A 57671-nucleotide genomic window follows, 5' to 3' on the forward strand; every position below is an offset into this window, starting at 1 on the left:
TCTAATACTGGGGGCAGGTCACTTAGTTGGCTCGATGCTGGTACCTTGCTTGCTGAGTCGATAAGCCTCACTGGATGCATCTTCTGCAACGACAATCATGCTGCCATGCTCTTGACTTGTTTGGGCCAGCATTAAGTTCCACAAGTGTAAGCCGCATTCTTTCGACGCCAACGGGAATAGTCTGGCATAGCTTGCAAGGAATGCAGCCTTATCGAAGGGTTCCTGTGGAAGTTTGGCCACCGCATAGTGACTGCGAAGAAGCGCTTGACTACCGCAGTATAACTCCCAATGATAATGGTCTATAAAGGCAACGGTGAACGCATCCTGGGCTTTGGAGTCATGCAATTCCTTCAGTCGTCCAAGGCCATAAATGTACTGACTATTTGCTATAATACCGACGCCTGAGGCCGCCATCTGCAAAACTTTCCTAACCCATCGTGGTTCACGAAAAGGAACCGGCTCAGCAAATTTCGCTAGGAACTCCACTGACTCATTGTCTGGATCGACAAGAATGAGTTGGCCAATACCTTTCGCTCCCTCATACATGAGGGACGAAACAAGGTTCAAGGCATTGAAAAGATCGGTATTAATGTATCGCCGTTCGATCGAAAGACCTGGCGTGTGCAGGAAGTTTTTTGCAGCAATCCGTACAATTTCTTCGGCATCTCTCATGCTGTCATGGGTAAATCGCCCTGGGTCTGGGCTATGTAACTCTTCGGTAGCCTCATGAAGAACCGCATATATTGCTGCATGTATAAGGCTACGAAATCCATGCCCTTGTTTACCTTCGTCAGCATGCATGGGTGGTAATGGAGGGAATTGAACGAGAGTGTCGTTTGGAATCTGTATGATCGGAGTTACATAATAATCGCCTATCTGCCTTACTTCTCCACAAAATGAAGTTACATCATATTCAGTATCATAACTTTCAAGTGCCTTACTAACTGATGTTCGCACTGAGTCACGACGCATCCACTCCGGTTTGTCGCGCATGCTCGGTTCATCGCTAAAAAATATGTTTTGTAACCGATGGCTCTGGTAAGTCGAATCAATTGAATCCAGCAATTCGTTAAATAAAGATAGATGCCATTTACCATCTTCAGGCTCTATACATACCGGATTAGCATTTGTGCAGTCAGGACTACAAGCACCAACAAGGAGAACTTCTGCATCAATGGGAGCACCCAATTTTTTTAGTACCTCTCGAGCCAGAATCTGAATGGAAATTCTGTAACTTTCTTGGTATCCCCACATAAAAAGATAAATGCTGCCACCTGCCACCTGCCACCTGCCACCTGCCACCTGCCACCTGCCACCTGCCACCTGCCACCTGCCACCTGCCACCTGCCACCTTAATCCCTCCTACCTACTGTTTTCTGAACTCAAAGACAGATTAAATCGATTTGTCTCACCATTTATTCCACTTATTAATTGCGGCTTCGATAAATTCTACAGCATCAGCTTTCTTCCATGAGGTATGCGTATTCTCCCTGAACAAATAATGCTGTTCATTTGCACATACTAGCTTATCCATATTGGCTTCTTTTTGAATCCAATTAATGATATTGACGAAAGTATCAGCATAACTGATTCCAAGTTTCTCGTTAGGTACATTGTATAGCAATCCTTCAAGGAAATACGAAGGTACTATTCCAACTTGCAAATTTCCATCTTCCACGAGTTTGCTACGTAGATTCTTCATTACACGAACCATCGGCTTTAGCCATTTATTGCTAGTCTGATGTTTAAGGGTTAGGTTTTCCGAATGCTGGCTGGGGTAATTGACAATTTTCTCACCAGCCCCATTAAAAAAACATATACCCGCATTGTATTCTGAGTTATCAACCCCTTTAAATTTACGATAACGACGGTACTGCATTGATGCAATAACATCGGCTTTGCGCCGATTTCCATTTCCCGCTACAGCGATGGCCTTATCTCCAGGATTCACATCGACCCCGAAGTAGTCTGTGAGGGTTTTAAGTACATCTTTCTTATATTGAGCATATGAGTAAGTTGCGGGAATAAATGCGCGGTTGTAGGCCTCTTTGTCTTCTGGCGAAAGCTGAGTGATATCACTGTAATAGACATCATCAAGGCGTATGACCACGTCAACATCACTTTCAGCATAGATATTAGTATCGTTTCCATAGGAACCCTGAAGGAATATTTTAAAATTTTTCCCGTAATACCCAGTACCTGTGCTTTCTAACGCACTCTTTATTGTGTTATAAGTTGAGGCAGACTGCGTGATAGATCCTTGGTGAGACCATGTATCGAGTTGTGATTCAGGTATCCCCATATTATTTCACCTCTCTCATATCAGAAATTCCTTTAATTGCGCTTCGCGAACAGCAAAAGATTCTCTACCACGTTGTCGAAGGATATTCAATTTATCTAAGTTGTACTCCAGCAAATCTGTCGCCATTTCAGGACGCTCGAATGTGTCGCTGATTCGTATCGTCGGAATATCTTTGAACAGAATGTCACGTAGCTGATCCATCGATTGTGTGTTGATCTCAAGGGTCTTCTGAAGTAGCTGAACAGCAAGCCATTTCTTGGCTATTCGCATCAGTAACCTTGGTTTGGGTTCTGGGTAGATGCCAACACCTACATTTACAACCCTAATGTTTTCGTGATCTTTTTTCAATGAAACAGTGGCGTCAGCAATTGCAAACAAAGTAGGGTTATTTGCACAGTAGCCCCCATCGATTAGCTCTACGTTATCGCCTGCCGCAGTAACTATCACTTTTCGTTCAAAGAACGGATACGCGGAACAAGACGCTTGTACTGCATCTGCAATGCTGACCCCAAATCCGGGGCTAAAGGTACCCTTGCGTCCGTGGGCCTGCGCAACACTACCTTTGAAGATCATCGGTCGCTCAGTCATCCAGCGAGTGGCGACGATTCCAATACCCGTCAGTACGTCATCGAAAGTTTTATCTTCAAAGACATCTTTTGCTAAGTCTTGGAGAGCTCTTGTTCTCGCTGCTGCCGACCGGCTGGACATAACTCGCGGAACATGCGCTGTGTATAGTGCGTGTATTTGATCTACTTCGTATCCAAGAGCTATAAGGGCAGCAATAATCGCCCCTGTGCTGGTACCGAATACAAGATCAAACCTCTTATACAACGGGCACCCAAGCATGGCTTCAATCTCTTTAAGAACACCCAAAGTATAGAAGCCCTTAGCCCCACCACCATCAAGTGCAAGAACACGACATAAATTGTCGTTGGCATACTCAGTAATCAGTGATGATGGTGAGGCGGAGTAACTCATTGCTTTTTATTTCCTTGTTCTCGACTTTTGGATTCAATTAATAACAAACCTATCTATCGGCTATAGTCCAATTTAGCAAGGATTTACCTTACAAGGTCTGCAAGATTACGCCACACTTCAACATAGTAACATTACGTGGCATCATTTTGGGTGACCCTGACCCGAAATCCTGCACCATTCAGAATGCCGGCATGATCTACACTCCCTGAACGGAGGTGGCGCCGATGAAAAAATTACGATTTACCGAAGAACTGATTATTTTTGCCCTGAAGCAGGCTGAACTGGGGGCTTCCGTGCCGGACGTCTGTCTCAAACTGGGTGTTTCTGATGCCACGTTCTATCTGTGGCCGACGACGACAGCGCACTGCGATTGCGCATCCGTGAAATCATCGAAACCCGGGTCCACTATGGTTACCGCAGGGTTCACGTCATGCTCAGGCGGGAGGGCTGGCGGGATAATCATAAACGCATTTACCGGCTCTACAGCGAACAGGGCCTGTCCCTGCGTCTCAAACGCCCACGCCGGAATAAATCGGCATAGCGGATACAGCCCCAGCCTCAGGGGCTGTATCCGAATCATGTCTGGGGTATGGACTTTGTCTCTGATGCCTTATTTGACGGGCGTCGGTTGCGCCTGCTCACAGTCATTGACCTCTACACGCGCGAATGTCTGGGAATTTGCGTGGGCCAGAATCTGCGATCAACAGAAGTCGCAAAGATGCTGAACAGCATTGAGCTCAGACGCCCCTTACCACAGTTACTGAAAACCGATAACGGCTCTGAATTTGCAGGGAAAATGCTGGATAAGTGGGTGTATGAACGTGGGATCCGTATAGACTTCTCACAGCCGGGAACCCCAACGGACAATGCCACGGTGGAGTCGTTCAATGGCAGGCTGCGGCAGGAATGTCTGCTTCGGGTTCTAAAGTAGACTCGGAAGGATGCTCGGCGATGAGTTATATCGTCGTGGTCCAGTAGAAGCAATTGATTTTTATTTGAATGCTGTCATCCATGAGTCTAGTTTATCAGCCCAGTCTTGCATCATAACCTTTCGCTCATCAAGATAAGTTGCATGGTTGTATGTGCGACGAACATTGTTGGTATCAGCGTGCGCAAGTTGGGCCTCAATAGCATCAGGTCGATAGCCCAATTCGTTTAAACGCGTACTTCCTGTAGTTCTTGTAGCGTGGGGGCTATAAATGCCACTCCAGCCGAGGCTTTTAAGTAGCTGGCGCAGGGAGTGCGATGTCATTGGACCTTTCGGATTATCCCTGCCCGGAAAAAGGTGCTGTCGATGCCCGGTTAATCCCTGTAGCGTTCTGAGCATGTTGACGGCTTGGGAGGGGAGGGGAATAACATGTTCTCTGCGGGCTTTCATCCGCGCTGCCGGAATGGTCCACAGGGCGTTATCAAGATCGAATTCTGTCCATTCAGCTTCGGTGGCTTCTGCAGGACGCGCTAATGTCCACCACATGAGCCACATGCAATAGTTAACCTGGTATGAGCCACGACTGTTATCAAAACAGCTTAATAGCTTCCCGATTTGCTGTGGGTTTAATGCCTGTTTGTGCTGTGTCTTATTTGCCGGAATCGCCTTACGCACTGGCCAGACAGGATCGCTATCTGCTCTGAGCGTCGCCACCGCCAGTTCAAAAACGGATGAAATGGTGCGGCGGGCTTCAGCGGCAACGGTCGGAGCGCCGCGCTTAGCCGTTTCCTGAAGAATTTTAAGAATGTGGTGCGGGGTGATTTCCCTGATAGGAAGTTTGCCGATGGCGGGGAAAACTACACGCTCAAGCATATCAAGGCGGCGAGTTTTGGTGATTTCGGCCCAGTCTTTCATCTGCAACCACTCTTTGGCGATCAGCTCAAAGGTGTTGGATGCGTCATTGACCTTGCGAATCTTATCTAACTGGCGAGCCTGTGTCGGGCTAACTCCATTCGCGACTTGTTTACGCGCTTGCTCACATTTCTCGCGAGCTTCGGCAAGTTTGACCGTCGGATACTCACCCAACGCGAACATGCTGGATTTGCCGTTGAGTTTAAACCGATAGCGCCATGCCTTTTTGCCGTTGGGTTTCACTTCGAGGTAAAGACCATTGAAGTCATTGAGTCGATAAAGTTTTTCTTTCGGCTTAGCAGTGCGGCATTGCGTATCAGTGAGCATAGCGAGTCCTTGTTTATTTCTTATACCGCTATTGTACTCACTTAAAATGAAGATGGAAGAATGTTGTACTCATCAATGTACTCATTTTTGACAGCGTTTTTACGAGATGAGTTGAGACATTATGAAATGAAAAATCCACGCAATTGCGTGGATTTTATAGAGTTTTACCGTCGTTATGAGATTCAGTGAAACCTCATGAGTCAACAGATTTTATTTAGACGTTGAACAGGAAGTTCATCACGTCGCCGTCTTTTACGATGTAGTCTTTGCCTTCAGCGCGCATTTTGCCGGCTTCTTTCGCGCCTTGCTCACCTTTGTAGGTAATGAAGTCTTCGAAAGCGATAGTCTGTGCGCGGATAAAACCTTTCTCGAAGTCGGTGTGGATTTTACCGGCGGCCTGTGGGGCGGTCGCGCCGACAGGGATGGTCCACGCGCGCACTTCTTTCACGCCTGCGGTGAAGTAGGTTTGCAGATTCAGCAGTTCATAACCGGCGCGGATCACGCGGTTCAGACCCGGCTCTTCCAGACCCATTTCAGCCATGAATTCATCACGGTCGGCGTCGTCCAGCTCGGCGATATCGGACTCAACTGCTGCACATACGGCAACGACAACAGAACCTTCAGCCGCGGCGATTTCGCGCACTTTGTCGAGGTACGGGTTGTTTTCAAAACCGTCTTCGTTGACGTTGGCAATGTACATGGTTGGCTTCAGGGTCAGGAAGCTCAGGTATTTGATCGCGGCTTTGTCTTCGTCAGTCAGGTTTTTCAGCGCGCGCAGCATACCGGCATTTTCCAGCTGCGGCAGGCATTTTTCCAGTGCGGCCTGTTCGGCTTTGGCGTCTTTGTCGCCGCCTTTGGCTTTCTTCTGCACGCGGTGCAGAGCGCGTTCACAGGTATCGAGGTCGGAGAGCGCCAGCTCGGTATTGATAACGTCAATATCGTCTGCCGGGTCGACTTTGTTATTCACGTGGATGATGTTGTCGTTTTCAAAGCAGCGCACCACGTGGCCGATTGCTTCGGTTTCACGGATGTTGGTCAGGAACTGGTTGCCGAGGCCTTCACCTTTGGACGCGCCTTTCACCAGGCCGGCAATGTCGACGAATTCCATGGTGGTCGGCAGGATACGCTGCGGCTTAACGATCTCAGCCAGCGCATCGAGACGCGGATCGGGCATTGGCACGACACCGGTGTTCGGCTCGATGGTACAGAACGGGAAGTTAGCCGCTTCAATACCGGCTTTGGTGAGCGCGTTGAACAGGGTGGATTTGCCGACGTTAGGCAGACCGACGATACCGCATTTAAATCCCATGATGTAAATCACCTTAATCTTTGATAATCAACCTGTTGCGTTGAACAGATTGCAGAAAAGTAAACAACTTTGCCTATTATACACGGCGCGGGGCAAAATTGCCGCTCGTCGGGCGTTATTGTGCTTTAAAAGCGTGTAAGCGGTTGGTCGCTTTAGTCAGGCCGTCTTTCAGCCACACTTCGGTACAACGTACCGCTTCGTCAACCGCTTCGTCTATCAGCTTCTGTTCCGACAGCGGAGGCTTGCCCAGCACGAAGCCGACAACTTTGTTTTTATCGCCCGGATGGCCGATTCCCACGCGTAAGCGGTGAAAATTCGGGTTATTGCCGAGCTTGCTGATGATGTCCTTCAGGCCGTTATGGCCGCCGTGGCCGCCGCCGAGTTTAAACTTCGCGACGCCCGGTGGCAGATCGAGTTCGTCGTGTGCGACCAGAATCTCATCTGGCGCGATACGGAAGAATGTGGCCATGGCTGCCACGGCTTTGCCGCTGAGATTCATAAAAGTCGTCGGTACCAGCAGACGCACATCTTCGCCTGCCACGTTAATGCGTGAGGTATAGCCGAAGAACTTGCTCTCTTCGCGCAGCGGGGCGCGGAAACGATCGGCCAGTAAATCCACATACCAGGCCCCGGCGTTATGACGGGTCGCGGCATATTCCGCCCCCGGATTGGCGAGGCCGACAATCAGTTTAATCGTCACGTTTTTGTCCTGAGTGAGTCGATAGCTGGCGCGTAGTGTACTGTAATCGCGGCGGCAGACAAAATTCTGCAGGCCGAACGGCGCAGAGCGGATAGTCACCACCCTGAACCATTAGAATTGCATAGAGTTCAGCCGTTTATTTGTAAAGTTATGTTGCTTATATGTTCGCAATTGTGATCGCTGACGCACTCAATGGCGGGAGTGTTGTCTATACTTTACACACAAGGACCAGGGGTATTCCCTGTCAACCCAAAGTTCCGGAGGTGACATATGAAACGCAGAAACGCTTCGCGACTCGGTAACGTGCTCATGGGTTTAGGGTTAGTCGTCATGGTCGGGGGAGTCGGTTACTCTATTTTAAACCAGCTTCCACAACTTAACCTGCCGCAGTTTTTCGCGCATGGCGCGGTGCTGAGTATTTTCCTCGGTGCCGTTCTCTGGCTGGCGGGCGCCCGCGTTAGCGGTCATGAGCAGGTAAGCGACAGATACTGGTGGGTGCGCCATTACGACAAGCGCTGTCGTCGCGACAGTCACCGGCATAGCTAAGATTCACAGAACGGCTCCCGTGGGAGCCGTTTTCATTTACTGCCCGGATGAACCCAGGGAAGGGCGTAGATACATACCCACTGCTTTACTGTGATACGTCACGTTGTGCTCAAACCGAAAGCCAAAACGTTCAGCCAGATGAATGGAACGCTGATTTTCCTCATCAATGATACAGCACAGCGGCATGTTCAGATTCCTGTCAGCCCATTGCAGCATCGCGTCCAGCGCTTCGGAGGCATAGCCTTTGCCGTGTACTTCTGGCGTGAGCGCCCAGCCGGCTTCCGGAAACGCCAGGGCAGGCGTCAGATCTCGCTTCGCGTCCTGTAGCCCAAACGAGCCGATGTAACGGTCGGACTGTTTCTCAAACACGGCCCAGTATCCATACCCGAGCGCCTGCCAGTGACCGATATAGCGTAGAAGTCGGTTCCAGCTCGCTTCTGCACTTTGAGGCTCGCCACCGATAAACTTCACCACGCCAGGATCGGCCCAAAAGGCGGCCAGTGGAACAAAATCATCCACGGTAAACTGCCGTAAAACCAGGCGTTCAGTTTCCAGTCGGGGGGCTTGAGTGAGCATATCCATCCTTCGCGATCCTGTTTATTACGGCTGATGATTGCTGATATCGGCAAGCGCCGCATCACGATTCGGGTAAAACGATAAACGTCCTGCAATGGGCTGTACTCCCGCGCGGGCAAGAGTGCGTAGTGGCTGGAATTCAAGGTTCGATACGCGCAGTTCACAGCCATCCGGCAGACGACTGACGAAGCGCTGAAAAGCTTCCAAACCACCTGCATCCAGCACCGGAACCGCATCCCACTTCAGCACCACGATGCGTTTCCCTTCAATGCGCGACTGCAAATCGAGGAACACGCTTTCGGCTGCGGCGAAAAACAGAGGACCGATCACCCGAATCACCAGCACGTCGTCCGGCACCGTCACGTTCACCGGTGCGAGATGGGTCATTCTGGCGATTCGACGCATAAACAGCAGCGACGCCAGCACAATACCGACGCTGATGGCGATGACCATGTCAAACAGCACCGTCAGCGACATGCAGATAAGCATCACCACGATGTCGTCTACTGGCGCACGGCGCAGCAGATTGATGACCTTGTGCGCCTCGCTCATGTTCCACGCTACCATCAGCAGCAGCGCGGCCATTGCTGAAAGCGGCAGCCAGGAGAGCAGTGGCGCCAGCACCAGTAGCGCCATGATCACCAGCACGGCGTGCAGGACGGCTGAGACAGGTGAAGTGGCTCCGGCACGCACGTTGGCGGCTGAACGCGCAATGGCCGCGGTGGCGGTAATACCGCCAAAGAACGGCGCAATCATGTTGCCGAGGCCCTGGCCAATCAGCTCGTTATTGGCTTTATGGCGCGTGCCCGTCATGCCGTCCAGCACCACGGCGCACAGTAAAGACTCAATCGCGCCAAGCATCGCCATGGAAAATGCCGCAGGCAGCAGCGCCTGCAAGGAATCCCAGCTGAGCGTAAAGCCTGAGTCCGGCATGTTCCATGGCAAGACCAACTGAGGCAAAAGTTGCGGAATGCCGTTGCCCTGAGTGCCGTCGCTGAGTACATAGTGGAATTGCGAACCAATAGTGGCAACATCTCCACCGAGCAAATTGACCACGCCCATTACCGCACAGCCTGCCAGCAGGGCAGGCAGGTGACCCGGTAAGCGCAAACCCAGACGGGGCCAGAAAATCAGAATGCCCAGCGTGACGATGCCAATGGCGGCATCGCCAGGATTCAGGCCCGGCAAAGCCATCACCAGCGCGCCGACTTTCTGCCAGAAATGTTCCGGCATATGCGCAATTTGCAGGCCAAAGAAGTCTTTGATCTGCATGGTGGCGATGGTGATGCCGATCCCGGAGGTGAAGCCGAGGGTGACGGAGATCGGGATGTACTCAATCAGGCGACCGAAGCGGGCTAAGCCGAATAACACCAGAAAGACGCCGGACATCAGCGTTGCCACCAACAGACCCGCCAGACCGAACTGCTGAGAAACCGGATAAAGAATGACGACAAAGGCGGCGGTGGGGCCGGACACGCTGTAGCGAGATCCCCCCGCCAGCGCAATCACAATCCCGGCTACGGCAGAGGTATAGAGGCCATATTGCGGTGCCACGCCGCTGCCGATGGCCAGCGCCATCGCCAGCGGAATGGCGATGATCCCGACGGTGATGCCGGCGATCAGGTCGCGGGTAAAGCGGCTGAGGGTGTATTTTTCTTTCCAGCAGGCGTCGATAAGAGCGCGAAACGGCATGATATCTGCGAGTGTTGATCTGTTCACAGTGAGCTTCATCCCTATGCGCATCATTTGTCGAATGGATGGCAAATGAAGGAGGCATTAGTCATACAAAACGGTTAATAACATAAAAAAACCCGCCGCAGCGGGTTTCTTGTACCGGGTTCAATCAGTGTTCGAACATGGCAGAGATGGATTCTTCGTTGCTGATACGACGAATCGCTTCCGCCAGCATGCCTGACAGGGTCAGAGTACGGACGTTTGGCAGCGCTTTGATTTCATCCGACAGCGGGATGGTATCGCAAACGATCACTTCATCAATGACGGAGTTACGCAGGTTGCTTGCCGCGTTGCCGGAGAAGATTGGGTGAGTGGCGTAAGCAAATACGCGTTTTGCACCACGCTCTTTCAGGGCTTCGGCGGCTTTGCACAGAGTGCCGCCGGTGTCGATCATGTCGTCAACCAGCACGCAGTCACGGCCAGCGACGTCACCGATGATATGCATCACCTGAGAGACGTTAGCGCGCGGACGACGTTTGTCGATGATCGCCATGTCGGTATCGTTGAGCAGCTTGGCGATAGCACGGGCACGCACCACGCCGCCGATGTCCGGAGAAACCACGATTGGGTTCTCCAGCTTCAGCTGCAGCATGTCTTCGAGCAGGATTGGGCTGCCGAATACGTTGTCTACCGGTACGTCGAAGAAGCCCTGAATCTGTTCAGCATGCAGGTCTACGGTCAATACGCGGTCAACGCCGACGCTGGACAGGAAGTCCGCGACAACTTTGGCAGTGATTGGCACACGAGCGGAACGTACGCGACGATCCTGACGGGCATAACCAAAGTAAGGGATAACGGCGGTGATACGGCCTGCGGAAGCACGGCGCAGGGCATCGACCATGACAACCAATTCCATCAGATTGTCGTTGGTTGGGGCACAAGTGGACTGGATGATGAAAATATCACCACCGCGTACGTTTTCGTTAATTTGTACGCTGACTTCACCGTCGCTAAAACGACCTACGGCGGCGTCGCCAAGAGAAGTGTACAGGCGGTTGGCAATACGTTGTGCTAGTTCCGGGGTAGCGTTACCAGCAAAAAGCTTCATATCAGGCACGAGAAGAACCTCAGGCATGCGTCCAGTGGTGGATGAATGGGCCAAAAACTGTGCGGGCCAGGCGCATTTCATCCAGGCGGTGTATTAATGAGCACGATGCAACGTCTGGAACGGGGTGACGTTGTCACCGAAACTCAGTCTGCTCCTTCGATGGTGTGCATTAACGGTGAAACGTTCACACCGCGGGCGATAAAGCCCTGCAGCCATTCCGGGGCTTGCTCAAGCACCTGGCGGGCAGCGGATTCGGTGTCAAATTCAGCAAACACACAGGCCCCTGTGCCAGTCAGGCGCGACGGGGCGTATTCTAACAGCCAGGAAAGCGCGGCATCAACCTTACGAAATCGTTTTCTTGCGATAACCTCGCAATCGTTGCTGAATTCACATTTTAGTAACGTTTCAATTGACCTGCGCGGTGAATTTCTGGGCAATTCCGGATCGTTAAAGATAACCGGGGTAGGAATGCTCTCGCCCGGATGCGCCACCAGGTACCATTTTTCCGGCACCGTGACCGGCGTGAGCAGCTCGCCAACGCCTTCAGCAAAGGCGGCATGGCCCCGCACAAACACCGGCACGTCCGCGCCTAGCGTCAGACCAAGCACCGCAAGTTCATCGGCGGAAAGCCCGCAGCGCCATAGATGATTTAATGCAACCAACACCGTTGCGGCATTCGATGAGCCACCGCCCAGCCCGCCGCCCATCGGCAAACGTTTATCGATGCTGATATCTGCGCCCACGCCTTCCGCCAGACGCCCGCTGTCTGCCGCCGCTTTCATCAGCAGGCGCGCGGCCCGCACGATCAGATTTTGTTCGTCAGGTACGCCCTCAACGGGCGTTAGCAGCCGAATATCACCATCGTTGCGCACATCAATGGTTATTGTGTCGCCATAATCCAGAAACTGGAACAGCGTCTGCAACGTGTGATAGCCATCGGCACGCTGGCCGGTGATATAGAGAAAAAGGTTCAGCTTCGCCGGGGAGGGCCAACGGGTGCTCATTTAACGATCCAGCTATCCATTTTGAGTTTGATGCGCTCGCTGCCTTCGGTCAGCTCCATGTTTGACGGCAGGGAGGGTTTGCTGTTGCTGTCGTAGCCGCTGTACACCACCTTCCAGGTTTTACCGTTCTGGGTATAGTTCAGCTCGCTCAGGCGCGCCTGATCGTCAAGCTTATAGTCGGTGGCATCGCCCGGCAGGCCGAGGATCCACTGGCGCAGGCTGTTGAGCGGAATCGGCATCCCGGTGAGTTTGCCAATCATCTCTTCGGCATCGGTTGAGGTGTAGGACTGGCCTTTGTTATCAATCAGCGTCACGCTGCCCGGGCTCGCGGTAAGCGAAAGCTCGGTGCTGCCCAGCGGGTTGGTGAGCAGAAGACGGTAGTTATCTTTGCCGGTTTGCTGCCAAAAGAAGCGGGCATACACTTTCTGCTCATCGTTCAGGAAGGCGAACGCGCCACGGGTCTGATACTGGCTGAGCTGACGCACTTCCTGCTGATGCTGCTGCCACTGTGGGGAGTCCGGGCTTTTACCCGGGCCTTTCGGCGCATTAATGGAGCAGGCGGAAAGAACCAGCGCTGCCAGCGGCATCAGGCGTAAAACAGAGGTCAGCTTCATTGAAAATCCTTGAGTTGCGTTGCAGTTATCACCGTCAATGCTAGCGCCGCTTGCGGGCAGCGTCTACGTTCAAGTTGTCCCAAATCATAATATTACCGATTACTCCGAAAGGGGGCCGTCTCTTTTATTGACCTTGCGCATCCTGTATGATGCGCTCAGACTAACCTTATCAACGCTGGTACTACTCCTGCATTCATGACGCTCCTGGCACTAGGCATTAACCACAAAACCGCACCGGTTGCGCTGCGAGAACGCGTTGCGTTTTCGCCCGATACGCTCGATCTGGCGCTGGAAAGTCTTCTGTCCCAGCCGATGGTGCAGGGCGGTGTGGTGCTGTCGACGTGTAACCGCACGGAGCTTTACCTCAGCGTTGAAGAACAGGAAAACCTGCAGGAATCGCTCATCCGCTGGCTGTGCGATTATCATCAGCTGAATGAAGAGGACCTGCGCCAGAGCCTCTACTGGCACCAGGATAATGACGCGGTCAGCCATCTGATGCGCGTGGCGAGCGGCCTGGATTCCTTGATTCTGGGCGAACCGCAGATCCTCGGACAGGTCAAAAAAGCTTTTGCCGATTCCAGCCGCGGCCATCTTAACGTCAGCGAGCTGGAACGCATGTTCCAGAAATCCTTCTCCGTCGCCAAGCGCGTGCGCACGGAAACCGATATCGGCGCCAGCGCCGTGTCCGTTGCTTTTGCTGCCTGTACTCTGGCGCGTCAAATCTTTGAATCCCTGTCGTCGGTGACCGTATTACTGGTGGGCGCCGGGGAAACTATCGAGCTGGTTGCACGTCATCTGCGTGAACATCGGGTCAAAAAAATGCTGATCGCTAACCGAACCCGCGAACGTGCACAGGTGCTTGCCGACGAAGTGGGCGCGGAGGTTATTGCGCTGAGCGACGTCGATGAGCGCCTGAAAGAGGCCGATATTATCATCAGCTCCACCGCCAGCCCGCTGCCGATTATCGGCAAAGGCATGGTCGAGCGCGCCCTGAAAGCGCGCCGCAATCAGCCGATGCTGCTGGTGGATATCGCCGTGCCGCGCGACGTGGAACCGGAAGTCGGCAAGCTTGCCAACGCCTATCTCTACAGCGTGGACGATCTGCAAAACATCATTCAGCACAACCTGGCGCAGCGCAAAGCCGCCGCTCAGCAGGCTGAAACGATCGTCGAGCAGGAAACCAGTGAGTTTATGGCCTGGCTGCGTGCGCAAAGCGTCAGCGAGACCATTCGTGAATACCGCTCGCAGGCCGATCTGGTGCGTGATGAGCTCACCAGCCGGGCGCTGGCCGCGTTACAGCAGGGCGGAGACGCCGAAGCCATTATGCAGGATCTGGCGCGTAAGCTGACCAACCGCCTGATCCACACGCCAACGAAATCACTTCAGCAGGCTGCCCGTGACGGGGACGATGAACGCCTGAATATTCTGCGCGACAGCCTCGGGCTGGAGTAGCGCTGCTCTCTCAAATTTTTATTACAGGGTGAATTCACGCCTATGAAGCCGTCTATTGTTGCCAAACTGGAAGCGCTGCACGAGCGCCATGAAGAAGTCCAGGCGCTGCTGGGAGATGCCAGCACCATCGCCGACCAGGAGCGTTTTCGTGCCTTATCAAAAGAGTACGCGCAGCTGAGCGACGTGGCGAAATGTTTTACCGACTGGCAACAGGTGCAGGAAGACATTGAAACCGCGCAAATGATGCTGGACGACCCGGAAATGCGCGAAATGGCGCAGGAAGAGTTACAGGAAGCCAAAACCAAAGGCGAACATCTGGAACAGGAGCTTCAGGTCCTGCTGCTGCCAAAAGACCCGGACGACGAACGTAATGCGTTTGTAGAAGTGCGCGCAGGAACAGGCGGAGATGAAGCGGCGCTGTTTGCCGGGGATCTGTTCCGCATGTACACCCGCTATGCAGAATCTCGCCGCTGGCGCGTGGAGATCCTGAGCGCCAACGAAGGCGAACACGGTGGCTTTAAAGAAGTGATCGCCAAAATCAGCGGCGACGGTGTTTACGGTCGCCTGAAGTTTGAGTCCGGCGGTCATCGCGTGCAGCGCGTCCCGGCCACGGAATCGCAGGGTCGTATTCACACTTCTGCCTGTACCGTCGCGGTTATGCCGGAGCTACCTGAAGCGGAGATGCCGGACATCAACCCGGCCGATCTCCGTATTGATACCTTCCGCTCCTCCGGTGCGGGGGGCCAGCACGTAAACACCACCGATTCCGCCATTCGTATTACCCACCTGCCGACCGGCATTGTGGTGGAGTGCCAGGACGAACGTTCGCAGCATAAAAACAAAGCGAAAGCGCTCTCGGTACTGGGTTCACGTATCCGCGCGGCTGAAATCGCCAAGCGCCAGCAGGCGGAAGCCTCTGAGCGCCGCAACCTGCTCGGCAGCGGCGATCGCAGCGATCGTAACCGCACCTACAACTTCCCGCAGGGTCGCGTTACCGACCATCGCATCAACGTCACGCTGTACCGTCTTGATGAAGTGATGGAAGGCAAACTCGACATGCTAATCGAACCGATCGTCCAGGAATACCAGGCCGATCAGCTGGCGGCGCTGTCCGATCAGGAATGATGAATTTTAAGCAGTGGCTGATTCAGGCGATTGAGCGTCTCGCAAAAAGCGAAAGTCCGCGCCGCGATGCGGAGATTTTACTCGGCTTTGTGACGGGCAAAACGCGCACCTTCATTCTGGCGTTCGATGAAACGAACTTAACCGCTGAAGAGAGCGAGCGGCTGGAAGCGTTGCTGGCGCGCCGGGCGAGCGGTGAACCCGTTGCCCATCTGGTCGGCATGCGCGAGTTCTGGTCGCTGCCGCTGGAAGTTTCCGCGGCGACGCTTATCCCGCGTCCGGACACCGAATGTCTGGTGGAGCAGGCGCTGGCGCGTTTGCTTGATGCATCCTGCGAAATCCTGGATTTGGGCACCGGTACCGGCGCGATCGCGCTGGCGCTGGCGAGTGAACGGCCGGATTGCCGGGTAACGGCGGTGGATTTTGTGGCCGAAGCCGTGGCGCTGGCAAAACGCAATGCGTTAAGCCTGAATATCGACAATGTGACGATTACCCAAAGCAACTGGTTCAGCGCGCTCGAAGGGCAGACGTTTGGCATGATTGTCAGCAATCCGCCCTACATCGACGCTGAAGATCCGCATCTTGTCGAAGGCGACGTGCGCTTTGAGCCTCTGAGCGCGCTGGTGGCGCCTGATGAAGGGCTTGCCGATCTTGCGCATATTATCCGTGCAGGAAAGCGCTTTCTGCTGCCCGGCGGCTGGATGCTGCTGGAACATGGCTGGAAGCAGGGCGAGGCGGTTCGCGAGCTTTATCAGCAGGCCGGCTACGACGAGGTGGAAACCTGTCGTGACTACGGCGGAAACGAGCGTTTAACGGTCGGGAGACGGAATGCTGACTGAGAATCCGTTTAGCGTTATTATTAGCATCATTTTGAAGTCATCAGGTTGCCATTCAGCAACACGCAGTTGGGGTAGGTCATGAGGTCATTAGCGGATTTTGAATTTAACAAAGCACCTTTGTGCGACGGCATGATCCTCATCTCTGAACTGATTCGTGACGATTTCCAGGCTCAGTACGTGATTGACGAGCTGGAACAGCTGGTCAGCCTGGCGCAGGAGGAAATCAGCCCTTCCTGGACGGAAACCCGGCAGGTTGAACGTCTGATTGAGCTGTTCTACGGCGAGTGGGGCTTCAGCTCCGCGCACGGTATTTACCGTCTTTCTGACGCACTATGGCTCGATAAAGTGCTGAAAAACCGTGAAGGCAGTGCGGTCTCGCTCGGCGCTATCATGCTGTGGGTGGCCCGTCGTCTTTCAATTCCGATGATGCCGGTGATTTTCCCGACTCAGCTCCTGCTGCGAGCCGATGTTGAAACCGGCGAAATGTGGCTCATTAATCCTTTCACCGGCGATACCCTGGATGAGCACACGCTGGAAGTATGGCTGAAGGGTAATATCAGCCCGGTGGCCGAACTCTTTAACGAAGATCTGGATGAGGCGGATAACTCAGAAGTGATCCGCAAGCTGCTCGACACCCTGAAATCTGCCCTGATGGAAGAGCGGCAGATGGAGCTGGCGCTGCGCGTCAGTGAAGCGCTGCTGCAGTTTAATCCGGAAGACCCTTATGAAATCCGCGATCGCGGCCTGATCTACGCTCAGCTGGAGTGCGAACATGTAGCGCTCAGCGATCTGAGCTATTTCGTGGAGCAGTGCCCTGAAGATCCGATCAGCGAAATCATTCGCGCGCAGATCAACAGCATCGCGAGCAAACACATAACCTTGCATTAACCGGAAAGAATCCGATTAACCCCTGATAAGGCGATCCTATGAAACAAAAAGTGGTTAGCATTGGCGATATCAACGTCGCAAACGACCTGCCGTTTGTCCTGTTTGGCGGCATGAACGTGCTTGAGTCCCGTGACCTCGCGATGCGTATCTGTGAGCACTACGTGACCGTGACCCAGAAGCTGGGCATCCCTTACGTGTTCAAGGCCTCTTTTGATAAAGCCAACCGCTCATCCATCAAATCTTATCGTGGCCCTGGCCTCGAAGAGGGGATGAAGATCTTCCAGGAACTGAAGCAGACCTTCGGCGTGAAAATCATCACTGACGTACATGAAGCGCATCAGGCACAGCCCGTTGCCGACGTAGTGGACGTGATTCAGCTGCCTGCGTTCCTCGCGCGTCAGACTGACCTGGTGGAAGCGATGGCAAAAACCGGTGCCGTTATCAACGTCAAAAAACCGCAGTTCGTCAGCCCAGGCCAGATGGGTAACATCGTCGATAAATTTGCCGAAGGCGGCAACGACAAAGTTATCCTGTGCGACCGTGGCACGCAGTTCGGCTACGACAACCTGATTGTCGATATGCTGGGCTTCAGCGTAATGAAAGCCGTCTCCGGTAACTCTCCGGTGATTTTCGACGTGACTCATGCGCTGCAGTGCCGCGACCCGTTCGGCGCCGCCTCCAGCGGTCGTCGTGCTCAGGTCACCGAGCTGGCGCGCGCGGGCATGGCAACCGGTCTTGCGGGCCTGTTCATTGAAGCCCACCCGGATCCGGAACATGCGAAATGCGACGGCCCGTCCGCGCTGCCGCTGGATAAGCTGGAACCGTTCCTGAAACAGATTAAAGCCATTGACGATCTGGTGAAGAACTTCGAGCCGCTGGATACCAGTAAGTAAGTTGCTCAGAAATGAGAAAACCCGCCGCGGCGGGTTTTTTTATGGCTATCCCTTCTCCCTTGAGGAGCAAGGTGAGGGAAAATGTGTCTGCTGCGGCCTGATGCCCTCACCCCGACCCTCTCCCACGGGGAGAGGGAGCAAACACTAAAGGCCATCTTCTCAGACGGCCTTGCTGTTTACCTAGGCAAATATCGTCATCAGATAAGCCACGAACAGCGCCAGGTGTGCAGCACCGTTCAGCACATTAGTGCGCCCGGTGGAGAACGAGATGTGACACAGCACCAGCGAGGCGACCATCACAATCATCTCCAGTGAACCCAACGCGAAGTGCAGGTCATTGCCTGTCGCCCACGCAATCAGCGTCACCACCGGAACGGTCAGGGAAATGGTGGCCAGCACGGAACCAAAGAACAGGTTCATGGCACGCTGTACCTGATTGTTAAGCACCGCCTTCAATGCGCCAAGGCCTTCCGGCGAGAGGATAAGCAGCGCTACCAGGAAACCGGTAAAGGCGACCGGAGCGTTGAGGCTGGTCAGCAGCGCTTCAAGCGGATTCGCGTTCATTTTGGTGACAGCGATAACCGCAACCAGATGGACAATCAGCCATATTGCGTGCCACAGGTTGCTGTGGGCGGAAGGCTTGCCATGATGCGGATCGTCGTCGTCCGCTTCGTCTTCATGCTCGTACACGAACAGACTCTGGTGCGTTTTGGTCTGAATCAGCAGGAACACGCCATACATTGCCGCAGAAATCAGCGCGACCAGCAGCGCCTGGCCGGTGGAGAAGTTTGCACCCGGCAGCGCCATCGGGAATACCAGTACAATAATCGCCAGCGGGAAGAGGGCAATCATGTACTGTTTAATGCCGAAAAGGTTCATGTACTGGGTAGCGAATTTGCGCCCACCAAGCAGCAGTGAAAAGCCGACAAGGCCACCGGTGACAATCATAATGATTGAATAAAGCGTATCGCGCATGAGCGTCGGCGCGGCATCGCCTGTCGCCATTAAGGCAGAAATAAGGCTAACTTCGAGGATTACCACCGAAAGGCTTAAAATCAAGGAACCATAAGGCTCACCAAGGCGGTGGGCCAGTACGTCTGCGTGACGAACAACGCTGAATGCGCTGCTTAAAATACCAATTAACGCCAGAATATTAATGCCGATAACCACTGGCAGGGACTGGTTGTGACCAAAGAAAACCAGTACGGCCAGTGCTACGATCGGGAAAATAAGCGACGTCTCCTTGTGGCGGGTTTTGACCGCCTCATGTGCATGTGTCATGAACCATCTCCATTTGTGCAAGTTTTATAATTATAGATAACATAGTGCGATAAAATAGCAGATTTGTTCGATTTTCCCGCGAATGTTTACGGAAGTTTACCCCTTTGCCTGTGGACGTGGATAAGTGGGATAAAGATTAAGTTACGTTTAAATTAATTTTAAATAACAGCCTGTTAATTGAAAGGATAATGCAATATTTCCTCTGGCTTGCCGTGTGGTATTTCGTGTACCAGGCTTAACGTTTGTCCCCATGCCGGAGAACACCATGCCTTATAAAACCCGCACTGACTTACCCGACAGCGTCCAGCACGTGCTGCCCGCCCACGCTCAGGATATCTATAAAGAAGCGTTTAACAGCGCCTGGGATGAGTACAAACACAAAGAAGAAAGGCGAGATGACGCTACTCGCGAAGAGACCGCACACCGCGTGGCGTGGGCGGCGGTAAAACATCAGTATGAGAAAGGCGACGATGATAAATGGCATAAAAAGAAATAAATGAGCGCGTTTCGCGAATGCGCTAGCGCTGAAGGAATTATTTGACTCTTATTGACACTTTGTTGCCTTGCTATCGGCCCATTCATTGCATATTGTCTGTGGAAGCTGGATACTATTTCAGCAATATAAAAGGAAATCAGTGGTCGCAGGGAAGTTCGCAGTGGTGGAGGTTAAAAGTGTTAACGCGTGATTTCTTGCTGAAAGCCGATTGCAAAACGGCCTTTGGTGCAATCGAGGAATCGCTACTCTGGTCGCCTGAACAACGTGCAGCCTCGCTTGCCGCAACGTTATCCTGTCGCCCGGATGATGGCCCTGTATGGATTTTTGGTTATGGTTCGCTGATGTGGAACCCGGCGCTGGATTACAGTGAATCCTGCACCGGTACGCTCGTCGGCTGGCACCGTGCCTTCTGCCTGCGCCTGACGGCAGGGCGAGGTAGCGCCTGTCAGCCCGGGCGAATGCTTGCCCTGAAAGAGGGCGGTCGCACCACCGGCGTGGCCTACAGGCTCCGCGACTGTGCGCTTGAAGACGAGTTGTCCCTTCTCTGGAAGCGCGAAATGATCACCGGCTGCTACCTGCCAACCTGGTGCAAGCTGGCGCTGGACGACGGGCGTACGGTAAACGCTCTGGTCTTTATCATGGATCCGCGCCATCCGCTGTATGAATCGGATACCAGCGTACAGGTCATTGCCCCGCTGATCGCAGCGGCCAGTGGCCCGCTCGGTACGAATGCGCAGTACCTTTTCTCGCTCGAACAGGAACTGGTGAAGCTCGGCATGCAGGACGATTGCCTGAATGAGCTGGTAAACCGCGTGCGGCATTTGCTGAACGGTGAAAATCTTCCGCGAACGGCCTGATACGTTCAAGAAAAAGCCCGGCAGCGCCGGGCTTTATGGTTTATGCAGGAACGTAACTGATGGAGTGCTCTAACGACTGGCTGTGGCTGTCGATAAGCACATTCCAGGTACCGCTGTAGGGCACGGTCAGATAAGCGTGCTCCCGATTCTGTACGCTGAGGATATCAGCCTGGTGCTGACTCTCCTGTTTTTTGGCGCTCATCAAATGAATGTGGCAGCGCTCAGAACAGCGCACCACCACCGTATCCCCGCCAAACAGCGTTAAACTTGCTTTTACCATTGCCATTGTCTTTACCCCGTAACCCTAAGCGTTTGCACTCCCTGCCTGCGTGTTCCTGTGCGTGATGTTGTTCACAATTCACACATGGCATCACACCAAAGGGGAAGGGGACGGATGCTGACCTTGATCAAAAAATACCGTAACGATTAAACAATAATGACAAAGTTCCTGAAACCATTCAGCTAGCGCGATATTCAGGGTTCAAACAGGCGCCAGCAGAAGATTAAATGCGGAAATGACCCGCTGTCGTAGCGAGGTCACCCGCCTGCGACTGCAGAGCACCTGCCGCGGCGGCGGATTCCACAACCAGCTCGGCGTTCTGCTGTACCATCCGGTCAAGATGGATGACCGCGTGGTTAATTTCTTTAATGCCCTGCATCTGCTCGCTGCTGGCAATGCTTATTTCACGAATGATCCCCGATACGCTACCGACGCTGGAGACGATCTCCTGCATGCTTTCCCCGGCCAGACGGACGTAGTGCGAGCCGGTCGCCACGCTTTCAGCGGTGGAGTCGATCAGTGTTTTAATCTCTTTCGCCGCCTGCGCACTGCGGCTGGCGAGATTACGAACTTCTCCGGCGACGACGGCAAATCCCCGACCCTGTTCGCCTGCGCGAGCGGCCTCGACAGAAGCATTGAGTGCCAGAATATTAGTCTGGAAAGCGATCCCGTCAATGACGCTGGTGATGTCACCGATTTTTGCCGAGGCGGTTTCAATAGCCTGCATGGTGTCGATGGCGCTGGAGACCACGCTACCGCCTTTCGAGGCGACTTTGGTGGCTTTTTCGGCCTGTGCGCTGGCGGCGGTAGCGGATTCCGTAGACTGCGACACCGACGCCGTAATTTGCTCCACTGCGCTGGCGGTTTCACGCAGGCTTGAGGCCGCCTGTTCTGTCCGTGCCGACAGGTCGCGGTTACCGGCAGCAATTTCCTGTGCGGCAGTCTGAACTGATGAGGTTGCATCGCGAAGCTGGAGCATTACCTGCGCCAGCTTGTTGCTGAACAGGTTGAAGGCATGGGCAATCTGCGCCACTTCATCATTGCCCGTTTCCGGTAAACGCTGGGAGAGATCGTTGGTGCCGTTGCCGATAGCCAGCATTGCATCGCGAATGGTCAGCAGGCGTTTGAGCATCGCTGCGACCAGCAGGTGCACAACGCCGCCGCCAACCAGCACCAGTACGATGAAGGCAACCGCAGAGGCTTTCAGCAGGGCGTTCATGCCGGAGGTGGCATCGCTGCGATCGAGCGCCACCACCAGCAGCCAGTGTGTGCCGCGTACCGGCGTGGCGGAAAAGAATTTCTCGCTCTTACCCAGACTGCCTGAAACCGTTTCTCCGGAAGTCAGCGCTTTTAAGCTCACGCCGGAGATGGCTTCATTCAGCGGTTTCAGGGTCAGTGCCGAATCGCTTGCCGCAATCACGCTGCCGTCGCTGTTCAGCAGCAGCCCGCTGCTGGCGGGCGTCGGATGGATTTCACGGACGTTTGCCACAACGCTATCCATCGTAACGTCCCCGGCGACAACGGCTTTCAGCTCGCCGTTCTCTTTCACGGGAGCAGCGAAGGTCACCACCAGTTTACCTGTTCCTGCATCAACGTAAGGTGCGGTCACGACCGGCGCGTTGTCGTGAAGCACTTGCTGGTACCACGGGCGAACGGTCGGGTCATAATCTGCCGGAACGCCCGTTGGATCGGAGAATTTAGCTGTTTTGCTGGCGTAGCCGACATATACGTTGCTGAAACCGCCCGCGCGGGCCATTTGCAGGAACTGCGGCACCGGGTCGTCGCTCAGCGCAACTTTATCGAGTGAAGCTATCACGGCCATTTTGCTGCTGACCCAGTCGGCTATCGCCATACCGTGGCTGGTACGGGTGCTGATTAACATCTCCTGCTGTGCCTGAAGATTATCGCGGCGGGTGACCTGATAGTTGATAATGGTGTTCAGAAGAAGGGCAACCGCCAGACATCCGGCGGTTGCTGCAATGATGCGCGTGCGAATAGAACGAAACATAATATATTCCTGCTGTGTTGTTTGGCTTGATATCGGCAAGCCGGGCAGGAACTTGATGGTGAAACCGGGTCCATAAGAAAAACATTTAACCGGCGCTTTTTGACTCAAAAAGTTAATACTTTGTCGGCCTCCAGCGTCCACTGTGCGAGCTCCACCAGCGTCCCGATTTCTACGCCATCCGCCAGCACAAGCCCGGTAATGCCCCGGCCATCGGTGCAGGTTTTGCACAGTTTTACTGGCACATTCTGCGCGGTGAGAATTTCCAGCATTTGCTGAATGTTATAGCCTTCCGCCGGTTTTTGGCCGCGTAACCCGGCGGTAACGGCATCCGACATCAGGAAAACTTTCAGTTCGACAGGCTGCTGCTCGCGCAGCGCAATGGCCAGGCGCAGACTATTGAACAGCGATTCGCTGCCGTAGGCCGCCCCGTTGGCGATAATCACAATGCTTTGCATACTCACTCCTTGAAAAATGGTGAGGTTCAATGCTACTGCGAGTCGGGCAGAGAGCCAACCGCTTCCCGGTACGGAGATGATCTGCCGCAGGCTACTGCCCGAAACGGCCAATCAGTCCGGCGGCTGCGAGCTGGTGGCCTTTCAGTTGCTCAAACAGTGCTTCACGCGTTAGCCCCGCAGGCAGCGTGGGCGGTAAAGAGGTGGCAATCAGCGTGAAGGTGTAATGGTGCGCTCCGGAACCCGGTGGCGGACAAGGGCCGTACCAGGCATGAGTACCCGGTGTGTTATTGCCGCCGGTAAAGCCTTTGCCATCCCTTAAGGCGTCCGGCGCAAATCCTGTTGTTGACGCAGGAATGTTATAGGCAACCAGATGGGTCACGCCGAGGCCCTTATTGCCTTCCGGGTCGTGGACGATCAGCGCCAGGCTTTGGGTTTGCGGCGGCACGTTACTCCAGACCAGCGGCGGTGAGCTGTTTTTCCCGGGACAGTTGGCATTTTTTGCATCGTTTCCGGCATAGGTCCGGTTGAGCAGGGCATTATCGGCGAAGGCCGGGGATTGCAGAATAAACAATTCGCTGGCGCTGGGCGCGCCGATGCAGGCGAACAGTGCCGTGAAAGCAATAATGCCGGGAGTACGATTCATAAGCGCATCTCATGCAGGGCGGGTGGTTTAACTGTAGCTGATGCTTAAGGATCTTCCTGAAAATTACCCTGGTGCTGAAAGGCACGGTGAAAACCGTTAAAATTACAGGAGATTGCTGATTTTTAAGGAACCCGGCTGCGTTTTGAAGTCTTTGTTGTCACGTCCTGAACTGCTGTTCTGTTTACTCTTGCCTGTCGCAGGAGGTGCTTCAGGTGCCCGCCAGAACTTTGTCGAACAGGCCAAAAATCCTTTTGACACAACCCCGGAGACGCTGCCGACTCTCGGCATTGTCACGGATAATGACGAGGGTGAAAAGCACCTCGCCGAAATGATGAAAGCCTTTGGCGAAGCCAGCATGCAGGATAACGGGCTGGATGCCAGCGACCAGGCGCGTCTGTTTGCCATCGAAAAACTCAGCCATCAGCTTAATGATGAAGTGAATCAACAGCTCGATGCGTGGCTCTCGCCCTGGGGCAATGCTTCCGCCGATCTGCGGGTAAATGGTGAAGGAAAGTTCACCGGCAGTCACGGCAGCTGGTTTGTTCCGCTTGAGGACAACAGCCGCTACCTGACCTGGAGCCAGGTGGGCGTCACTCAGCAGGATGATGGACTTGTCAGCAGTCTCGGCCTTGGACAACGCTGGATTGCCGGTGACTGGCTGCTGGGCTATAACACCTTTTATGACGTGCAGCCCGGTGACAACCTTCAGCGCGGCGGCCTGGGCGCGGAAGCCTGGGGCCAATACTTGCGCCTGTCTGCGAATTACTATCAGCCGTTCAGCAGCTGGCGGGACGACAGCGACACGATGGAGAGCCGGATGGCGCGCGGCTACGATCTCACCGCCCAGGCGCGCCTGCCGTTTTACCGTTATCTCAACACCAGCGTCAGCTTTGAGCAGTACTACGGCGACAGCGTCGACCTGTTCCACTCAGGCACCGGCTATCACAATCCGCTGGCTGTCTCGCTCGGGCTGGCTTATACCCCGGTGCCGTTGATGACGTTTTCTGCAGAACACAAGCAGGGGGAAAGCGGCGTCAGCCAGAATAACCTCGGTATGAAGCTCAACTATCGTTTTGGCGTACCGCTGAAGAAGCAGCTTGAGGCCAGCGAAGTGGCGGCCTTTACCTCGCTGCGTGGCAGCCGCTACGACAGCCCGGAACGCAGTGATTTACCCGTTGTGGAATACCGTCAACGTAAAACCCTGAGCGTATTTCTTGCTACGCCGCCATGGGATCTTCAGCCCGGAGAAAGCGTGGCGCTGAAGCTGCAGGTGCGGAGTCGATACCGCATTAAGTCGGTGAGCTGGCAGGGTGACAGTCAGAAGCTGAGCCTGACCCGGCCGGAAAACAGCAACAGCACCGACGGCTGGACGGTAATTATGCCTGCCTGGGATTACAGCGATGGCGCGCAGAATCGCTGGCGCTTGTCGGTGGTGGTGGAGGATGAAAAGGGGCAACGCGTGTCGTCGAATACGATTACGTTGGCGCTGACGGAGCCGCTGGTCACGTTCCCTGCGGCGACGTCAGATTCGCTGCTGGTGCCTTAGAAAATGCGTTCCTGATGTACCCACACCGCCGCTTCAACGCGGGATTTAAGCTTCATCTTTTTCAGCATATGCTTCACGTGCACTTTGACCGTACTCTCGGTGATATCAAGGCGACGGGCGATCATTTTGTTCGGCAGACCCTGAGCAATCAGCTTCAGGATGTCGCGCTCGCGTGGCGTCAACTGGTTGATGTCCCTGTCTGACGTTGCACGGTTGGCGCGCAGGCTGGCGGCAAGCACCGGGGTCAGCGCTTCGCTCAGTACCATTTCGCCCGCGGCGGCCTGATGCAGCGCCTTCAGCAAATCTTCCGGTTCCATATCTTTCAACAGGTAGCCATCCGCGCCGCGCTTAAGAGCGGTCACCACATCTTCTTCATGGTTGGAGACGCTGAACACGACCACGCGGCCAGAAAGCGATTTCTCACGCAGTTTGTCGAGGGTTTCAAGACCGTTCATACCGGGCATATTCAGATCGAGCAGCACCAGATCCGGGTCGAGGGACTCTGCAAGCTCGATGCCCTGTTCGCCGTTGCTGGCCTCGCCGACCACCAGAAGATCGGGCGCCATGCTGATCAGCTGCTTGACGCCGGTGCGCAGCATGGGGTGATCGTCAATTAACAGGATGGTGGCGCGTTCCTGATTACTCATGGGTGTCTCCTTGGGGTTGTGGACGCGGCTTTTCAGGAATGAAAGAGACGACAACTTCGGTGCCTCCGGATTCCCGACGTCTGACCTGGCAGTCGCCGTGTAGACTCTGCGCGCGGTCGCGCATGATGATTAAGCCGTAATGATTTTGCCGTTCGGCCTGGTCCGGCACGCCGCGGCCATTATCGGCTACGACCAGGCGCACCTGGTTGTCATGCTGCGCCACCGATACGGTGACGGCGGTGGCTTCGGCGTGCTTGAGCGCATTGCTCAGAGCCTCGCGGGCAATCTGTAGGGCATGAATGGCCTGATGCGAAGGCACAAAGCGGGGCGGTAACTGGTAGTCGAGCTGCACCGGGAAGCCGAAACGGGCGCTGTACTCTTCGCAGCTTGCTTCAAGGGCAGGGCGCAGGCCCGGCTCGGTTAACTGTAGTCGGAACGTAGTCAGCAACTCCCGCAGCTGAGCCCACGATGTGTTCAGCTCATTGCGTATTTGGCTCAGCAGCTGGCGGCTTTCATCCGGCAGCTCATCCCCCTGCATTTGCAGGCAACTGACCTGCATCTTCATGCAGGAGAGCGACTGGGCTATCGAGTCGTGGAGCTCGCGGGCGATAGTGGCACGCTCCTCCATGACGATAAGCTGATGCTGTCGCTCCTGCTGCCTGTCGAGGGCGAGCGTGGCGGTCAGCTGTTCAACCAATGTGTCGACCAATTGCTGCTGATCGTGGCTCAGGTGGCGACCTGCGGGCAGAGTGGCAAGCAGGATACCGTACTGATTATGCGTATCGGTCAGCCGCCATTTCAGCGTCATGCCGCCGCCGGGCAGGGAGGGAAGATTGCGCGGGCAGAGATAGCAGCCTTTGTCATCGCAGTCGATTTCTGAATGACAGCTAAACTCCTGATGGTTTTCTTCATCTTCCATATCGTAGACCCGCACTTCGATATCGCGCAGCAGCGTCAGGCCCTGAAGGCCATTGAGTACCGGGGAGATGCGTTCGCACAGCGGTGCCTGAGAGTGAAGGCGGCGGTTGGCCTGCCAGAGGAAGGCGAGAATTTCGTTTTTATGCTCGAGATTCGCGGTTTTTTCCTGTACCCGCTGCTCCAGCACGGCGTAGCTTTCCGCCAGCTCTTTCGACATGTTATTCAGCGCCATGCCGAGCGTTGCCATTTCGTTACGGCCGCTGATTCTGGCGCGTTGGGTAAAATCACGCTGGCTGACGGCGCGTGCCATGCGCAACAGCTGTTCCCACGGGTGCAGCAGACGTGCGCGCAGCCAGACGATGGTAAAGATTAATAGCAGCGCCATGCACAGCGCCATCATCCGGTGTACCCACACTACGTGCTGAATACGCTTTTCAGTGGTATGGTCAAACGCGGTGACCAGCATGTCGATGCGGTTTACAAAGCTTGCGACTTCACCGGCCACCTGCTGCTGGCTGCTGGCTCGCTTCATGCTCGGGGCCAGCTCGGCCTGCCAGTAGCGCTGCAGGGCCACGAGCTGATGCTGCTGGCCATCGCGGCGGGCGGATTCAATCAGCTCCGGGCTGGTGACCGTCCGGTTCATCTCATCGAACAGCTTCTGGTCGGCGTCATGCAGCGGAATGGCCGCCAGCAGGCGATAGCTCTGCATACGCAGGGAGCCTGCCTTATTGATGGCATGGGCGCTGCCCTGTACGCCATGAACCAGGCGGGCAGAGATCGCCATGCCCGTCACGCCAATCGCGGTGGACAGCAAAACGATAAGCGCCAGTTGATTGACCAGCGTCAGCGGGGTAAAAAGACGTTTGAACATCGGCAGCAGGGCTCCTGACCGGGGATACCATCCGGGCGTGTGGCTTATTCTCGGATATCACCTGGAGTATACCCATACCTATAAAGGATTACCTCTTAATTGCCGGGAGTGGCAGGAACTCAGTGGGAAGGGGTTAGACATGCAAAAGCAGCGTGAAAAACCACAGTTTTTTAATTGATTATACGTACTCATTAAGGATGAGGTCGATTTTTCAGCCCGGAATATGTTCCATTTTCCTTTGATTTATATCAACTTACCCTGGCGCGTAAACCCTAATGTGGCGGCATATCACACCATCATTAGAGGTTTATATGAGTCACACTTCCGCTTCGGAAAAGGATACAGGCGCCGTCATTACTGACTGGCGCCCTGAAGACCCGGCCTTCTGGCAAACTCGCGGTCACCGCGTAGCCAGCCGCAACCTGTGGATTTCAGTTCCCTGTTTGCTTCTCGCGTTCTGCGTCTGGATGTTGTTCAGTGCCGTTGCGGTAAACCTCAATAAAGTTGGTTTCAACTTCTCAACCGATCAGCTGTTTATGCTGACCGCGCTGCCGGGCCTTTCCGGTGCGCTGCTGCGTGTGCCTTACGCGTTTATGGTGCCTATCTTTGGCGGTCGCCGCTGGACGGCATTCAGCACCGGGATCATGATCATACCCTGCGTGTGGCTGGGTTTTGCCGTGCAGGACCCGACCACGCCGTTCAGCGTCTTCATGATCATCTCGCTGCTGTGCGGTTTCGCGGGCGCTAACTTTGCCTCCAGCATGGCAAACATTAGCTTCTTCTTCCCGAAAGAGAAGCAGGGCGGTGCGCTCGGCGTTAACGGTGGCCTCGGTAACATGGGCGTGAGCGTAATGCAGCTCGTAGCGCCGCTGGTCGTCGGCATGTCCATCTTCGCTATTTTTGGTGGTAATGGCGTTGCACAGCCGAACGGCTCAACGCTTTTCCTTGAAAACGCAGCATGGATTTGGGTTCCGTTCCTGATCGTCTTCACCCTCGCGGCCTGGTTCGGTATGAACGACCTGTCTGCGTCTAAAGCGTCCCTCAGCGAGCAGCTGCCGGTGCTTAAGCGCGGCCATCTGTGGATCATGGCGGTGCTTTATCTGGCGACTTTTGGCTCGTTTATTGGTTTCTCTGCCGGGTTTGCGATGCTGTCTAAAACCCAGTTCCCGAATGTGAACATTCTGCACTTTGCCTTCTTCGGACCGTTTGTCGGCGCGCTGGCGCGTTCCCTCGGCGGCGGCATTTCTGACCGCCTGGGCGGAACCCGCGTGACGCTGATTAACTTTATTGCGATGGCCATCTTCACGGCACTCCTGTTCCTGACGCTGCCAACCAACGGCCAGGGTGGTAACTTCGTGGCGTTCTTCACGGTCTTCATGGGCCTGTTCGTGACGGCCGGTCTGGGAAGCGCCTCCACCTTCCAGATGATCTCCGTCATCTTCCGTAAGCTGACCATGGATCGTGTGAAAGCGCAGGGCGGCAGCGAAGAGCATGCGCTGCGTGAAGCAGCAACGGATACCGCAGCGGCACTGGGCTTTATCTCTGCTATTGGCGCCGTCGGCGGCTTCTTTATCCCGAAATCTTTCGGTATCTCGCTGGATATGACTGGCTCTCCGGCTGGCGCAATGAAAATTTTCCTCGTGTTCTATATTGCCTGTGTGGTCATCACCTGGGCGGTATACGGGCGTAAAACAAAAAAATAAGTCTGACTTTTTGATTATCAGGGCGCGAGAGATTGCGCCCTTTTTTTTGCGTTGAGCGCACCGGGCTCCGCTGCTTTTGTTGATTCATGTCAGCCATCCTTCCCGTCGTCTCACTCCCTAATACCACTTAATAACTATCACCCTGCTGAAGCTCAGTGCTTTTGAATGCATATTGATAAAAACCATTTAAAAACAGACAGATAAAAAATAAAATTCACTAATACTTTATGGGTATCTCCTGGCTTTGCGCACTTTTGCATTCCGGCCCGCCTTGATCGCCATCAATTCTCAACCTCTTTCAGAGGGTTACCTTCGCCGCAATTGTTGCAATGTCGATTTATCAGAGAGCCAACAGGCTCCAAACAGGAGAAACCCGATGAGCAAATTTCTGGACCGGTTTCGCTACTTCAAGCAGAAGGGCGAAACTTTTGCCGATGGGCACGGTCAGCTTCTGGAAACTAACCGGGACTGGGAAGATGGATACCGCCAGCGCTGGCAGCATGACAAGGTGGTACGCTCCACCCACGGTGTAAACTGCACCGGGTCATGCAGCTGGAAAATCTACGTCAAAAACGGCCTGGTAACCTGGGAAACCCAGCAGACCGACTATCCGCGCACTCGCCCAGACCTGCCAAATCACGAGCCTCGCGGCTGTCCGCGTGGAGCGAGCTACTCCTGGTATCTCTACAGCGCCAACCGTCTGAAATATCCGCTGATGCGCAAACGCCTGATGAAAATGTGGCGTGAGGCAAAAGTACAACACCCGGATCCAGTTAACGCCTGGGCATCCATCATTGAAGATGCCGATAAAGCGAAAAGCTTCAAACAGGCGCGCGGCCGCGGCGGATTCGTTCGCTCCTCCTGGCAGGAAGTGAACGAGCTGATTGCCGCGTCTAACGTCTATACCGTCAAAACCTACGGTCCTGACCGCGTCGCGGGCTTCTCGCCAATTCCGGCGATGTCGATGGTGTCTTACGCCGCAGGCGCGCGTTACCTTTCCCTGCTTGGTGGCACCTGCCTGAGCTTCTACGACTGGTACTGTGACCTGCCGCCTGCTTCTCCGCAGACGTGGGGCGAGCAGACCGACGTGCCGGAATCTGCTGACTGGTACAACTCCTCGTACATCATTGCCTGGGGCTCGAACGTCCCGCAGACCCGTACGCCGGATGCCCACTTCTTCACTGAAGTTCGCTACAAAGGTACTAAAACCGTTGCGGTGACGCCGGACTATGCCGAAATCGCCAAGCTGTGCGATCTGTGGCTGGCGCCGAAGCAGGGTACCGATGCCGCGATGGCGCTGGCGATGGGCCACGTCATGCTGCGTGAATTCCACCTCGATAAACCAAGCCAGTACTTCACCGACTACGTGCGTCGCTACACTGATATGCCGATGCTGGTGGCGCTGGAAGAGCGTGAGGGTTTCTACGCCGCAGGCCGTATGCTCCGAGCCTCTGACCTCGTTGACGGTCTGGGCCAGGAACAGAATCCTGAATGGAAAACCGTTGCCTTTAATGACAACGGCGAAATGACCGTACCAAACGGCTCCATCGGCTTCCGCTGGGGCGACAAAGGCAAATGGAACCTCGAGCAGCGTGATGGCAAAAGCGGCGAAGAAGTTCAGCTGCGTCTCTCCATGCTTGGCAGCCACGACGAGATTGCCGAAGTGGGCTTCCCGTACTTCGGCGGCGATGGCACCGAGCACTTTGCCAGCGTCGAGCTGGAAAACATCCTGCTGCATAAGCTGCCGGTAAAACGTATTCAGATGGCTGATGGCACCACTCAGCTGGTGACCACCGTTTACGATCTGACTATGGCGAACTACGGTCTGGATCGCGGCCTCGGTGATGATAACTGCGCCACCAGCTACGACGATGTGAAAGCTTACACGCCAGCCTGGGCAGAAAAAATCACCGGTGTATCCCGTGCGCAGATCATTCGTACCGCGCGCGAATTTGCGGATAACGCTGATAAAACGCACGGTCGTTCGATGATCATCGTTGGTGCCGGTCTGAACCACTGGTATCACCTCGATATGAACTATCGCGGGATCATCAATATGCTGATCTTCTGCGGCTGCGTTGGACAGAGCGGCGGCGGCTGGGCGCACTACGTGGGCCAGGAAAAGCTGCGTCCGCAGACCGGCTGGACTCCGCTGGCGTTTGCGCTGGACTGGAACCGTCCGCCTCGTCACATGAACAGCACCTCCTATTTCTATAACCATTCAAGCCAGTGGCGTTACGAAACCGTAACCGCGCAGGAGCTGCTGTCACCGATGGCGGATAAATCCCGCTACAGCGGCCATCTGCTCGACTTCAACGTGCGTGCGGAGCGTATGGGCTGGCTGCCGTCTGCGCCGCAGCTCGGCACCAACCCGCTGACCATCAAAGCGGAAGCGGAAAAAGCGGGCATGTCTCCGGTCGATTTCACCGTGAAATCCCTGAAAGAGGGCTCGATGCATTTCGCCTCCGAGCGTCCGGACAACGGTAAAAACCACCCGCGCAACATGTTTATCTGGCGTTCAAACCTGCTGGGCTCCTCCGGTAAAGGTCATGAATACATGCTGAAGTACCTGCTGGGTACCGAACACGGCATTCAGGGCAAAGACCTGGGCGTGCAGGGCGGCATGAAGCCAGAAGAAGTGGAATGGGTGGACAACGGCCTCGACGGCAAACTGGATCTGGTAGTGACGCTGGACTTCCGTCTGTCAAGCACCTGCCTGTTCTCCGACATCGTGCTGCCGACCGCGACCTGGTATGAAAAAGACGATATGAATACCTCGGATATGCATCCGTTTATTCATCCGCTGTCTGCGGCCGTTGATCCGGCCTGGGAATCAAAAAGCGACTGGGAAATCTACAAAGCGATCGCGAAGAAATTCTCCGAAGTCTGCGTGGGTCATCTGGGCAAAGAAACCGACGTCGTTACGCTGCCAATTCAGCATGACTCTGCGGCAGAGCTGGCCCAGCCGCTGGACGTGAAAGACTGGAAGAAAGGCGAATGCGACCTGATCCCAGGGAAAACCGCGCCGCACATTATGACCGTCGAGCGCGACTATCCGGCAACGTATGAGCGCTTTACCTCCATCGGCCCGCTAATGGAAAAAATCGGCAACGGCGGCAAGGGCATCGCCTGGAACACCCAGAGCGAAATGGATCTGCTGCGCAAGCTTAATTACACCAAAGCGGAAGGCCCGGCCAAAGGCCAGCCAATGCTGAATACGGCAATCGATGCCGCCGAGATGATCCTGACTCTGGCGCCGGAAACGAACGGTCAGGTGGCGGTGAAAGCGTGGGCGGCGCTGAGCGAGTTTACCGGGCGCGACCTTACGCATCTGGCGGTGAATAAAGAGGAAGAGAAAATTCGCTTCCGCGATATTCAGGCTCAGCCGCGCAAAATTATCTCCAGCCCAACCTGGTCGGGCCTGGAAGATGAGCATGTCTCTTATAACGCCTGCTACACCAACGTTCATGAGCTGATCCCATGGCGTACTCTGTCAGGTCGTCAGTCTCTGTATCAGGATCACCAGTGGATGCGTGATTTTGGTGAGAGCCTGCTGGTTTATCGTCCGCCAATTGATACGCGTTCGGTGAAAGAGGTCATGGGTCAGAAGTCCAACGGCAACCCTGAAAAGGCGCTGAACTTCCTGACGCCGCACCAGAAATGGGGCATCCACTCCACCTACAGCGATAACCTGCTGATGCTGACCCTGGGTCGCGGCGGTCCGATCGTCTGGATGAGCGAGGCGGATGCTAAAGACCTGGGTATCGAAGATAACGACTGGATCGAAGTGTTTAACAGCAACGGCGCGCTGACCGCACGTGCGGTAGTGAGCCAGCGTGTACCGGCCGGGATGACCATGATGTATCACGCGCAGGAACGTATCGTGAACCTGCCTGGCTCTGAAATTACTCAGCAGCGCGGCGGTATTCATAACTCCGTCACGCGTATTACGCCGAAACCTACCCATATGATTGGCGGCTATGCGCAGCTGGCGTACGGCTTTAACTACTACGGCACCGTCGGCTCTAACCGTGATGAGTTCGTAGTGGTACGTAAGATGAAGAACATTGACTGGTTAGACGGTGAAGGTAATGACCAGGTACAGGAGAGCGTAAAATGAAGATTCGTTCACAAGTCGGCATGGTGCTGAATCTCGACAAATGCATCGGCTGTCATACCTGTTCAGTCACCTGTAAAAACGTCTGGACCAGCCGCGAAGGCGTAGAATACGCGTGGTTCAATAACGTCGAAACCAAGCCGGGCCTCGGTTTCCCGAACGACTGGGAAAACCAGGAGAAATGGAAAGGCGGCTGGATCCGTAAAATCAACGGCAAACTGGTGCCGCGCATGGGTAACAAAGCGCTGCTGCTGGGGAAAATTTTCGCCAACCCGCATCTGCCGGGCATCGATGACTACTACGAGCCGTTTGATTTCGACTACCAGACGCTGCACAAAGCAGGCGAGAGCAAGCATCAGCCGATTGCCCGTCCTCGCTCGCTGATTACCGGCCAGCGTATGGACAAAATCACCGCGGGCCCGAACTGGGAAGACGATCTGGGCGGCGAATTTGAAAAGCTCTCCCGTGATAAAAACTTCGAGAACATCCAGAAGGAGATGTACGGCCAGTTCGAAAACACCTTCATGATGTACATGCCGCGCCTGTGCGAACACTGCCTGAACCCGGCGTGTGTAGCGACCTGCCCGAGCGGTGCGATTTACAAGCGTGAAGAAGACGGCATCGTGCTGATCGACCAGGACAAGTGCCGCGGCTGGCGTATGTGCATCACCGGCTGCCCGTACAAGAAGATCTACTTCAACTGGAAGAGCGGTAAATCCGAGAAGTGCATCTTCTGCTATCCGCGTATCGAAGCCGGTCAGCCGACCGTCTGCTCCGAAACCTGCGTGGGGCGTATCCGCTACCTCGGCGTGCTGCTGTATGACGCAGACGCGATTGAGCAGGCGGCGAGCACCGAGAGCGAGAAAGATCTCTATCAGCGTCAGCTGGACGTATTCCTCGATCCGAACGATCCAAAAGTGATTGAAGAAGCGCTCAAACAGGGCATTCCACAGAGCGTTATCGACGCCGCCCAGCAGTCGCCGGTGTACAAAATGGCGATGGACTGGAAGCTCGCTCTGCCGCTGCACCCGGAATACCGTACTCTGCCAATGGTCTGGTACGTGCCGCCTCTGTCGCCAATTCAGTCCGCGGCGGACGCGGGTGAGATTGGCAGCAACGGCATTCTGCCGGACGTCGACAGCCTGCGCATTCCTGTGCAGTACCTGGCGAATATGCTGACTGCGGGCGACACCACGCCGGTGCTGCGCGCCCTGAAGCGTATGCTGGCGATGCGTCACTACAAGCGTGCTGAAGCCGTTGACGGCGTGAACGACACCTCCGCGCTGGAAGAAGTCGGTCTGACGGAAGCGCAGGCGCAGGAAATGTACCGTTATCTGGCGATCGCTAACTACGAAGATCGCTTTGTGGTACCGAGCAGCCATCGTGAGCTGGCCCGCGATGCATTCCCTGAGAAAAGCGGCTGCGGCTTTAGCTTCGGCGACGGTTGCCACGGCTCCGATAGCTCGTACAACCTCTTCAACAGCCGTCGTATCGATGCCATCGATGTGACCAGCAAAACGGAGCGTCGGTCATGAAAGAACTGATGATTGTCTCCCGCCTGCTGGAATACCCGGATGCTGCCCTGTGGCAGCATCAGCAGGAGCTTAATGAGGCGCTGGCAGAGTCTGACGTGCTGGCGAAGGAAGATGCCCAATCGCTGTGCGTGTTCGTTCGCGACCTGATGCAAAAAGATCTGCTCGACGTGCAGGCCGCCTACAGCGAGCTGTTCGATCGTGGCCGCGCGACTTCTCTGCTGCTGTTCGAACACGTGCACGGTGAATCCCGCGATCGTGGCCAGGCAATGGTCGACCTGATGGCTCAGTATTCTCAGCATGGGTTAGAACTCGACAGCCGCGAGCTGCCGGATCACCTGCCGCTCTATCTGGAGTATCTGGCTCAGCTGCCGCGCGAAGACGCGATTGGCGGCCTGCAGGATATCGCTCCGATTCTGGCACTGCTGAAGGCACGACTGGAGCAGCGCGAAAGCCATTATGCTGTGCTGTTTGATGTGCTGCTTAAGCTTGCCAGTACAGAAGTGGACAGCAGGAAGATGGCGGAACAAATTGCTGACGAAGCCCGTGATGATACGCCGCAGGCGCTGGATGCGGTCTGGGAAGAAGAGCAGGTGAAATTCTTCGCCGACCAGGGATGTGCGGATTCAGACATCACCGCCCATCAGCGTCGCTTTGCGGGCGCGGTTGCACCGCAGTATCTGGATATCTCTACTGGAGGAGAGCGCTAATGCACTTCCTGAATATGTTCTTCTTTGACATTTATCCGTATATCGCCGGGACCGTATTCCTGGTCGGAAGCTGGTTGCGTTACGATTACGGGCAGTACAGCTGGCGTGCGGGATCGAGCCAGATGCTCGACAAAAAAGGAATGAATCTGGCCTCAAATCTGTTCCACCTTGGGATCCTCGGTGTGATTGCCGGTCATGCCTTCGGGATGCTGACTCCGCACTGGATGTATGAGGCCTGGCTGCCGCTGGAAGTGAAGCAGAAGATGGCGATGTTTGGCGGCGGTGCTGCTGGCGTTATGTGCCTGGTCGGCGGCGTATTGCTGCTGAAGCGCCGTCTGTTCAATCCGCGCGTGCGGGCAACCACCACCGGGGCAGACATTCTGGTCATGTCCGTACTGGTGATTCAGTGCCTGCTCGGTCTGCTGACGATTCCTTTCTCCGCTCAGCATATGGACGGCAGCGAAATGATGAAGCTGGTAGGTTGGGCGCAATCCGTGGTGACCTTCCACGGCGGCGCATCGGCTCACCTGGACGGCGTAGCGTTTATCTTCCGTATGCACCTGGTGCTGGGGATGACGCTGTTCCTGCTGTTCCCGTTCTCGCGCCTGGTGCATATCTGGAGCGTGCCAGTAGAGTACCTGACACGCAAATACCAGATTGTTCGCGCCCGTCGCTGATCAACGCGCTTTCTGTTCAAGGCCCTGCGAATGCGGGGCCTTTTTCTTTGTGCCCCAGCCCAGATTATTGCCCGCCGCCGCCAGCAGAATGAGTATTCCCCCGAACATCTGCACCGCATTCAGCGTGTGGCCGAACACCGCTGCATCAACCGCAATCGCCACCAGTGGGTAAATAAAAGAGAGCGAGCCAATAATGGGCGTGGGCAGCTTCTGAATGGCGCTGTACAACAGCTGATACATAATGCCCGTATGCACGATCCCAAGCGTCAACAGGATTCCCCAGGGGGAGGCTACAGAAAGGTGGGTAAAGTGGGCGAGCGGTAGCAGCATGACAACTCCCGTCAGAACCTGAATCAACGCGATATGCTGCGGCGGAAGCGGATGAAGCCGACGGGCAATCATCGCCGTCAGGGCATAGAAGAATGCGGCGCCGAGCGCCAGCATAATGCCGGTAAAGAGATGGGCGTTGTGGTGGGTGAGTTCGCTCGACAGCAGAACCACGACGCCCACAAACGCCAGCACCAGCCAACCCCATTTCACCAGCGCGACCCGTTCACCGAAAGCCATTCCCATCAGCACCAGCATAAACGGTTGGGTGTTGTAGACCACGGTCGACATGCCGATGGAAATTTGCCCGTAGGCGGCAAACAGCAGCAGCCAGTTAATCACAAGCGCGATGCCGCCAGCGATCGCCAGAAGCAAGGTTTTACGGGTTAAACGGCTGAAGGGTTGCCTGCTGAGGATAATAAAGAGCAGAAGGGCGACGGCACCAACGGCACATCGCCAGAACACCACGTCGATCACGGGCAGGCCTGAGAGCAACACAAAAACGCCAATTGACCCCGAGATAAGCATTGCCAGGCTCATTTGCCAGATACCTGTATTACGTTCACACATAGACGCCTCCACAGTTGATGGCATTATTGTGTGAAATCCGCTCCTGCGGTTACAGATTTGATATAAGGTAAAAGTGAGTTTTTTCTTTTTTAAATAAGGCCAATACGATGGATTTCCTTATCGATGATATCGACCAGGCAATTATTGCCTGTCTGACGAAAGATGCCCGGGTATCGCTGAAAGTGTTGAGTGCCCACGTCGGGCTGACGTCACCAAGTACCGCTGAGCGGCTCAAGCGTCTGGAAGAGCGGGGCGTCATTGAGGGATACAGCGCCAAAGTGAACCTGGCCGCGCTGGGCTATACCTTGCAGGCGCTGGTCCGGGTCAAACCGCTACCTGGCGCGCTGCTCAAAGTGGAGAGATATCTCCAGGCGATGACGCAATGCATTGAATGCGACAAGGTAACCGGGGAGGACTGCTTTGTGGCCAGGCTGGTCGTGAAGGATATCGGTCAGTTGGACACGCTGCTTGATGGACTCTCAGAGCTGGCGCAGTCCAATACGTCGATTGTGAAGAGTTCGCCTGTTGGGCGGCGGTTGCCTGGGGTTTAAGGGCTGATTTCCGCCCGGTGGCGGCTTCGCCTTACCGTGCCTACGGTGACAGTGCGTATTTGTAGCCGGTAAAACGGAGTGCCACCGGGAAAGTATGGCGTGAAAAATCCTTCTCGCTACGGAATGCTAAGTGATTCCAGGCATTGAGTTAGCTGAGAGGCTTTATAAGGAGAGGGTGGCGGGGGAAGGATGACTCGTCGCGAAAGCGACTCACCCTTCGGGTCGTTGCCTGAGGCAACGCTTTCTCACTGCGTTCGAATCGAACCTTGGTCGAAGCTTCTCATCCTTCCCCGTACGGAGAAAAATTAGCTTTGGCGTTTGAGATTGAACTGGATGCTTAATGCGAAATGGTGGCGGGGGAAGGATTCGAACCTTCGAAGTCGATGACGGCAGATTTACAGTCTGCTCCCTTTGGCCGCTCGGGAACCCCGCCAGGGGTATGAACTTCTTGAGCGATGATGGTGGTAGGGGAAGGATTATTCGTCGCTTCGCTCCTCACCCTTCGGGCCGTTGCCTTTGGCAACGTTCTCTCGCTGTCGCGAGAGTCGAACCTTAACCGAAGGTTCTCACCCTTCCCGATAAGTGCAAACTTCACATCTTCTCATCGGTGTTACCACATTGCTGTGGTGAATAATGGTGGTGGGGGAAGGATTCGAACCTTCGAAGTCGATGACGGCAGATTTACAGTCTGCTCCCTTTGGCCGCTCGGGAACCCCACCACGGGGTAATGCTTTTACTGGCCTGCTTCTGTCTGGAAGCGGGGCGCATCATATCAAATGATGCGCCCCTGTAAAGCCTTCCTTTCAGGAAAATGAACCGTTTGCGTACTTTTTACGCGTAACGTTTAAAAGCACTACAGCGCATTTTGCCTTTACAGAATGATCGTTCGGTTGCCGTAGACAAACACGCGCTGAGCCAGCACCTGGTATAGCGCACGGCTAAGCACATTTTTTTCCACGTCACGGCCGGCACGCATCATATCTTCGGCGGTATAGGTGTGATCGACATGAATGACGTCCTGCATAATAATCGGGCCTTCATCCAGGTTGTCGTTCACGTAGTGCGCAGTAGCGCCGATAATTTTCACACCGCGATCGTAGGCCTGTTGATAAGGACGTGCACCAATGAAAGCTGGCAGGAACGAGTGGTGAATATTGATGATTTTGTTCGGGAAGCGGGACACAAAGGCTGGCGTCAGGACGCGCATGTATTTTGCCAGTACCACGTAATCTGGCTGATAAGCATCAATAGCGTCGGCCATCAGCGCATCGTGCTCTTCACGGGTATGCCCCTCATGGCTGACCAACTGGAAAGGCACGTCGAATTTTTCCACCAGCGAGCGCAGCGTGTCGTGGTTGCCAATAACGGCGGCAATTTCGACGTCAAGACCGCCGTAGTTGGCCTTCATCAGCAGATCGCCCAGACAGTGCGCCTCTTTGGTCACCAGAATCACGACGCGACGGCGGCCCGCAGGGGTCAGCTCGCGGATTGAGCCTTCAGGCAATGCGCTATCGAGGTCTGCCAGCAGCGTGGCATCGTTGAAGATCCCCTCCAGCTCGGTACGCATAAAAAAGCGGCCAGTTCGATGATCGACAAACTCGTTGTTTTGCACGATGTTCAGCTCGTGCTTGTAGCAGATGTTGGTAATACGTGCGATCAGCCCTTTTTGATCGGGGCAGATTGTACGCAACACTTTTCGTTGTAATGAGTGCATTGCGAGGGAAATCCTGTAGACGGTGTTTGCTGTACTGTGTGCGGCCTCATTGACCGCAGCATTTTTTAAACTTTTTACCCGAGCCGCAGGGACATGGGTCGTTGCGGCCAATCAGAGGACGTGTACCATCAATGTAATACCATTGTCCATTTTCTTTTAAGAATCTTGAACGCTCAATCAGCGCACCACTCTTGTTATGTTCACGAAAGCGGGCAACGAAGCTGACATAGCCTTCATTGGGCGTCTTGCCTTCGTCGGCGGCGAAAATCGTCAGCCCAAGCCATTCGGTGCCCGAGAAGCTTTGTTCAAGATCGTGACGAAAGGCCTGAGGCTCACAGGACGGATGCCAGGTGCTGAGCAGGTAATCGGCGTCTTTCATGACAAAAGCGCTGTAGCGTGAACGCATGAGCTGCGAGGGAGTTAGGGGCAGTTCGCTTCCTGAAAGATATCGCTGGCAACATAGGCTATACTCCAGAGCGCTGCCGCAGGGGCAAAGTGAATGCATAAATGCCTTCCCGTGGATGTTGAAAAAGAGACGCAACTGCGCCGGCGGCAAATATGGTAACTGAGCAGTGGCGATGTGGCTACGTTGGTAATGGGGTTCAACACAGGCAGGAATGAGAAAGCTAAAAATTGGCCTGGCCTTAGGTTCGGGTGCCGCGCGCGGATGGTCACATATTGGTGTCATCAAAGCGTTGCAGAAAATGGGCATTGAAATTGATGTCGTTGCCGGATGTTCCATCGGTTCGCTGGTGGGTGCAGCTTATGCCTGCGATCGCTTATCTGTCCTGGAAAAATGGGTCTGCTCCTTCAGTTCATGGGACGTATTGAGGTTGATGGATCTCTCCTGGCGACGCGGTGGACTGCTTCGCGGTGAGCGTGTTTTCAGCCACTTTCGCCAGCTGATTCCTGTCGATACTATTGAGTCCTGCGAACGGCGCTTTGCAACCATCGCCACCAATCTCAGCACGGGTCGTGAACTCTGGTTCACCGAGGGCGATCTACACCTTGCCGTGCGCGCCTCTTGCAGTATCCCTGGACTGATGTCTCCGGTTATGCACAATGGCTACTGGCTGGTTGATGGCGCGGTGGTCAATCCGGTACCGGTTTCGCTCACGCGAGCGCTGGGTGCCGATATTGTCATTGCTGTCGATTTGCAGCATGACGCGCATTTAATGCAACAAGATCTGCTGTCCGTGAACCTTCAGCCCGATCAACAGTCTTCAGAAAATGATGAATCGCTCACTTGGCACGAACGTTTTCGGGCGCGGCTAGGGCGGATGACATCGCGCCGGACGGCTATTACCCCCACGGCTATGGAGATCATGACGACCTCCATTCAGGTGCTGGAAAACCGATTAAAACGCAACCGTATGGCGGGTGACCCGCCGGATATCCTGTTGCAACCTTTTTGCCCACAAATTTCGACGCTCGACTTCCACCGTGCGCCCGCGGCCATTGCCGCAGGACAGCTCTCGGTTGAGAAAAAAATGGACGAACTTTTACCGTTGGTCCGGAGCCAGAGTTAGGGCATTTTTCGATGACTTCAGCAAAATCTGACAGGCGATAGCGCGAATAGCGTGCCACTATTTACTTATCGTTTGTCAGGGGAGATACCATGACGCAGCCATTGGCGGGAAAACTGATTCTTATCGTCGAAGACGAACCTGTTTTCCGCTCACTGTTGGATTCGTGGCTTTCATCGCTGGGCGCAAACACCGCCCTGGCCGAAGATGGCGTGGATGCCCTGGAAAAAATGGCGACGTTGAGCCCTGACCTGATGATTTGCGACATCGCCATGCCGCGGATGAATGGTCTCAAACTGATCGAATTTCTGCGTAACAATGGCAAGCAGCTGCCGATTCTGGTTATTTCTGCCACTGAAAACATGGCGGATATTGCCAAAGCCCTTCGGCTTGGTGTTCAGGATGTGCTGCTGAAACCCGTTAAAGACCTGAACCGGCTGCGTGAGACGGTTTTTTCCTGCCTTTATCCCACCATGTTCAATTCCCGCGTGGAAGAGGAAGAACGTTTATTCGAGGACTGGGATGCGCTGGTGAATAATTCATCGGCGGCAGCAAAATTACTTCAGGAGCTTCAGCCACCTGTCCAGCAGGTTATTTCGCATTGTCGAATTAATTATCGTCAACTTGTGGCGGCGGATAATCCCGGCCTGGTGCTCGATATTGCACCACTTTCAGATAAAGATCTGGCTTTTTATTGTCTTGACGTGACGCGAGCGGGGGATAATGGTGTTTTAGCCGCACTTCTTCTGCGCGCACTCTTTAATGGGCTGCTGCAGGAACAGCTTGCGCATGAAGGGCAGCGTCTGCCTGAATTAGGCAGTCTGCTTAAACAGGTCAATCAATTGTTGCGTCAGGCCAATTTACCCGGACAGTTCCCTCTGCTGGTCGGGTATTACCACAGCGGAATTAAAAATCTGATTCTCGTCTCTGCGGGACTTAATGGCACCCTTAACACCGGTGAGCATCAAATACAGATCAGCAACGGTGTGCCTTTAGGCACACTGGGTAATGCTTATTTAAACCAAATTAGCCAGCGCTGTGAATCGTGGCAGTGCCAAATTTGGGGGGCTGGTGGTCGCTTACGCTTAATGTTGTCTGCGGAATGAACAATTAGTCAGAATGCGCGGATATTGAGTCTGCGCTTTCAGACAGTGGTGGTACTATCAGCAGGTTTTATGCGTAAAATCCTAATTCAAGGTTAACGTGTCCTTTTCAGACCAGGCTGCTCAGTCGGTACTGATATACTCAACGCGTTATTAATTAACGAGCACGTTCAAAAGTTGAACAGTTCAGGAGATTTCAATGGCTGCATTAAATTCAAAAGTCACTAAGGCCGTAATCCCGGTAGCGGGATTGGGCACCAGGATGTTGCCCGCGACGAAAGCGATTCCAAAGGAAATGCTGCCGCTGGTTGACAAGCCATTAATTCAGTATGTTGTCAATGAATGTATTGCCGCAGGCATTACTGAAATTGTGCTGGTAACCCATTCGTCTAAAAACTCTATCGAAAACCATTTTGATACCAGTTTTGAACTTGAAGCGATGCTGGAAAAACGCGTTAAGCGCCAGCTCCTGGAAGAAGTACAGTCAATTTGCCCGCCGCACGTTACTATTATGCAGGTCCGTCAAGGGCTGGCGAAAGGTCTGGGTCACGCGGTGCTGTGTGCTCACCCTGTTGTCGGTAATGAGCCTGTAGCGGTTATTCTGCCAGACGTCATTCTGGATGAATATGAGTCCGATCTGTCCCGCGATAACCTGGCGGAAATGATTAAACGTTTTGATGAAACCGGTGCAAGCCAGATCATGGTTGAACCTGTTGAAGACGTGACCGCGTACGGCGTGGTTGACTGCAAAGGCGAAACGCTGAATCCGGGCGACAGCGTACCGATGGTGGGTGTGGTTGAGAAGCCAAAAGCTGACGTGGCGCCGTCTAATCTCGCTGTCGTAGGTCGTTACGTTCTGAGCGCAGAAATCTGGCCACTGCTGGCGAAAACGCCTCCGGGAGCCGGGGATGAGATCCAGCTGACCGACGCTATCGATATGCTTATCGAAAAAGAAACCGTTGAAGCTTACCACATGAAAGGTAAGAGCCACGACTGTGGGAATAAGCTCGGCTATATGCGTGCGTTCGTTGAATATGGTATCCGCCATAATTCACTGGGTGCTGATTTTAAAGCCTGGCTGGAAGAAACTGTCGGCACAGGTAAGTAATTCACTACTGAGCCGTATCAACCGGGGCGCTGAAAAGGTCCCGGTTTTTTATTGCCTGGCGTTGAGTTTGCTTTAAAACTAAGCAAAAGGCGCGGAATACAGCAATGGCAGGATAAAAAAAATCCCGCGAAGCGGGATTTTCAACAATGGCAGAAGCCAGAAACAAAGATTAGATCAGGAAATCGTCGAGAGATTTACCTTGCTCGTCCATTGCTTTTTTGATGATTGCCGGGGTACGACCCTGGCCGGTCCAGGTTTTGGTTTCGCCGTTTTCATCAACGTAGCTATATTTTGCCGGACGTGCAGCACGTTTAGCTTTTGCACCAGATTTGCTTGCTGCAGCAATGCTGTTCAGCAGTTCATTTGGGTCAATGCCATCGGCAATCAGCATTTCACGGTATTGTTGCAGTTTACGAGTACGCTCTTCAACTTCAGCCGCCGCCGCGCTTTCTTCTTCACGACGCTCGTTAACAACAACTTCTAATTTCTCCAGCATTTCTTCGAGCGTTTCCAGGGTGCATTCTCTTGCCTGCGCACGAAGAGTACGGATGTTGTTCAAAATTTTAAGTGCTTCGCTCATTGTAGTATTCTCAAACTTATATTGTGGGGTGGTTTGTTGAGGTAATAATAGAGCGTTAATTTCAGATGTGCAATAGGGGGGATTGTAAGGAACTAAAAATATCCCTTATTTAGCGCAACGAATAATAAGGCAAAGTTAAATTTTACGCGCCACTTCACATCCTGGGGGCTTATTGCCTGGGGGCAATCTTAAGAACACCCTTACAAAGTATGTTCTTTTTGCTTGTTACCCTTCGTGTATATATCTTGTTAAGCCAAATATCGGTCATTCGTATTAGACTGGCAGCATAAAGGAAATTTCTCACTATTCGATAGAACCTGAATCATCACCTGACTAAACTCTTTTGCGGAATCTGCGACTTGCTGGAACCATTTTCTCAGGATCCTCTTAAGCAAAAGTGGCAGTGTAAACACCTATCCATTTGTTATTATAGATAAGAAGAACTTAATATTTTGCCTGGTTGAACGCCTGAATGCCGCGAGCAGATGCGCTGAAATCGATTGTGAATATGGTACAATTCGTGCCATTAAATCACGACGATTGAGGTGATGCTTCTAATGGCACAGCTTTATTTCTACTACTCTGCGATGAACGCGGGGAAGTCCACTGCATTGTTACAGTCCTCTTACAATTACCAGGAGCGTGGCATGCGCACCCTGGTTTATACCGCTGAAATTGATGACAGGTTTGGAGCTGGCAAGGTTAGCTCCCGTATCGGACTGTCGTCCCCGGCAAAGCTTTATAACCCACAGACCTCCCTGTTTGATGATATCGCCGCCGAAAACGCTCAGACGCCTGTACACTGCGTTCTGGTTGATGAGAGCCAGTTCCTGACCCGTGAGCAGGTCTACGCGTTGTCAGAGGTGGTAGACGAGCTGGATATTCCTGTGTTGTGTTATGGTCTGCGTACGGATTTCCGCGGTGAGCTGTTTATTGGCAGCCAGTACTTGCTCTCCTGGTCAGATAAACTGGTGGAGTTAAAAACTATCTGTTTTTGTGGACGTAAAGCCAGCATGGTTCTTCGTCTTGATCAGGAAGGCCGCCCATATAATGAAGGCGAGCAGGTGGTCATCGGTGGAAACGAGCGCTATGTCTCTGTTTGCCGTAAGCACTATAAAGAAGCCCTGCAGGAAGGGTCGCTTAGCACGATTCAGCAGCGGGTGAGAGGAAAGGCAGAAGCTTAACGTTTTTTATCTATTTCTGAGCCATAAAAAAACCCGCCAATTGGCGGGTTTTTATTTTCAGGCTTTAAGTTAAGCGGTTTTCTTCGCTTTCTTGTCAGCTTTAGCTGGTGCAGCCGCTTTTTTCTCGGTTGCATCACCTTCTGTGTACTCACGACCATAGTAAGTATCCAGCAGGATCTGTTTCAGCTCAGCAATCAGTGGGTAGCGTGGGTTAGCACCGGTACACTGGTCATCAAACGCGTCTTCAGACAGTTTGTCGACGTGTGCCAGGAAGTCAGCTTCCTGAACGCCCGCTTCGCGGATGGACTTAGGAATACCCAGTTCAGCCTTGATGCTTTCCAGCCATGCCAGCAGTTTCTCGATTTTCGCCGCGGTGCGGTCGCTGGAAGAGGTCAGACCGAGGTGGTCAGCGATCTCTGCATAGCGACGACGAGCCTGCGGACGGTCGTACTGGCTGAAAGCGGTCTGCTTGGTCGGGTTGTCGTTCGCGTTATAGCGAATAACGTTGCTGATCAGCAGGGCGTTCGCCAGACCGTGTGGAATGTGGAACTGAGAGCCCAGTTTGTGTGCCATGGAGTGACATACACCGAGGAAGGCGTTTGCAAACGCGATACCGGCGATGGTCGCTGCACTGTGAACACGTTCACGAGCAACCGGGTTTTTAGAACCTTCGTGGTAAGACGCTGGCAGGTTTTCTTTCAGCAATTTCAGTGCCTGCAGAGCCTGGCCGTCGGAGAACTCGGACGCCAGTACAGAAACGTAAGCTTCCAGGGCGTGAGTCACCGCATCAAGACCACCGAACGCACACAGAGACTTAGGCATGTCCATGACGAGGTTAGCATCAACGATAGCCATGTCTGGGGTCAGCGCATAGTCAGCCAGTGGATATTTCTGGCCGGTTGCATCGTCGGTTACAACCGCGAATGGCGTCACTTCCGAACCGGTACCGGAAGTGGTGGTGACCGCAACCATCTTCGCTTTCACGCCCATTTTCGGGAACTTGTAGATACGTTTACGGATATCCATAAAGCGCAGCGCCAGCTCTTCGAAGTGGGTTTCAGGATGTTCGTACATGACCCACATGATTTTCGCGGCGTCCATTGGGGAACCGCCACCCAGTGCGATGATCACATCTGGTTTGAAGGAGTTCGCCAGTTCTGCACCTTTACGTACAACGGTCAGAGTAGGGTCAGCTTCAACTTCGAAGAACACTTCAGTTTCAACGCCAGCGGCCTTCAGAACAGAGGTGATCTGGTCTGCGTAGCCGTTGTTGAACAGGAAGCGGTCGGTCACGATCAGCGCACGTTTGTGGCCATCGGTAATCACTTCATCCAGCGCGATTGGCAGGGAGCCACGGCGGAAGTAGATAGATTTCGGAAGTTTGTGCCACAACATGTTTTCAGCTCGCTTAGCAACGGTTTTCTTGTTGATCAGGTGTTTTGGACCAACGTTTTCAGAGATGGAGTTACCACCCCAGGAACCACAACCCAGAGTCAGGGAAGGTGCGAGTTTGAAGTTGTACAGGTCACCGATACCACCCTGAGAAGCCGGGGTGTTAATCAGGATACGCGCGGTCTTCATTTTGTCGCCGAAGAATTTAACGCGCTCAGGCTGGTTGTCCTGGTCGGTGTACAGGCAAGAGGTGTGGCCGATACCGCCCATCTCAACCAGTTTCTCTGCTTTCACAACGGCATCTTCGAAGTTCCTGGCGCGGTACATTGCCAGAGTCGGAGACAGTTTTTCGTGAGCGAACGGTTCGGACTCGTCAACAACGGTCACTTCACCGATCAGGATTTTGGTGTCTGCTGGTACGGTGAAGCCTGCCAGTTCAGCAATTTTGGTTGCTGGCTGACCAACGATTGCGGCATTCAGCGCGCCATTTTTCAGGATGATGTCCTGAACGGCTTTCAGCTCTTTGCCCTGCAACATATAGCCGCCGTGGGAGGCGAAACGCTCGCGAACGGCTGCATAAGCAGAGTCAACCACGATGACGGACTGTTCAGAAGCACAGATTACGCCGTTGTCGAAGGTTTTGGACATCAAGATGGAGGCAACAGCACGTTTCACATCAGCGGTTTCATCAACAACAACCGGAGTGTTACCTGCGCCTACGCCGATAGCGGGTTTACCGGAGCTGTATGCAGCTTTAACCATGCCCGGGCCGCCGGTCGCCAGAATCATGTTGATGTCCGGGTGGTGCATCAGGGCGTTAGACAGCTCCACGGAAGGCTGGTCAATCCAGCCAATCAGATCTTTCGGTGCACCCGCCGCGATGGCAGCCTGCAGCACAATATCAGCGGCTTTGTTGGTTGCATCTTTCGCACGTGGATGCGGAGAGAAGATGATGGCGTTGCGGGTCTTCAGGCTGATCAGCGATTTGAAGATTGCAGTAGAAGTTGGGTTGGTGGTCGGTACGATACCGCAAATGATGCCGATTGGCTCAGCGATGGTGATAGTCCCGAAGGTGTCGTCTTCAGACAGAACACCGCAGGTTTTCTCATCTTTATAGGCGTTGTAGATATACTCAGAAGCAAAGTGGTTTTTGATCACTTTATCTTCGATGATACCCATGCCAGATTCGGCAACGGCCAGTTTCGCGAGAGGGATTCGAGCATCTGCAGCAGCCAGCGCGGCCGCGCGGAAGATTTTATCAACCTGTTCTTGGGTGAAGTTGGCATATTCACGCTGGGCTTTTTTTACGCGCTCGACGAGTGCGTTCAGTTCAGCGACGTTAGTAACAGCCATAATGCTCTCCTGGATAATGTTAAACTTTTTTAGTAAATCAGCTGTGCGATACGTCAGTATAGTCAGACCGCCAACAGCTTGCGTAAGAGCCATGAAATCAACAGGTTACTTACGATCTTCTCTCCACTGATTTACTAAAAGAGCCTTCCATTACACCCGGTTAAGGAACCGGGCTACTCCCTGGTGCGATATCAAGATTACCCACTTCTGAGTACAAATTGCGTGATCTAAATCAAGATTACACCAAGCTGACTCCTTTCAGCAGGCCGCTTTTAGCGGTTTGTATCAAGTGTTAAAAGATCGTGGTTTCGGACCGAAATAACATTAGCATAATTTAAACAGATACATAACAACGTCTGTCAGTCGCGTTTTCGAGTAGAATTGTGGTGAAGAATGCCGGCAAACAGCGTATCTTCAGCGCGTTTTCCATGATGGCTGAACGTCAACTACCACATTTGATGAGGGCGCGGAGTTACCGTGATTCAATCGCTGTTCGATTTTCCAACCTATATTAAGTTTTTCATTGGCTTATTCGCACTGGTAAACCCGGTGGGCATCATCCCGGTGTTCATCAGCATGACCAGTTATCAGACCGCACCCGCGCGCAATAAAACCAACCTGACGGCTAACCTTTCAGTCGCCATCATTTTATGGACCTCGCTGTTCCTCGGTGACGGCATTCTCCAGCTTTTCGGCATATCGATAGACTCCTTCCGTATTGCCGGTGGGATCCTGGTGGTGACCATTGCGATGTCGATGATCAGTGGGAAACTCGGCGAGGATAAACAAAACAAGCAGGAAAAATCAGAGACGGCTATTCGCGAGAGCGTGGGCGTTGTCCCGCTGGCTCTTCCGCTCATGGCGGGGCCGGGGGCAATCAGTTCAACGATCGTCTGGGGAACGCGTTATCACAACTGGGCTCACTTGATTGGTTTCTCCGTAGCAATTGCGTTGTTCGCGCTCTGCTGTTGGGGGCTGTTTCGCATTGCACCGTGGCTGGTACGCCTGCTTGGTCAAACCGGTATCAACGTCATCACCCGTATAATGGGTTTGCTGCTAATGGCGCTGGGGATTGAGTTTATTGTGGCCGGCATCAAATCCATTTTCCCGGGTCTGCTGGCATAGTCGTAAACAGGAAACGGGGCAGCCGCTTCGTTTCCTCTTTCATCTATTAGCAAATCATATCAAAAAAACTGAAATATCCGCCGGTAATCATTGCCGCTTATACATCCATAAATTCAGTCTTATCAATGCATTAACCTACCGTTTTTTCAATACTGCCTCGCGCAATAATGTTATTTTTATTACATGATACTCTTACGCTTGCCGTGGGATAATTGAAATGTTATTAGTAATTTCAATGTTCAGACAGAGTAATGTGCTAAATAATAACCAATTGTTAAATTATTGTGCAAAAACTCTTCGGCGTCATCCTTATCAACGGTATGCCGTAGTGATGATTTTAACTACTTGATTATAAAGCAATAAATATTTAACTTCTCGTTGGCTTCATTCGAAACCTGCGTCACAAAAGAGAATTGGTTAACAAATTTGCAAAATGTATTGGCGGGCGGGAAAGGCATTTGATACTTTCCGCGCAGGCGCTTCGCGGCACAAAACGCGGAGATGAGAATAATTTCCAAATAAATCTCCTGGCGCGAAAAGAACACCGTTTATCCCGACAGGGGGGATAACGTAAAGAATCGACGTAAGGTTGCCGAAAAAGAGTGACCGTAATAAAGAAGTCGGTGATAGCACGCAGTAAACCACCCGACACGCGCTTTCACTCCTGCGCGGTACGGGAAACCCTTCGGGGATTAAACAGGCTGGCACAAGCCAGTAATTATAATGAGCGGAGTATCAACACAATGTCCATCATCACAAAAAAAAGCCTCATCGCAGCGGGTGTTTTAGCTGCACTTATCGCAGGAAATGCAATGGCTGCAGACGTTCCTGCGGGCGTTAAGCTGGCAGACAAGCAGACGATGATCCGTAACAACGGTGCAGAGCCGCAGTCGCTGGATCCCAATAAAATTGAAGGCGTGCCGGAAGCAAACGTCAGCCGCGATCTTTTCGAAGGCCTGCTGATTACTTCGACCACAGACGGTCACCCGATCCCGGGCGTTGCAGAAAGCTGGGATAACAAAGATTTTAAAGTCTGGACCTTCCATCTGCGTAAAGATGCAAAATGGTCCAACGGCGAGCCGGTAACGGCACAAGATTTCGTTTATAGCTGGCAGCGTCTGGTGGATCCGAAAACCGCGTCCCCGTATGCGAGCTATCCGCAGTACGGCCACATTCTCAACGTTGATGAAATCATCGACGGCAAAAAGCCCACTTCCGATCTTGGCGTGAAAGCCATTGACGATCACACGCTGGAAGTCACCTTGAGCGAGCCGGTGCCTTACTTCTATAAGCTGCTGGTTAACCCGGCAATGTCTCCGGTCAACAAAACCGCCATCGAGAAATTCGGTGAGAAGTGGACCCAGCCTGCCAACATCGTCACCAATGGTGCTTACAAGCTGAAAGACTGGGTGGTGAACGAGCGCATCGTAATGGAGCGCAACCCGAACTACTGGGATAACAAAAAAACCGTTATCGACCAGATCACCTATCTGCCAATCTCTTCTGAAGTCACGGACGTCAACCGCTATCGCAGCGGCGAAATCGACATGACCTATAACAACCTGCCGATTGAGCTGTTCCAGAAGCTGAAAAAAGAGATCCCGACCGAAGTTCACGTTGACCCGTATCTGTGTACTTACTACTACGAAATCAACAACCAGAAAGCACCGTTCACCGATGTGCGCGTCCGTACCGCGCTGAAGCTTGGCCTGGATCGCGACATCATCACTAACAAAGTAAAAGCGCAGGGCGACCTGCCAGCCTACGGTTACACCCCACCGTATACCGATGGCGCGAAGCTGACCGAACCAGACTGGTTCAAGCTGACCCAGGAACAGCGTAACGCGGAAGCGAAAAAGCTGCTGGCGGAAGCAGGTTACACGGCTGATAAGCCGCTGACCTTCAACCTGCTGTACAACACCTCCGATCTGCACAAAAAACTGGCTATCGCTGCGGCTTCTATCTGGAAGAAAAATCTTGGCGTGGACGTGAAGCTGGTGAACCAGGAGTGGAAAACCTTCCTGGATACCCGTCATCAGGGGACCTATGACGTTGCACGTGCGGGCTGGTGTGCGGACTATAACGAACCTACTTCCTTCCTGAACACCATGCTCTCTGACAGCTCCATGAACACCGCGCACTATAAGAGCCCGGCGTTTGATGCGATCATGAAGCAGACTCTTCAGGTGACTGACGAAGCACAGCGTTCTGCGCTGTATGACAAAGCTGAACAGCAGCTGGGCAAAGACTCAGCGATCGTTCCGGTCTATTACTATGTGAACGCCCGTCTGGTGAAACCATGGGTTGGCGGTTATACCGGTAAAGATCCGATGGACAATATCTACACCAAAGATCTGTACATCATTAAGCATTAATGGCAATCCGTGGGGCAGCGTAACGTTGCCCCACCGTGTCTTATTTCACGCACTATCGCATGACCGCGCAGCCTGACTGCCGGGACATGTAAAAGGCACACGCCAGAAGGTACGGGCAATGTTGAAATTTATATTACGTCGCTGTCTGGAAGCGATTCCGACACTCTTTATTCTTATTACGATTTCCTTCTTTATGATGCGTCTTGCGCCGGGCAGTCCATTTACCGGGGAACGCACGCTGCCGCCGGAAGTGATGGCGAACATTGAAGCGAAATATCACCTGAACGATCCCATCGGCGTCCAGTATTTCAATTATCTGAAGCAGCTGGCGCACGGTGATTTTGGACCGTCATTCAAATATAAAGATTACTCGGTGAACGACCTGGTGGCTGCGAGCTTCCCTGTGTCGGCCAAATTAGGCTTTGCGGCCTTTTTCCTCGCGGTTATCCTGGGCGTTAGCGCCGGGGTGATTGCCGCGCTGAATCAAAATACGAAATGGGATTACGCCGTCATGGGGGTGGCGATGACCGGGGTGGTTATCCCGAGCTTCGTGGTCGCGCCGTTGCTGGTGATGATATTTGCCATCACGCTGCACTGGTTGCCCGGCGGCGGCTGGAACGGCGGGGCGCTGAAGTTCATGATCCTGCCGATGGTGGCGCTGTCGCTGGCCTACATCGCGAGCATCGCGCGTATTACCCGTGGTTCGATGATTGAAGTGCTTCACTCTAACTTCATTCGTACCGCGCGTGCAAAAGGGCTTCCGATGCGTCGCATCATCTTCCGTCATGCTCTGAAGCCAGCTCTGCTGCCCGTGCTTTCTTACATGGGGCCAGCGTTTGTCGGGATTATCACGGGTTCAATGGTTATCGAAACCATTTATGGTCTGCCGGGCATCGGTCAGCTGTTCGTGAACGGCGCGTTGAACCGTGACTACTCTCTGGTGCTGAGCCTGACCATTCTGGTCGGTGCGCTGACCATCCTGTTTAACGCGATTGTTGACGTGCTCTATGCCGTTATCGATCCGAAAATCCGTTACTGACGCTGGAGTTCGCCATGATGTTGAGTAAGAAAAACAGCGAGGCGCTGGAACACTTCAGTGAAAAACTGGAAGTTGAGGGCCGCAGCCTTTGGCAGGATGCCCGCCGTCGTTTTATGCATAACCGCGCGGCAGTCGCCAGCCTCTGTGTGCTGGTGGTGATTGCGCTGTTCGTAACCCTGGCGCCGATGCTGTCGCAGTTCAGCTATTTCGATACTGACTGGGGCATGATGTCCAGCGCGCCGGATATGATTTCCGGTCATTACTTCGGCACGGATTCTTCTGGTCGTGATCTGCTGGTGCGCGTGGCAATTGGTGGACGAATCTCACTGATGGTCGGCATTGCTGCCGCGCTGGTTGCCGTTGTGCTGGGCACGCTTTACGGCTCACTTTCCGGCTATCTGGGCGGCAAAGTGGACTCGGTGATGATGCGTCTGCTGGAAATCCTGAACTCCTTCCCGTTCATGTTCTTCGTTATCCTGCTGGTGACCTTCTTCGGGCAAAATATCCTGCTGATCTTCGTGGCTATCGGGATGGTCTCCTGGCTCGATATGGCGCGTATCGTGCGCGGTCAAACGTTAAGCCTCAAGCGCAAAGAGTTTATTGAAGCCGCGCAAGTGGGTGGCGTATCGACCGCCAGCATCGTCGTGCGTCATATCGTGCCCAACGTGCTGGGCGTGGTGGTGGTTTATGCCTCACTGCTGGTGCCAAGCATGATCCTGTTTGAATCATTCCTGAGCTTCCTCGGTCTGGGTACCCAGGAGCCGCTCAGCAGCTGGGGCGCATTGCTGAGTGATGGCGCCAACTCCATGGAAGTTTCGCCATGGCTGCTGCTGTTTCCGGCAGGTTTCCTGGTGGTAACCCTGTTCTGTTTCAACTTTATCGGCGATGGCCTGCGTGATGCCCTCGATCCGAAAGACCGCTAAGGAGTGATGCCATGAGCACGATTGAAATGGTTAACGCCCCGCAGCAGCAAAAATCAGGTCTGCTGCTGGATGTGAAAGATTTACGGGTGACTTTTGCCACGCCAGACGGCGATGTGACGGCGGTAAATGACCTCAACTTCAGCCTGAAGGCGGGGGAGACGCTTGGGATTGTCGGCGAGTCCGGTTCCGGAAAATCCCAGACGGCATTCGCCCTGATGGGCCTGCTGGCGCAGAATGGCCGCATTGGCGGCGTCGCGAACTTTAACGGTCGCCAGATCCTGAACCTGCCGGAAAAAGAGCTGAACAAACTGCGCGCTGAGCAGATCTCAATGATTTTCCAGGATCCGATGACTTCGCTGAACCCGTACATGCGCGTCGGCGAACAGCTGATGGAAGTGCTGATGCTGCATAAAGGCATGGGCAAAGCGGAAGCGTTTGAAGAGTCGGTCAAAATGTTGGATGCGGTGAAAATGCCGGAAGCGCGCAAGCGCATGCGCATGTTCCCGCACGAGTTTTCCGGCGGTATGCGCCAGCGCGTGATGATCGCCATGGCGCTGCTGTGCCGGCCAAAGCTGCTGATTGCCGATGAGCCGACCACCGCGCTGGATGTGACCGTTCAGGCGCAGATCATGACTCTGCTGAATGAGCTTAAGCGTGAGTTCAACACGGCCATTATCATGATCACCCACGACCTTGGCGTCGTTGCCGGTATTTGTGACAAAGTGCTGGTGATGTATGCCGGGCGCACCATGGAATACGGCAATGCGCGTGATGTGTTCTATCATCCTGCGCACCCCTATTCGATGGGCTTGCTCAACGCGGTGCCTCGTCTGGATGCGGAAGGTGAAGCGCTGCTGACCATTCCGGGCAACCCGCCGAACCTGATGCGCCTGCCGAAAGGCTGTCCGTTCCAGCCGCGCTGTCCGCACGCGATGGACATTTGTCATTCCGCTCCGCCTCTGGAGGAGTTTGCGCCTGGCCGTTTACGCGCCTGCTTTAAACCGGTGGGGGATCTGGTATGAACGCCGTGACCGAAGAAAGAAAAGTTCTGCTCGAAATTGCCGATCTGAAAGTGCATTTCGACATCAAAGACGGCAAACAGTGGTTCTGGCAGCCGTCAAAAACCCTGAAAGCCGTTGATGGCGTGACGCTGCGCCTGTATGAAGGTGAGACACTGGGCGTGGTAGGTGAGTCCGGCTGCGGTAAATCCACGTTCGCGCGTGCAATTATTGGTCTGGTCAAAGCAACCGACGGTAAAGTGGCATGGCTGGGCAAAGATCTGCTGGGCATGAAGCCGGACGAATGGCGCGCCGTGCGCAGCGACATTCAGATGATTTTCCAGGATCCGCTGGCTTCTCTGAACCCGCGTATGAACATCGGCGATATCATTGCTGAACCACTGCGCACCTATCATCCTAAAATGCCACGTCAGGAAGTCCGCGACCGCGTGAAGGCGATGATGATGAAAGTGGGGCTGTTGCCAAACCTGATTAACCGCTATCCGCACGAATTCTCAGGCGGCCAGTGCCAGCGTATCGGGATTGCCCGTGCGCTGATCCTTGAGCCGAAGCTGATTATCTGTGATGAGCCGGTGTCGGCGCTGGACGTGTCGATCCAGGCCCAGGTGGTGAATCTGCTTCAGCAGCTGCAGCGCGAAATGGGGCTGTCGCTGATCTTCATTGCACACGATCTGGCAGTAGTGAAGCACATCTCCGATCGCGTGCTGGTGATGTATCTCGGCCACGCGGTGGAGCTGGGAACCTACGATCAGGTCTATCACAACCCGCTGCATCCCTACACGAAAGCGCTGATGTCCGCAGTGCCTATTCCAGACCCGGATCTGGAAAAAAACAAAACGATACAGCTGCTCGAAGGTGAACTGCCGTCGCCAATCAACCCGCCATCAGGTTGTGTATTCCGCACCCGCTGCCCGATTGCCGGGCCGGAATGCGCGAAAACCCGGCCGGTGCTGGAGGGCAGTTTCCGACACGCCGTATCCTGCCTGAAGGTGGACCCGCTATAATTTCCCGGGCTGACAACTGTCAGCCCTTTTTATTGGCAGGTTATTTTGGCTGATGCCCTGCGGTCCGTGCGCGCGCATTTATACCGCTTCTGTTTAATCGGCGTACCCGCCGCTGCGAACTATTGCTGCACCTGTGAAATTACGTTACCGGACGGGAAATGAAAAAGGCTGCCAATGGCAGCCTTTTTGTGATTTCAGCGTGTGGCTTACTCTTTCCACAGAATGTGGCAGATTTTGTGGTCCTTTTCGCGACACAGCAGGACGCGGGCGAAGATATCGTTAATCTCTCCGCCGTCGGTGTCCGCAAGGCCAATCACCACTTCGGCGAAGAAGTCCGGGTTTAAATCGAAATCGACGTGCTCCTGCCAGTCCTCCGCCGGATCGAAAAGCTCTGCACCGCCGCGCTCTTCAAACTGCAGGTTAAACAGAATGATATCTGCCGGGTCGAGGTTATCGCCTGCCAGTTCGAGAAAAATATCGTAGGCCTGTTCAAGCGTTTCGTCTTCGGTCAGACGATTATTTAAATCCATATCCATGATGACACCCTGATTCTCAGCTAATGGGCACGTTTTACAGCAACGGGCTGAAGAAGTAAAACAGTCGCTCGGCGCCACGCTGCCACAGCGGACGTTTTAACCAGCGCTCTGGATCCAGCAGCCGCGAGCGTGAAATGTAGTCGTCCTGAACGGCAGCCAGGTCACCGCCGAAGCCAACATCGTCAATGGCAAGCGTTATCTCAAAGTTCAGCCACAGGCTGCGCATATCGAGATTAACGGTGCCCACCAGGCTCAGCTCACCGTCAACCAGTACGCTTTTAGTGTGCAGCAGGCCGCCTTCAAACTGGTAAATTTTGACGCCCGCGGCCAGCAGTTCGGTGAAGAAAGCCCGGCTGGCCCAGCCCACCAGAACCGAGTCGTTCTTGCGCGGCATGATAATGCTGACGTCCACGCCACGCTGTGCGGCGGTGCAGATAGCGTGCAGCAGATCGTCACTCGGCACGAAGTAGGGCGTGGTCATAATAAGATATTCACGCGCGGAGTAGGCAGCGGTCAGCAACGCCTGATGAATCAGATCTTCCGGGAAGCCCGGGCCAGATGCAATGGTGTGAATCGTGTGCCCGCTGGCTTCCTCGAACGGCATAATGTTGACGTCCGGAGCCGGGGGTAAAATGCGCTTGCCCGTTTCGATTTCCCAGTCGCAGGAATAGACAATGCCCATTGAAGTGGCAATCGGGCCTTCCATTCGGGCCATCAAATCCACCCATTGTCCCACGCCCGCATCCTGCTTGAAGAAGCGTGGATCGACCATATTCATGCTGCCGGTATAGGCAATATAGTTGTCGATCATGATCATTTTGCGATGCTGACGGAGATCCATACGGCGAAGGAAGACACGCATCAGATTCACTTTAAGGGCTTCGACGACTTCGATCCCTGCATTGCGCATCATCGTAGCCCAGGGACTGCGGAAAAAGGCGACGCTACCGGCGGAGTCGAGCATCAGGCGGCAGTGCACCCCGCGGCGCGCGGCGGCCATCAATGATTCGGCTACCTGGTCGGCCATGCCACCGGGCTGCCAGATGTAGAAGACCATCTCAATATTGTGCCGGGCGAGCTGAATGTCGCGGATCAGCGCCTGCATGACGTCGTCAGATTCGGTCAGCAACTGCAGCTGATTGCCTTTTACCCCGGCGATACCCTGACGACGTTCACAAAGTCTGAACAGAGAACTGGCGACGGGGCTGTTTGATTCAGCAAAAATATGATTGCAGGCTTTAAGATCGTTGAGCCATTTTGCCGTTGACGGCCACATAGCGCGAGCGCGTTCGGCACGGCGTTTCCCTAAATGCAGTTCCCCCACGGAGA

50 protein-coding genes, 2 tRNA genes, 2 other RNA genes and 2 pseudogenes (1 of these 56 running past the window's edge) are annotated in these 57671 nt (G+C 54.0%); 27 read left to right on the forward strand and 29 right to left on the reverse strand.

Annotation, left to right across the window (positions count from 1 at the left end):
• Positions 1–18: 18 nt before the first annotated feature.
• From AB1287_RS05605 to AB1287_RS05615, 3 genes are all read right to left on the reverse strand, one after another.
• Positions 19–1281, reverse strand: coding sequence for a hypothetical protein (locus tag AB1287_RS05605; RefSeq protein WP_435617204.1), 1263 nt, complete (start codon positions 1279–1281; stop codon positions 19–21).
• A 127-nt stretch (positions 1282–1408) separates the two neighbouring features.
• A complete protein-coding gene (locus AB1287_RS05610) occupies positions 1409–2302 on the reverse strand; it encodes a nucleotidyltransferase (RefSeq protein WP_435617205.1) in 894 nt (297 codons plus the stop codon).
• Between the two features lie 15 nt (positions 2303–2317).
• A complete protein-coding gene (locus AB1287_RS05615; protein ID WP_435617206.1) occupies positions 2318–3280 on the reverse strand; it encodes a patatin-like phospholipase family protein in 963 nt (320 codons plus the stop codon).
• A 224-nt stretch (positions 3281–3504) separates the two neighbouring features.
• On the opposite strand from AB1287_RS05615, the pseudogene AB1287_RS22455 reads away from it, so the two are divergent.
• Positions 3505–3627, forward strand: a pseudogene (locus AB1287_RS22455) (transposase); the annotation flags it as partial.
• Between the two features lie 5 nt (positions 3628–3632).
• Positions 3633–4193, forward strand: a pseudogene (locus AB1287_RS05620) (IS3 family transposase); the annotation flags it as partial.
• A gap of 78 nt (positions 4194–4271) precedes the next feature.
• Here AB1287_RS05620 and AB1287_RS05625 read toward each other — a convergent pair.
• The 3 genes from AB1287_RS05625 to pth all read right to left on the reverse strand — a co-directional run bounded on the left by AB1287_RS05625 (position 4272) and on the right by pth (position 7456).
• Positions 4272–5447 carry a tyrosine-type recombinase/integrase gene (locus AB1287_RS05625; protein WP_435617207.1) on the reverse strand — a complete coding sequence of 392 codons (1176 nt, stop codon included), beginning with the start codon at positions 5445–5447 and terminating at the stop codon, positions 4272–4274.
• A gap of 214 nt (positions 5448–5661) precedes the next feature.
• A complete protein-coding gene (gene ychF / locus AB1287_RS05630) occupies positions 5662–6756 on the reverse strand; it encodes a redox-regulated ATPase YchF (protein WP_312625814.1) in 1095 nt (364 codons plus the stop codon).
• A gap of 115 nt (positions 6757–6871) precedes the next feature.
• A complete protein-coding gene (gene pth, locus AB1287_RS05635) occupies positions 6872–7456 on the reverse strand; it encodes an aminoacyl-tRNA hydrolase (protein WP_312625981.1) in 585 nt (194 codons plus the stop codon).
• Between the two features lie 270 nt (positions 7457–7726).
• Here pth and ychH point away from each other — a divergent pair, with 270 nt between their 5' ends.
• Positions 7727–8002 carry a stress-induced protein YchH gene (gene ychH, locus AB1287_RS05640; RefSeq protein WP_312625813.1) on the forward strand — a complete coding sequence of 92 codons (276 nt, stop codon included), beginning with the start codon at positions 7727–7729 and terminating at the stop codon, positions 8000–8002.
• A gap of 36 nt (positions 8003–8038) precedes the next feature.
• Here the strand turns inward: ychH and AB1287_RS05645 are convergent, their stop codons facing one another.
• The 5 genes from AB1287_RS05645 to lolB form a co-directional block, all read right to left on the reverse strand.
• Entirely contained in the window at positions 8039–8578 is a 540-nt protein-coding gene (locus AB1287_RS05645) for a GNAT family N-acetyltransferase (RefSeq protein WP_435617208.1), read from the reverse strand.
• Positions 8579–8602: 24 nt separating this feature from the next.
• Positions 8603–10297 (reverse strand): C4-dicarboxylic acid transporter DauA, encoded by a 1695-nt coding sequence (dauA, locus tag AB1287_RS05650; RefSeq protein ID WP_435617209.1) that lies wholly within the window; start codon positions 10295–10297, stop codon positions 8603–8605.
• A gap of 124 nt (positions 10298–10421) precedes the next feature.
• The gene (gene prs, locus AB1287_RS05655; RefSeq protein ID WP_097164424.1) at positions 10422–11369 is read right to left on the reverse strand and encodes a ribose-phosphate diphosphokinase; all 948 of its coding nucleotides are present in this window, start codon (positions 11367–11369) and stop codon (positions 10422–10424) included.
• Between the two features lie 134 nt (positions 11370–11503).
• Positions 11504–12364, reverse strand: coding sequence for a 4-(cytidine 5'-diphospho)-2-C-methyl-D-erythritol kinase (gene ispE, locus AB1287_RS05660; RefSeq protein WP_312625809.1), 861 nt, complete (start codon positions 12362–12364; stop codon positions 11504–11506).
• On the reverse strand, positions 12361–12978 hold the full coding sequence (gene lolB / locus AB1287_RS05665; protein WP_312625808.1) for a lipoprotein insertase outer membrane protein LolB: 618 nt from the start codon (positions 12976–12978) through the stop codon (positions 12361–12363). The genes ispE and lolB overlap by 4 nt, the downstream gene beginning before the upstream one ends.
• Positions 12979–13173: 195 nt before the next feature.
• On the opposite strand from lolB, the gene hemA reads away from it, so the two are divergent.
• From hemA to kdsA, 5 genes are all read left to right on the forward strand, one after another.
• Positions 13174–14430 (forward strand): glutamyl-tRNA reductase, encoded by a 1257-nt coding sequence (gene hemA / locus AB1287_RS05670; protein WP_312625807.1) that lies wholly within the window; start codon positions 13174–13176, stop codon positions 14428–14430.
• 42 nt (positions 14431–14472) lie between these two features.
• Positions 14473–15555, forward strand: coding sequence for a peptide chain release factor 1 (gene prfA / locus AB1287_RS05675; protein WP_435617210.1), 1083 nt, complete (start codon positions 14473–14475; stop codon positions 15553–15555).
• The gene (gene prmC / locus AB1287_RS05680; RefSeq protein WP_435617296.1) at positions 15555–16391 is read left to right on the forward strand and encodes a peptide chain release factor N(5)-glutamine methyltransferase; all 837 of its coding nucleotides are present in this window, start codon (positions 15555–15557) and stop codon (positions 16389–16391) included. The genes prfA and prmC overlap by 1 nt, the downstream gene beginning before the upstream one ends.
• A gap of 78 nt (positions 16392–16469) precedes the next feature.
• Positions 16470–17279, forward strand: a complete 810-nt coding sequence (gene sirB1, locus AB1287_RS05685) for an invasion regulator SirB1 (protein ID WP_097164353.1) — start codon at positions 16470–16472, stop codon at positions 17277–17279.
• A 38-nt stretch (positions 17280–17317) separates the two neighbouring features.
• Positions 17318–18172 (forward strand): 3-deoxy-8-phosphooctulonate synthase, encoded by an 855-nt coding sequence (kdsA, locus tag AB1287_RS05690; RefSeq protein ID WP_312625805.1) that lies wholly within the window; start codon positions 17318–17320, stop codon positions 18170–18172.
• 180 nt (positions 18173–18352) lie between these two features.
• Here kdsA and chaA read toward each other — a convergent pair whose 3' ends face one another.
• Positions 18353–19453: a sodium-potassium/proton antiporter ChaA gene (gene chaA / locus AB1287_RS05695; RefSeq protein WP_312625804.1), complete on the reverse strand. Its 1101-nt coding sequence runs from the start codon at positions 19451–19453 to the stop codon at positions 18353–18355.
• A gap of 265 nt (positions 19454–19718) precedes the next feature.
• On the opposite strand from chaA, the gene chaB reads away from it, so the two are divergent.
• Both chaB and AB1287_RS05705 read left to right on the forward strand, forming a co-directional pair.
• The gene (chaB, locus tag AB1287_RS05700; RefSeq protein WP_312625803.1) at positions 19719–19949 is read left to right on the forward strand and encodes a putative cation transport regulator ChaB; all 231 of its coding nucleotides are present in this window, start codon (positions 19719–19721) and stop codon (positions 19947–19949) included.
• 176 nt (positions 19950–20125) lie between these two features.
• The gene (locus tag AB1287_RS05705) at positions 20126–20806 is read left to right on the forward strand and encodes a gamma-glutamylcyclotransferase (RefSeq protein ID WP_409438223.1); all 681 of its coding nucleotides are present in this window, start codon (positions 20126–20128) and stop codon (positions 20804–20806) included.
• A gap of 40 nt (positions 20807–20846) precedes the next feature.
• Here the strand turns inward: AB1287_RS05705 and AB1287_RS05710 are convergent, their stop codons facing one another.
• From AB1287_RS05710 to AB1287_RS05725, 4 genes are all read right to left on the reverse strand, one after another.
• On the reverse strand, positions 20847–21092 hold the full coding sequence (locus AB1287_RS05710) for a DUF1883 domain-containing protein (protein WP_312625802.1): 246 nt from the start codon (positions 21090–21092) through the stop codon (positions 20847–20849).
• Between the two features lie 217 nt (positions 21093–21309).
• On the reverse strand, positions 21310–23094 hold the full coding sequence (locus AB1287_RS05715; RefSeq protein ID WP_435617211.1) for a methyl-accepting chemotaxis protein: 1785 nt from the start codon (positions 23092–23094) through the stop codon (positions 21310–21312).
• A 104-nt stretch (positions 23095–23198) separates the two neighbouring features.
• Positions 23199–23549, reverse strand: coding sequence for a DsrE/DsrF/TusD sulfur relay family protein (locus AB1287_RS05720; RefSeq protein ID WP_312625800.1), 351 nt, complete (start codon positions 23547–23549; stop codon positions 23199–23201).
• 91 nt (positions 23550–23640) lie between these two features.
• The gene (locus AB1287_RS05725; protein ID WP_435617212.1) at positions 23641–24192 is read right to left on the reverse strand and encodes a YbhB/YbcL family Raf kinase inhibitor-like protein; all 552 of its coding nucleotides are present in this window, start codon (positions 24190–24192) and stop codon (positions 23641–23643) included.
• Between the two features lie 142 nt (positions 24193–24334).
• Here AB1287_RS05725 and AB1287_RS05730 point away from each other — a divergent pair, with 142 nt between their 5' ends.
• Positions 24335–25738 carry a YchO/YchP family invasin gene (locus AB1287_RS05730; RefSeq protein WP_436799821.1) on the forward strand — a complete coding sequence of 468 codons (1404 nt, stop codon included), beginning with the start codon at positions 24335–24337 and terminating at the stop codon, positions 25736–25738.
• On the opposite strand, the gene narL is transcribed toward AB1287_RS05730, so the two are convergent.
• Both narL and narX read right to left on the reverse strand, forming a co-directional pair.
• Positions 25735–26385, reverse strand: coding sequence for a two-component system response regulator NarL (gene narL / locus AB1287_RS05735; protein ID WP_312625798.1), 651 nt, complete (start codon positions 26383–26385; stop codon positions 25735–25737). The two genes, AB1287_RS05730 and narL, sit on opposite strands and share 4 nt — an antisense overlap.
• On the reverse strand, positions 26378–28174 hold the full coding sequence (narX, locus tag AB1287_RS05740; RefSeq protein WP_435617213.1) for a nitrate/nitrite two-component system sensor histidine kinase NarX: 1797 nt from the start codon (positions 28172–28174) through the stop codon (positions 26378–26380). Before narX ends, narL begins: the two co-directional genes overlap by 8 nt.
• Before the next feature lie 311 nt (positions 28175–28485).
• Here narX and AB1287_RS05745 point away from each other — a divergent pair, with 311 nt between their 5' ends.
• From AB1287_RS05745 to narI, 5 genes are all read left to right on the forward strand, one after another.
• Positions 28486–29877: a NarK family nitrate/nitrite MFS transporter gene (locus AB1287_RS05745; protein ID WP_435617214.1), complete on the forward strand. Its 1392-nt coding sequence runs from the start codon at positions 28486–28488 to the stop codon at positions 29875–29877.
• Between the two features lie 376 nt (positions 29878–30253).
• On the forward strand, positions 30254–33997 hold the full coding sequence (locus AB1287_RS05750; RefSeq protein WP_312625794.1) for a nitrate reductase subunit alpha: 3744 nt from the start codon (positions 30254–30256) through the stop codon (positions 33995–33997).
• Positions 33994–35529 carry a nitrate reductase subunit beta gene (narH, locus tag AB1287_RS05755; protein ID WP_435617215.1) on the forward strand — a complete coding sequence of 512 codons (1536 nt, stop codon included), beginning with the start codon at positions 33994–33996 and terminating at the stop codon, positions 35527–35529. Before AB1287_RS05750 ends, narH begins: the two co-directional genes overlap by 4 nt.
• On the forward strand, positions 35526–36236 hold the full coding sequence (narJ, locus tag AB1287_RS05760; protein ID WP_312625792.1) for a nitrate reductase molybdenum cofactor assembly chaperone: 711 nt from the start codon (positions 35526–35528) through the stop codon (positions 36234–36236). Before narH ends, narJ begins: the two co-directional genes overlap by 4 nt.
• A complete protein-coding gene (gene narI, locus AB1287_RS05765; RefSeq protein ID WP_435617216.1) occupies positions 36236–36913 on the forward strand; it encodes a respiratory nitrate reductase subunit gamma in 678 nt (225 codons plus the stop codon). Before narJ ends, narI begins: the two co-directional genes overlap by 1 nt.
• On the opposite strand, the gene AB1287_RS05770 is transcribed toward narI, so the two are convergent.
• Positions 36914–37810, reverse strand: coding sequence for a DMT family transporter (locus AB1287_RS05770; RefSeq protein ID WP_312625790.1), 897 nt, complete (start codon positions 37808–37810; stop codon positions 36914–36916).
• Positions 37811–37917: 107 nt separating this feature from the next.
• Between AB1287_RS05770 and AB1287_RS05775 the strand changes: the two genes are divergently transcribed.
• Positions 37918–38361 carry an Lrp/AsnC family transcriptional regulator gene (locus tag AB1287_RS05775; RefSeq protein ID WP_435617217.1) on the forward strand — a complete coding sequence of 148 codons (444 nt, stop codon included), beginning with the start codon at positions 37918–37920 and terminating at the stop codon, positions 38359–38361.
• 173 nt (positions 38362–38534) lie between these two features.
• Here AB1287_RS05775 and AB1287_RS05780 read toward each other — a convergent pair.
• The 6 genes from AB1287_RS05780 to AB1287_RS05805 form a co-directional block, all read right to left on the reverse strand.
• Positions 38535–38666, reverse strand: a non-coding RNA gene (locus AB1287_RS05780) — RtT sRNA.
• Between the two features lie 43 nt (positions 38667–38709).
• Positions 38710–38794: transfer RNA gene (locus tag AB1287_RS05785), tRNA-Tyr, on the reverse strand.
• A 26-nt stretch (positions 38795–38820) separates the two neighbouring features.
• Positions 38821–38952, reverse strand: a non-coding RNA gene (locus AB1287_RS05790) — RtT sRNA.
• A 43-nt stretch (positions 38953–38995) separates the two neighbouring features.
• Positions 38996–39080 (reverse strand) — tRNA-Tyr (locus AB1287_RS05795).
• A 152-nt stretch (positions 39081–39232) separates the two neighbouring features.
• Complete coding sequence (purU, locus tag AB1287_RS05800) at positions 39233–40075, reverse strand: formyltetrahydrofolate deformylase (RefSeq protein WP_435617218.1); 843 nt, start codon at positions 40073–40075, stop codon at positions 39233–39235.
• Between the two features lie 46 nt (positions 40076–40121).
• Entirely contained in the window at positions 40122–40580 is a 459-nt protein-coding gene (locus AB1287_RS05805; protein ID WP_312625786.1) for a YchJ family protein, read from the reverse strand.
• 112 nt (positions 40581–40692) lie between these two features.
• Here AB1287_RS05805 and rssA point away from each other — a divergent pair, with 112 nt between their 5' ends.
• The 3 genes from rssA (at position 40693) to galU (ending at position 43812) form a co-directional block, all read left to right on the forward strand.
• On the forward strand, positions 40693–41604 hold the full coding sequence (gene rssA, locus AB1287_RS05810) for a patatin-like phospholipase RssA (protein WP_312625785.1): 912 nt from the start codon (positions 40693–40695) through the stop codon (positions 41602–41604).
• A gap of 89 nt (positions 41605–41693) precedes the next feature.
• A complete protein-coding gene (gene rssB / locus AB1287_RS05815) occupies positions 41694–42707 on the forward strand; it encodes a two-component system response regulator RssB (RefSeq protein WP_435617219.1) in 1014 nt (337 codons plus the stop codon).
• A 196-nt stretch (positions 42708–42903) separates the two neighbouring features.
• Positions 42904–43812 (forward strand): UTP--glucose-1-phosphate uridylyltransferase GalU, encoded by a 909-nt coding sequence (gene galU / locus AB1287_RS05820; RefSeq protein WP_312625782.1) that lies wholly within the window; start codon positions 42904–42906, stop codon positions 43810–43812.
• A gap of 169 nt (positions 43813–43981) precedes the next feature.
• Here the strand turns inward: galU and hns are convergent, their stop codons facing one another.
• On the reverse strand, positions 43982–44392 hold the full coding sequence (gene hns / locus AB1287_RS05825; protein WP_312625781.1) for a histone-like nucleoid-structuring protein H-NS: 411 nt from the start codon (positions 44390–44392) through the stop codon (positions 43982–43984).
• Positions 44393–44949: 557 nt separating this feature from the next.
• On the opposite strand from hns, the gene tdk reads away from it, so the two are divergent.
• Positions 44950–45576: a thymidine kinase gene (tdk, locus tag AB1287_RS05830; protein ID WP_435617220.1), complete on the forward strand. Its 627-nt coding sequence runs from the start codon at positions 44950–44952 to the stop codon at positions 45574–45576.
• Between the two features lie 69 nt (positions 45577–45645).
• Here the strand turns inward: tdk and adhE are convergent, their stop codons facing one another.
• Positions 45646–48321, reverse strand: a complete 2676-nt coding sequence (gene adhE, locus AB1287_RS05835; RefSeq protein WP_312625779.1) for a bifunctional acetaldehyde-CoA/alcohol dehydrogenase — start codon at positions 48319–48321, stop codon at positions 45646–45648.
• Between the two features lie 477 nt (positions 48322–48798).
• On the opposite strand from adhE, the gene AB1287_RS05840 reads away from it, so the two are divergent.
• From AB1287_RS05840 to oppF, 6 genes are all read left to right on the forward strand, one after another.
• Positions 48799–49446: a YchE family NAAT transporter gene (locus AB1287_RS05840; RefSeq protein ID WP_312625777.1), complete on the forward strand. Its 648-nt coding sequence runs from the start codon at positions 48799–48801 to the stop codon at positions 49444–49446.
• Between the two features lie 743 nt (positions 49447–50189).
• A complete protein-coding gene (gene oppA / locus AB1287_RS05845; protein WP_312625775.1) occupies positions 50190–51821 on the forward strand; it encodes an oligopeptide ABC transporter substrate-binding protein OppA in 1632 nt (543 codons plus the stop codon).
• Between the two features lie 118 nt (positions 51822–51939).
• Positions 51940–52860 carry an oligopeptide ABC transporter permease OppB gene (oppB, locus tag AB1287_RS05850; RefSeq protein WP_097163997.1) on the forward strand — a complete coding sequence of 307 codons (921 nt, stop codon included), beginning with the start codon at positions 51940–51942 and terminating at the stop codon, positions 52858–52860.
• A 14-nt stretch (positions 52861–52874) separates the two neighbouring features.
• Positions 52875–53783 carry an oligopeptide ABC transporter permease OppC gene (gene oppC, locus AB1287_RS05855; protein WP_435617221.1) on the forward strand — a complete coding sequence of 303 codons (909 nt, stop codon included), beginning with the start codon at positions 52875–52877 and terminating at the stop codon, positions 53781–53783.
• Positions 53784–53794: 11 nt separating this feature from the next.
• The gene (locus tag AB1287_RS05860; RefSeq protein WP_435617222.1) at positions 53795–54805 is read left to right on the forward strand and encodes an ABC transporter ATP-binding protein; all 1011 of its coding nucleotides are present in this window, start codon (positions 53795–53797) and stop codon (positions 54803–54805) included.
• Entirely contained in the window at positions 54802–55806 is a 1005-nt protein-coding gene (gene oppF / locus AB1287_RS05865; RefSeq protein WP_312625770.1) for a murein tripeptide/oligopeptide ABC transporter ATP-binding protein OppF, read from the forward strand. Before AB1287_RS05860 ends, oppF begins: the two co-directional genes overlap by 4 nt.
• Positions 55807–56012: 206 nt before the next feature.
• Here the strand turns inward: oppF and AB1287_RS05870 are convergent, their stop codons facing one another.
• Positions 56013–56342 carry an HI1450 family dsDNA-mimic protein gene (locus AB1287_RS05870; RefSeq protein ID WP_097163992.1) on the reverse strand — a complete coding sequence of 110 codons (330 nt, stop codon included), beginning with the start codon at positions 56340–56342 and terminating at the stop codon, positions 56013–56015.
• A 34-nt stretch (positions 56343–56376) separates the two neighbouring features.
• Positions 56377–57671, reverse strand: partial view of a cardiolipin synthase gene (gene cls, locus AB1287_RS05875; protein WP_312625769.1) — the 3' portion only. It continues 166 nt past the right edge of the window; the window shows 1295 of its 1461 coding nt (coding positions 167–1461); its start codon lies beyond the right edge, outside the window; it ends in the stop codon at positions 56377–56379.

The sequence above is a fragment of the Scandinavium sp. UTDF21-P1B genome (assembly GCF_040750395.1).
Taxonomy (GTDB): domain Bacteria; phylum Pseudomonadota; class Gammaproteobacteria; order Enterobacterales; family Enterobacteriaceae; genus Scandinavium.

Excerpts from the sequence above, each read along its gene's own strand:
- oppA (WP_312625775.1), top strand. The coding sequence starts at position 50,190 with ATGTCCATCATCACAAAAAAAAGCCTCATCGCAGCGGGTGTTTTAGCT.
- tdk (WP_435617220.1), top strand. The coding sequence starts at position 44,950 with ATGGCACAGCTTTATTTCTACTACTCTGCGATGAACGCGGGGAAGTCC.
- prfA (WP_435617210.1), top strand. The coding sequence starts at position 14,473 with ATGAAGCCGTCTATTGTTGCCAAACTGGAAGCGCTGCACGAGCGCCAT.
- AB1287_RS05750 (WP_312625794.1), top strand. The coding sequence starts at position 30,254 with ATGAGCAAATTTCTGGACCGGTTTCGCTACTTCAAGCAGAAGGGCGAA.
- kdsA (WP_312625805.1), top strand. The coding sequence starts at position 17,318 with ATGAAACAAAAAGTGGTTAGCATTGGCGATATCAACGTCGCAAACGAC.
- ispE (WP_312625809.1), bottom strand. The coding sequence starts at position 12,364 with ATGAGCACCCGTTGGCCCTCCCCGGCGAAGCTGAACCTTTTTCTCTAT.
- AB1287_RS05615 (WP_435617206.1), bottom strand. The coding sequence starts at position 3,280 with ATGAGTTACTCCGCCTCACCATCATCACTGATTACTGAGTATGCCAAC.
- AB1287_RS05805 (WP_312625786.1), bottom strand. The coding sequence starts at position 40,580 with ATGCATTCACTTTGCCCCTGCGGCAGCGCTCTGGAGTATAGCCTATGT.
- ychF (WP_312625814.1), bottom strand. The coding sequence starts at position 6,756 with ATGGGATTTAAATGCGGTATCGTCGGTCTGCCTAACGTCGGCAAATCC.
- AB1287_RS05775 (WP_435617217.1), top strand. The coding sequence starts at position 37,918 with ATGGATTTCCTTATCGATGATATCGACCAGGCAATTATTGCCTGTCTG.
- chaA (WP_312625804.1), bottom strand. The coding sequence starts at position 19,453 with ATGACACATGCACATGAGGCGGTCAAAACCCGCCACAAGGAGACGTCG.
- AB1287_RS05725 (WP_435617212.1), bottom strand. The coding sequence starts at position 24,192 with ATGAATCGTACTCCCGGCATTATTGCTTTCACGGCACTGTTCGCCTGC.
- adhE (WP_312625779.1), bottom strand. The coding sequence starts at position 48,321 with ATGGCTGTTACTAACGTCGCTGAACTGAACGCACTCGTCGAGCGCGTA.
- AB1287_RS05745 (WP_435617214.1), top strand. The coding sequence starts at position 28,486 with ATGAGTCACACTTCCGCTTCGGAAAAGGATACAGGCGCCGTCATTACT.
- ychH (WP_312625813.1), top strand. The coding sequence starts at position 7,727 with ATGAAACGCAGAAACGCTTCGCGACTCGGTAACGTGCTCATGGGTTTA.
- AB1287_RS05860 (WP_435617222.1), top strand. The coding sequence starts at position 53,795 with ATGAGCACGATTGAAATGGTTAACGCCCCGCAGCAGCAAAAATCAGGT.
- rssA (WP_312625785.1), top strand. The coding sequence starts at position 40,693 with ATGAGAAAGCTAAAAATTGGCCTGGCCTTAGGTTCGGGTGCCGCGCGC.
- prmC (WP_435617296.1), top strand. The coding sequence starts at position 15,555 with ATGAATTTTAAGCAGTGGCTGATTCAGGCGATTGAGCGTCTCGCAAAA.
- AB1287_RS05645 (WP_435617208.1), bottom strand. The coding sequence starts at position 8,578 with ATGCTCACTCAAGCCCCCCGACTGGAAACTGAACGCCTGGTTTTACGG.
- oppF (WP_312625770.1), top strand. The coding sequence starts at position 54,802 with ATGAACGCCGTGACCGAAGAAAGAAAAGTTCTGCTCGAAATTGCCGAT.
- narH (WP_435617215.1), top strand. The coding sequence starts at position 33,994 with ATGAAGATTCGTTCACAAGTCGGCATGGTGCTGAATCTCGACAAATGC.
- AB1287_RS05625 (WP_435617207.1), bottom strand. The coding sequence starts at position 5,447 with ATGCTCACTGATACGCAATGCCGCACTGCTAAGCCGAAAGAAAAACTT.
- hemA (WP_312625807.1), top strand. The coding sequence starts at position 13,174 with ATGACGCTCCTGGCACTAGGCATTAACCACAAAACCGCACCGGTTGCG.
- narL (WP_312625798.1), bottom strand. The coding sequence starts at position 26,385 with ATGAGTAATCAGGAACGCGCCACCATCCTGTTAATTGACGATCACCCC.
- narX (WP_435617213.1), bottom strand. The coding sequence starts at position 28,174 with ATGTTCAAACGTCTTTTTACCCCGCTGACGCTGGTCAATCAACTGGCG.
- purU (WP_435617218.1), bottom strand. The coding sequence starts at position 40,075 with ATGCACTCATTACAACGAAAAGTGTTGCGTACAATCTGCCCCGATCAA.
- narI (WP_435617216.1), top strand. The coding sequence starts at position 36,236 with ATGCACTTCCTGAATATGTTCTTCTTTGACATTTATCCGTATATCGCC.
- AB1287_RS05720 (WP_312625800.1), bottom strand. The coding sequence starts at position 23,549 with ATGCAAAGCATTGTGATTATCGCCAACGGGGCGGCCTACGGCAGCGAA.
- AB1287_RS05770 (WP_312625790.1), bottom strand. The coding sequence starts at position 37,810 with ATGTGTGAACGTAATACAGGTATCTGGCAAATGAGCCTGGCAATGCTT.
- lolB (WP_312625808.1), bottom strand. The coding sequence starts at position 12,978 with ATGAAGCTGACCTCTGTTTTACGCCTGATGCCGCTGGCAGCGCTGGTT.
- narJ (WP_312625792.1), top strand. The coding sequence starts at position 35,526 with ATGAAAGAACTGATGATTGTCTCCCGCCTGCTGGAATACCCGGATGCT.
- AB1287_RS05870 (WP_097163992.1), bottom strand. The coding sequence starts at position 56,342 with ATGGATATGGATTTAAATAATCGTCTGACCGAAGACGAAACGCTTGAA.
- sirB1 (WP_097164353.1), top strand. The coding sequence starts at position 16,470 with ATGAGGTCATTAGCGGATTTTGAATTTAACAAAGCACCTTTGTGCGAC.
- oppC (WP_435617221.1), top strand. The coding sequence starts at position 52,875 with ATGATGTTGAGTAAGAAAAACAGCGAGGCGCTGGAACACTTCAGTGAA.
- hns (WP_312625781.1), bottom strand. The coding sequence starts at position 44,392 with ATGAGCGAAGCACTTAAAATTTTGAACAACATCCGTACTCTTCGTGCG.
- galU (WP_312625782.1), top strand. The coding sequence starts at position 42,904 with ATGGCTGCATTAAATTCAAAAGTCACTAAGGCCGTAATCCCGGTAGCG.
- AB1287_RS05710 (WP_312625802.1), bottom strand. The coding sequence starts at position 21,092 with ATGGCAATGGTAAAAGCAAGTTTAACGCTGTTTGGCGGGGATACGGTG.
- oppB (WP_097163997.1), top strand. The coding sequence starts at position 51,940 with ATGTTGAAATTTATATTACGTCGCTGTCTGGAAGCGATTCCGACACTC.
- rssB (WP_435617219.1), top strand. The coding sequence starts at position 41,694 with ATGACGCAGCCATTGGCGGGAAAACTGATTCTTATCGTCGAAGACGAA.
- AB1287_RS05610 (WP_435617205.1), bottom strand. The coding sequence starts at position 2,302 with ATGGGGATACCTGAATCACAACTCGATACATGGTCTCACCAAGGATCT.
- AB1287_RS05715 (WP_435617211.1), bottom strand. The coding sequence starts at position 23,094 with ATGTTTCGTTCTATTCGCACGCGCATCATTGCAGCAACCGCCGGATGT.
- chaB (WP_312625803.1), top strand. The coding sequence starts at position 19,719 with ATGCCTTATAAAACCCGCACTGACTTACCCGACAGCGTCCAGCACGTG.